Origin of the sequence: Desulfuromonas acetexigens, from assembly GCF_900111775.1 — a bacterium.
GTDB classification, from domain to species: Bacteria; Desulfobacterota; Desulfuromonadia; order Desulfuromonadales; family Trichloromonadaceae; genus Trichloromonas; species Trichloromonas acetexigens.
In genome coordinates this window covers 230,134-287,065 of sequence record NZ_FOJJ01000023.1, presented here as the reverse complement: position 1 = coordinate 287,065, position 56,932 = coordinate 230,134, and the positions used below count along the sequence as shown (strand labels likewise).

Annotated in this window: 58 protein-coding genes, 1 tRNA gene and 1 pseudogene (1 of these 60 cut by a window edge); 57 read left to right on the top strand and 3 right to left on the bottom strand. The window is 54.1% G+C overall.

Annotation, left to right across the window (positions count from 1 at the left end; translation table 11 throughout):
• From BQ4888_RS10310 to BQ4888_RS10110, 42 genes and pseudogenes are all read left to right on the top strand, one after another.
• Positions 1-369, top strand: the end of a protein-coding gene (locus BQ4888_RS10310) for a lipopolysaccharide kinase InaA family protein (RefSeq protein WP_170232818.1). The gene continues 435 nt to the left of window position 1, outside the view; only the last 369 of its 804 coding nucleotides appear in the window; its start codon lies beyond the left edge, outside the window; its stop codon occupies positions 367-369.
• On the top strand, positions 370-1,938 hold the full coding sequence (locus BQ4888_RS10305; RefSeq protein ID WP_092056996.1) for an ArnT family glycosyltransferase: 1,569 nt from the start codon (positions 370-372) through the stop codon (positions 1,936-1,938).
• Positions 1,919-2,509 carry a D-sedoheptulose-7-phosphate isomerase gene (locus BQ4888_RS10300; protein WP_092056994.1) on the top strand — a complete coding sequence of 197 codons (591 nt, stop codon included), beginning with the start codon at positions 1,919-1,921 and terminating at the stop codon, positions 2,507-2,509. Before BQ4888_RS10305 ends, BQ4888_RS10300 begins: the two co-directional genes overlap by 20 nt.
• Positions 2,502-3,392: a glycosyltransferase family 2 protein gene (locus tag BQ4888_RS10295; protein ID WP_092056992.1), complete on the top strand. Its 891-nt coding sequence runs from the start codon at positions 2,502-2,504 to the stop codon at positions 3,390-3,392. Before BQ4888_RS10300 ends, BQ4888_RS10295 begins: the two co-directional genes overlap by 8 nt.
• A gap of 237 nt (positions 3,393-3,629) precedes the next feature.
• Entirely contained in the window at positions 3,630-4,826 is a 1,197-nt protein-coding gene (locus BQ4888_RS10290) for a glycosyltransferase family 9 protein (protein ID WP_092056991.1), read from the top strand.
• Positions 4,823-5,497 carry a BUD32 family EKC/KEOPS complex subunit gene (locus BQ4888_RS10285; RefSeq protein ID WP_092056990.1) on the top strand — a complete coding sequence of 225 codons (675 nt, stop codon included), beginning with the start codon at positions 4,823-4,825 and terminating at the stop codon, positions 5,495-5,497. Before BQ4888_RS10290 ends, BQ4888_RS10285 begins: the two co-directional genes overlap by 4 nt.
• A 20-nt stretch (positions 5,498-5,517) precedes the next feature.
• Complete coding sequence (locus BQ4888_RS10280) at positions 5,518-6,483, top strand: GSU2086 family protein (RefSeq protein WP_092056988.1); 966 nt, start codon at positions 5,518-5,520, stop codon at positions 6,481-6,483.
• Positions 6,484-6,562: 79 nt separating this feature from the next.
• Positions 6,563-8,035, top strand: a complete 1,473-nt coding sequence (gene hldE, locus BQ4888_RS10275) for a bifunctional D-glycero-beta-D-manno-heptose-7-phosphate kinase/D-glycero-beta-D-manno-heptose 1-phosphate adenylyltransferase HldE (protein WP_092056987.1) — start codon at positions 6,563-6,565, stop codon at positions 8,033-8,035.
• A gap of 94 nt (positions 8,036-8,129) precedes the next feature.
• Positions 8,130-8,744 carry a D-glycero-beta-D-manno-heptose 1,7-bisphosphate 7-phosphatase gene (gmhB, locus tag BQ4888_RS10270; protein ID WP_092056985.1) on the top strand — a complete coding sequence of 205 codons (615 nt, stop codon included), beginning with the start codon at positions 8,130-8,132 and terminating at the stop codon, positions 8,742-8,744.
• Positions 8,745-8,892: 148 nt separating this feature from the next.
• Complete coding sequence (locus BQ4888_RS10265; RefSeq protein WP_176374249.1) at positions 8,893-9,198, top strand: nucleotidyltransferase domain-containing protein; 306 nt, start codon at positions 8,893-8,895, stop codon at positions 9,196-9,198.
• Positions 9,195-9,677, top strand: coding sequence for a hypothetical protein (locus tag BQ4888_RS10260; protein ID WP_092056984.1), 483 nt, complete (start codon positions 9,195-9,197; stop codon positions 9,675-9,677). Before BQ4888_RS10265 ends, BQ4888_RS10260 begins: the two co-directional genes overlap by 4 nt.
• A gap of 197 nt (positions 9,678-9,874) precedes the next feature.
• The gene (locus BQ4888_RS10255; RefSeq protein WP_092056982.1) at positions 9,875-11,191 is read left to right on the top strand and encodes a nucleotide sugar dehydrogenase; all 1,317 of its coding nucleotides are present in this window, start codon (positions 9,875-9,877) and stop codon (positions 11,189-11,191) included.
• 41 nt (positions 11,192-11,232) lie between these two features.
• A complete protein-coding gene (locus BQ4888_RS10250) occupies positions 11,233-11,424 on the top strand; it encodes a hypothetical protein (RefSeq protein ID WP_092056981.1) in 192 nt (63 codons plus the stop codon).
• A gap of 188 nt (positions 11,425-11,612) precedes the next feature.
• Complete coding sequence (locus BQ4888_RS10245) at positions 11,613-12,797, top strand: dTDP-glucose 4,6-dehydratase (protein WP_092056979.1); 1,185 nt, start codon at positions 11,613-11,615, stop codon at positions 12,795-12,797.
• Between the two features lie 3 nt (positions 12,798-12,800).
• The gene (locus BQ4888_RS10240) at positions 12,801-13,154 is read left to right on the top strand and encodes a four helix bundle protein (RefSeq protein WP_092056977.1); all 354 of its coding nucleotides are present in this window, start codon (positions 12,801-12,803) and stop codon (positions 13,152-13,154) included.
• A complete protein-coding gene (gene rfbD, locus BQ4888_RS10235; protein WP_092056974.1) occupies positions 13,151-14,089 on the top strand; it encodes a dTDP-4-dehydrorhamnose reductase in 939 nt (312 codons plus the stop codon). Before BQ4888_RS10240 ends, rfbD begins: the two co-directional genes overlap by 4 nt.
• Positions 14,090-14,423: 334 nt before the next feature.
• Positions 14,424-15,311 carry a glucose-1-phosphate thymidylyltransferase RfbA gene (rfbA, locus tag BQ4888_RS10230; RefSeq protein WP_170232826.1) on the top strand — a complete coding sequence of 296 codons (888 nt, stop codon included), beginning with the start codon at positions 14,424-14,426 and terminating at the stop codon, positions 15,309-15,311.
• Between the two features lie 21 nt (positions 15,312-15,332).
• Positions 15,333-15,707, top strand: coding sequence for a GxxExxY protein (locus BQ4888_RS10225; protein ID WP_092056972.1), 375 nt, complete (start codon positions 15,333-15,335; stop codon positions 15,705-15,707).
• 236 nt (positions 15,708-15,943) lie between these two features.
• Positions 15,944-16,492, top strand: a complete 549-nt coding sequence (rfbC, locus tag BQ4888_RS10220) for a dTDP-4-dehydrorhamnose 3,5-epimerase (RefSeq protein WP_092056970.1) — start codon at positions 15,944-15,946, stop codon at positions 16,490-16,492.
• A 6-nt stretch (positions 16,493-16,498) separates the two neighbouring features.
• Entirely contained in the window at positions 16,499-17,317 is an 819-nt protein-coding gene (locus BQ4888_RS10215) for an ABC transporter permease (RefSeq protein ID WP_092056968.1), read from the top strand.
• Positions 17,307-18,617 carry an ABC transporter ATP-binding protein gene (locus tag BQ4888_RS10210; protein WP_092056966.1) on the top strand — a complete coding sequence of 437 codons (1,311 nt, stop codon included), beginning with the start codon at positions 17,307-17,309 and terminating at the stop codon, positions 18,615-18,617. Before BQ4888_RS10215 ends, BQ4888_RS10210 begins: the two co-directional genes overlap by 11 nt.
• On the top strand, positions 18,618-19,910 hold the full coding sequence (locus BQ4888_RS10205) for an RraA family protein (RefSeq protein WP_092056964.1): 1,293 nt from the start codon (positions 18,618-18,620) through the stop codon (positions 19,908-19,910).
• Between the two features lie 3 nt (positions 19,911-19,913).
• Positions 19,914-23,924 carry a glycoside hydrolase family 99-like domain-containing protein gene (locus tag BQ4888_RS10200; protein ID WP_092056962.1) on the top strand — a complete coding sequence of 1,337 codons (4,011 nt, stop codon included), beginning with the start codon at positions 19,914-19,916 and terminating at the stop codon, positions 23,922-23,924.
• Positions 23,925-23,933: 9 nt separating this feature from the next.
• Complete coding sequence (locus BQ4888_RS10195) at positions 23,934-24,635, top strand: methyltransferase domain-containing protein (protein WP_092056961.1); 702 nt, start codon at positions 23,934-23,936, stop codon at positions 24,633-24,635.
• Positions 24,636-25,157: 522 nt separating this feature from the next.
• Positions 25,158-26,309 carry a hypothetical protein gene (locus BQ4888_RS17365; RefSeq protein ID WP_140396641.1) on the top strand — a complete coding sequence of 384 codons (1,152 nt, stop codon included), beginning with the start codon at positions 25,158-25,160 and terminating at the stop codon, positions 26,307-26,309.
• A 234-nt stretch (positions 26,310-26,543) separates the two neighbouring features.
• The gene (locus BQ4888_RS10190; protein WP_092056959.1) at positions 26,544-27,479 is read left to right on the top strand and encodes an NAD-dependent epimerase/dehydratase family protein; all 936 of its coding nucleotides are present in this window, start codon (positions 26,544-26,546) and stop codon (positions 27,477-27,479) included.
• Between the two features lie 2 nt (positions 27,480-27,481).
• On the top strand, positions 27,482-28,768 hold the full coding sequence (locus BQ4888_RS10185; RefSeq protein WP_092056957.1) for an NAD(P)/FAD-dependent oxidoreductase: 1,287 nt from the start codon (positions 27,482-27,484) through the stop codon (positions 28,766-28,768).
• Positions 28,765-29,166: a GtrA family protein gene (locus BQ4888_RS10180; RefSeq protein ID WP_092056955.1), complete on the top strand. Its 402-nt coding sequence runs from the start codon at positions 28,765-28,767 to the stop codon at positions 29,164-29,166. Before BQ4888_RS10185 ends, BQ4888_RS10180 begins: the two co-directional genes overlap by 4 nt.
• 62 nt (positions 29,167-29,228) lie before the next feature.
• The gene (locus tag BQ4888_RS10175; protein WP_140396644.1) at positions 29,229-30,062 is read left to right on the top strand and encodes a decaprenyl-phosphate phosphoribosyltransferase; all 834 of its coding nucleotides are present in this window, start codon (positions 29,229-29,231) and stop codon (positions 30,060-30,062) included.
• Between the two features lie 2 nt (positions 30,063-30,064).
• Positions 30,065-30,475, top strand: coding sequence for a divergent PAP2 family protein (locus BQ4888_RS10170; protein ID WP_092057155.1), 411 nt, complete (start codon positions 30,065-30,067; stop codon positions 30,473-30,475).
• A 21-nt stretch (positions 30,476-30,496) separates the two neighbouring features.
• Positions 30,497-31,789 carry an FAD-binding oxidoreductase gene (locus BQ4888_RS10165; protein ID WP_092056954.1) on the top strand — a complete coding sequence of 431 codons (1,293 nt, stop codon included), beginning with the start codon at positions 30,497-30,499 and terminating at the stop codon, positions 31,787-31,789.
• Positions 31,786-32,523, top strand: a complete 738-nt coding sequence (locus BQ4888_RS10160; RefSeq protein ID WP_092056952.1) for an SDR family oxidoreductase — start codon at positions 31,786-31,788, stop codon at positions 32,521-32,523. The genes BQ4888_RS10165 and BQ4888_RS10160 overlap by 4 nt, the downstream gene beginning before the upstream one ends.
• Before the next feature lie 250 nt (positions 32,524-32,773).
• Complete coding sequence (locus BQ4888_RS10155) at positions 32,774-33,718, top strand: glycosyltransferase family 2 protein (protein WP_205747995.1); 945 nt, start codon at positions 32,774-32,776, stop codon at positions 33,716-33,718.
• Positions 33,715-34,650, top strand: a complete 936-nt coding sequence (locus BQ4888_RS10150) for a glycosyltransferase family 2 protein (protein ID WP_205747994.1) — start codon at positions 33,715-33,717, stop codon at positions 34,648-34,650. The genes BQ4888_RS10155 and BQ4888_RS10150 overlap by 4 nt, the downstream gene beginning before the upstream one ends.
• Positions 34,604-35,230: pseudogene (locus BQ4888_RS17990) on the top strand (NAD-dependent epimerase/dehydratase family protein); the annotation flags it as partial. The gene BQ4888_RS10150 and the pseudogene BQ4888_RS17990, both read left to right, overlap by 47 nt.
• Before the next feature lie 294 nt (positions 35,231-35,524).
• Entirely contained in the window at positions 35,525-36,091 is a 567-nt protein-coding gene (locus BQ4888_RS17985) for a sugar transferase (RefSeq protein WP_092057154.1), read from the top strand.
• A 194-nt stretch (positions 36,092-36,285) separates the two neighbouring features.
• The gene (locus BQ4888_RS10135) at positions 36,286-36,504 is read left to right on the top strand and encodes an addiction module protein (protein WP_092056947.1); all 219 of its coding nucleotides are present in this window, start codon (positions 36,286-36,288) and stop codon (positions 36,502-36,504) included.
• Positions 36,505-36,752: 248 nt separating this feature from the next.
• Positions 36,753-37,163, top strand: a complete 411-nt coding sequence (locus BQ4888_RS17700; protein WP_205747992.1) for a hypothetical protein — start codon at positions 36,753-36,755, stop codon at positions 37,161-37,163.
• A gap of 11 nt (positions 37,164-37,174) precedes the next feature.
• Positions 37,175-37,717, top strand: a complete 543-nt coding sequence (locus tag BQ4888_RS10125) for a type II toxin-antitoxin system MqsA family antitoxin (protein ID WP_092056946.1) — start codon at positions 37,175-37,177, stop codon at positions 37,715-37,717.
• Positions 37,708-38,181 carry a hypothetical protein gene (locus tag BQ4888_RS10120; protein ID WP_205747991.1) on the top strand — a complete coding sequence of 158 codons (474 nt, stop codon included), beginning with the start codon at positions 37,708-37,710 and terminating at the stop codon, positions 38,179-38,181. The genes BQ4888_RS10125 and BQ4888_RS10120 overlap by 10 nt, the downstream gene beginning before the upstream one ends.
• Positions 38,182-38,326: 145 nt before the next feature.
• Positions 38,327-38,635, top strand: a complete 309-nt coding sequence (locus BQ4888_RS10115) for a nucleotidyltransferase family protein (RefSeq protein WP_092056944.1) — start codon at positions 38,327-38,329, stop codon at positions 38,633-38,635.
• Between the two features lie 58 nt (positions 38,636-38,693).
• Entirely contained in the window at positions 38,694-40,568 is a 1,875-nt protein-coding gene (locus BQ4888_RS10110; protein ID WP_240746324.1) for a polysaccharide biosynthesis protein, read from the top strand.
• 64 nt (positions 40,569-40,632) lie between these two features.
• Here BQ4888_RS10110 and BQ4888_RS10105 read toward each other — a convergent pair whose 3' ends face one another.
• The 3 genes from BQ4888_RS10105 to BQ4888_RS10095 form a co-directional block, all read right to left on the bottom strand.
• Positions 40,633-40,881, bottom strand: a complete 249-nt coding sequence (locus BQ4888_RS10105; RefSeq protein ID WP_092056940.1) for a hypothetical protein — start codon at positions 40,879-40,881, stop codon at positions 40,633-40,635.
• 109 nt (positions 40,882-40,990) lie between these two features.
• Positions 40,991-42,175 carry an MFS transporter gene (locus BQ4888_RS10100; RefSeq protein WP_276609548.1) on the bottom strand — a complete coding sequence of 395 codons (1,185 nt, stop codon included), beginning with the start codon at positions 42,173-42,175 and terminating at the stop codon, positions 40,991-40,993.
• Positions 42,176-42,195: 20 nt separating this feature from the next.
• Positions 42,196-42,426, bottom strand: coding sequence for a ferredoxin (locus tag BQ4888_RS10095; protein ID WP_092056938.1), 231 nt, complete (start codon positions 42,424-42,426; stop codon positions 42,196-42,198).
• Positions 42,427-42,717: 291 nt separating this feature from the next.
• Between BQ4888_RS10095 and BQ4888_RS10090 the strand changes: the two genes are divergently transcribed.
• From BQ4888_RS10090 to BQ4888_RS10020, 15 genes are all read left to right on the top strand, one after another.
• Complete coding sequence (locus BQ4888_RS10090) at positions 42,718-43,539, top strand: DUF3108 domain-containing protein (RefSeq protein ID WP_092056936.1); 822 nt, start codon at positions 42,718-42,720, stop codon at positions 43,537-43,539.
• Between the two features lie 183 nt (positions 43,540-43,722).
• Complete coding sequence (locus BQ4888_RS10085) at positions 43,723-45,372, top strand: putative manganese-dependent inorganic diphosphatase (RefSeq protein ID WP_092056935.1); 1,650 nt, start codon at positions 43,723-43,725, stop codon at positions 45,370-45,372.
• A 4-nt stretch (positions 45,373-45,376) separates the two neighbouring features.
• On the top strand, positions 45,377-47,038 hold the full coding sequence (locus tag BQ4888_RS10080) for a DNA recombination protein RmuC (protein ID WP_240746323.1): 1,662 nt from the start codon (positions 45,377-45,379) through the stop codon (positions 47,036-47,038).
• A complete protein-coding gene (locus BQ4888_RS10075; protein WP_092056933.1) occupies positions 47,035-48,240 on the top strand; it encodes an MFS transporter in 1,206 nt (401 codons plus the stop codon). Before BQ4888_RS10080 ends, BQ4888_RS10075 begins: the two co-directional genes overlap by 4 nt.
• A 52-nt stretch (positions 48,241-48,292) precedes the next feature.
• Positions 48,293-48,829, top strand: coding sequence for a hypothetical protein (locus tag BQ4888_RS10070; RefSeq protein WP_092056931.1), 537 nt, complete (start codon positions 48,293-48,295; stop codon positions 48,827-48,829).
• Positions 48,830-48,952: 123 nt separating this feature from the next.
• Positions 48,953-49,603 (top strand): hypothetical protein, encoded by a 651-nt coding sequence (locus BQ4888_RS10065; RefSeq protein WP_092056929.1) that lies wholly within the window; start codon positions 48,953-48,955, stop codon positions 49,601-49,603.
• A 188-nt stretch (positions 49,604-49,791) separates the two neighbouring features.
• Positions 49,792-51,171: a hypothetical protein gene (locus BQ4888_RS10060; protein WP_092056927.1), complete on the top strand. Its 1,380-nt coding sequence runs from the start codon at positions 49,792-49,794 to the stop codon at positions 51,169-51,171.
• Between the two features lie 42 nt (positions 51,172-51,213).
• Positions 51,214-51,972: a hypothetical protein gene (locus BQ4888_RS10055; RefSeq protein WP_092056925.1), complete on the top strand. Its 759-nt coding sequence runs from the start codon at positions 51,214-51,216 to the stop codon at positions 51,970-51,972.
• A gap of 75 nt (positions 51,973-52,047) precedes the next feature.
• Positions 52,048-52,722 (top strand): Crp/Fnr family transcriptional regulator, encoded by a 675-nt coding sequence (locus tag BQ4888_RS10050; protein ID WP_092056923.1) that lies wholly within the window; start codon positions 52,048-52,050, stop codon positions 52,720-52,722.
• 266 nt (positions 52,723-52,988) lie between these two features.
• Positions 52,989-53,366, top strand: coding sequence for a nitrous oxide-stimulated promoter family protein (locus BQ4888_RS10045; protein ID WP_092056921.1), 378 nt, complete (start codon positions 52,989-52,991; stop codon positions 53,364-53,366).
• A gap of 106 nt (positions 53,367-53,472) precedes the next feature.
• Positions 53,473-54,246 carry an ATP-binding protein gene (locus BQ4888_RS10040; protein WP_092056919.1) on the top strand — a complete coding sequence of 258 codons (774 nt, stop codon included), beginning with the start codon at positions 53,473-53,475 and terminating at the stop codon, positions 54,244-54,246.
• A 160-nt stretch (positions 54,247-54,406) separates the two neighbouring features.
• On the top strand, positions 54,407-55,186 hold the full coding sequence (locus BQ4888_RS10035) for an enoyl-CoA hydratase/isomerase family protein (RefSeq protein ID WP_092056916.1): 780 nt from the start codon (positions 54,407-54,409) through the stop codon (positions 55,184-55,186).
• Positions 55,187-55,194: 8 nt separating this feature from the next.
• A complete protein-coding gene (gene cobO, locus BQ4888_RS10030) occupies positions 55,195-55,728 on the top strand; it encodes a cob(I)yrinic acid a,c-diamide adenosyltransferase (protein WP_092056915.1) in 534 nt (177 codons plus the stop codon).
• Position 55,729: 1 nt separating this feature from the next.
• A complete protein-coding gene (locus tag BQ4888_RS10025; RefSeq protein WP_092056914.1) occupies positions 55,730-56,497 on the top strand; it encodes an enoyl-CoA hydratase/isomerase family protein in 768 nt (255 codons plus the stop codon).
• 57 nt (positions 56,498-56,554) lie between these two features.
• A tRNA-Val gene (locus BQ4888_RS10020) sits at positions 56,555-56,629 on the top strand.
• The last annotated feature ends 303 nt before the right edge of the window (positions 56,630-56,932 follow it).

Sequence of the window (56,932 nt, the reverse complement as noted above, 5' to 3'; positions counted from 1 at the left end):
TACCTGCTCTCCGAATATCTGCAAGGGTGGCAGCCGTTGACGATCTTCTGGGTAGCGCTATCGACCTCGGAGAAGCGCCTGCTGGTGACTCAGGCCGCGACGATGCTGGGAACTCTGCATCGCGCCGCCGGCATCCATGGCGACACTAACTGGGACAATTTGCTGGTACGCCGCGAAGAGGAGGGTTTTGCCTTCACCCTGGTCGATTTTGACTGCGCCCGAGTTTTGGCCAAACCCGATCCCCGGCGGGCCCGGCGGGATATCGGTCATTTTCTGCGGGATCTCGACCGGCTGGAACCGACCGGTGGCGACCTGAAACAATTGTTCATCGAACGCTGGCAGAGCGCCGGCGGTTTTGTCGGAGCCTGAATGTTTCTCGCGACCACTTCCCTCGAATCCAACGATTGGTTGAATTGTCTCGATGGGCGCCGCATGCTGTGGCTACTGCTTGGGCTCTCCTTGGTCATCAAGATCGGCATCTGGGTGCAGTCTCCGGTCATCACTCCGGATGGCCCTGTCTATATCGCCCAGGCTGAGGCATTTCTGCGGGGCGAGTGGCAACAGGGGCTGGCCATAAATGGTAGTTTGTTTATCTACCCGTTGCTCATCGCCGGTCTCGGGTTGCTCGGGCTGGATCTGGTTGTCGCCGGAAGGATGCTTTCGTTGCTCTTTTCCGTCTCGACGGTCATCCCCCTGTTTCTGATGACCGAACGGTTATTCATCCCTCGGGTCGCGTTCTGGACGACGCTGGCCTTCGTGGTGGCCCCCTCGCTCAACGAGTTTTCCGTTTATGTCATGCGTGATCCAGGTTTCCTCTGCATGTTCGCCTGGGCGCTCCTGTTCGCCTTGCGGGCGGTTACGGAAGAAGACATCCGCGTTTTTTTTCTCTCCCTGGTATTTACATTCCTTGCTTTTCTCTTTCGCATCGAAGCATTTTTTTTACCATTCCTTCTTGTTTTTTTCCTTTTCGGTCAAGCAGTCTCTCGACGGAGATGGCGTACACGCTTTATTAAGCAGGTCGGGGTTTTCTTGCTTTTATCTTTATTGACAATCGCAGTAGCCGGGTGGGCTTTCTCTGATCAGTTGCTGAGCTTCAACCGGTTGGGGTTGATTGTTTCTATGATGAAAATGCCGCTGAACAAAGGCGTTCTCGGGTACGATCCACGGGTTCAAGAGGAACTCCGAAAGATGGAAAAAGTCATCCCCATGGGGGCGGTCGATAACGATTTTGCCGAGATCGCTTGGGAAAACATCCGGCTGATTTACTTCATCGGGCTTATGGCCAATGTGAAAAAAGTACTCTATCCTGCTTTCTTCGCGGCCTGCCTGGTGGGATTGGTGTTGTTTCGCACATATCGAAGTCCCCATGCCCTAGTTCTCTGGTTGGCGATAGCCTATCTTCTGATTTTGTGTCTTTATCTTCTGCACCAAGGTTTTATTGAAACCCGTTATGTTTACGTCCCGGTTTTTCTCCTGCTCCCCTGGGTGGGATATGGAATCGAGCGTATTTTGGGTAGGTTGAATGGCATAAATCGCTTACCGCGATTTGCTCCACTGTTGTTGGTGTCCGTTCTCTTTACCGTGCCCGGCGTTGAGGCCGCGACCGAGGTCAAGCGACAACTGATTTCAGCCAAAGAGGCGGGACAATGGTTGGCCGCGCATCCGCAAATTAATATGGGAGCGATTGTTTCCAACGGCCGGGAAGTACCCTTTTATGCCGGCCGAGGAATGACTTTTATTGAATCCATGAACGTTGAGCCGAATCATCTTGCTCGGGTGGCGGGGCAGGTAGACGCACAACTCATCAGCGTCCTCCGAGACCGCGATGCGGAACCCGCTGATTTGCACATCGAGAATTTCGTTCAGGTGAAAAAATTCACCGATAAGCGATATGAAACCATTATTTTTAGGAAACAGGATGCGTCTTCAGGAAATTAAGGGACATTTTGCCAATTCGGTCAGAGCTCTGGAACAGGCCGCCGAGGAGCTTTCGGAAACGATCGATTATTGTTGCACGGTCATGGCCGAGGCGCTGCAAAACGGCAACAAGATTCTCATCATGGGAAACGGCGGCTCGGCGGCCGATGCGCAGCACTTCGCCGCCGAACTGGTGGGTCGTTTTCTGCTCGAACGCAAGGCTCTGCCGGCCATCGCCCTGAGCACCGACACCTCCATTCTGACGGCGGTGGGCAACGATTACGGCTTCGACGAAGTATTCAATCGGCAGGTAGCCGCTCTGGCAAAACCGGGGGATGTGGTTGTCGGCATCTCCACCAGCGGCAATTCACCCAACGTGCTCAAAGCGCTGCGCACCGCCCATGAGATCGGGGCGCGCACCGTCGGTCTGCTCGGCAAGGACGGCGGCGCGATTGGGGGAGAGGTGGAGGTCAATCTGACGGTACGGGTTTCGGGGACCCCTTTCGTTCAGGAAGCCCATGCCGCCATTATTCATATTCTCTGCGACCAGATCGAGAAACGACTTTTTCCTGCGGGAACGCTAAATGTCTAATCAAACAGTTTCAGTTGTCATACCGTCCTATAACCATCACCGATATGTCCTGCAGGCGATCGAGAGCGTTCTCGCCCAAACCTGGTCGCAGGTCGACCTGATCGTCATCGATGATGGCTCCAGCGACGGCAGCGCCGAACTGATTCAGACGTTTTGGGAGGAACGGGGCGGATTTACGTATCTGCGTCGTGAAAACCGAGGACTGATCCAGACTCTGAATCAGGGGTTGGAACTGGCCAAGGGTCAATATTTCTGCGAATTGGCATCCGACGATTATCTGCCGGTCGACAGCCTTGAAAAAAGAGCGACCTTTCTCAATAACCACCAAGACTGTGTCGCCGTTTTTGCCGACGGCTATATGGTCTGGGACGAAAGAGAAACCTCAGACCGCTTTCTCGATGAGAAACGACGCCGCTTATTCGACCAGAAAGACCCTATCCCCGATCTTCTGCGAGGGACTTTGCCGGTCTTTGCCACTGGCATGTTTCTGACCTCGACTCTCAAGGAAATCGGCGGGTTTGATTGTGAAACCTTCAGGTACTACGAAGACTTGGAAATGCCGGTCCGCCTTTGTCAGAAAGGGAAAGTCGGTTTTCTTGATGAACCGGTTTTTTTTCGACGAGATCACGAAACAAACACTTCACGGGTCACCCGGCATATTCGCGCCGAGAAGGTGCGCTGCTTTGATAAGTTTGCTAAAGATCCCAGTCTTTACTCATATCGAACGCTGATAAGCCACTGCCTTCGTCGTCACTATTTGTCACTTGGGCGTTATTTACATCAGGGGCATGGAACAGCCCAGGAAAAAGAAGTGTTCCGGGGTGCTTGGAATTTCGTTTGGCGCGATCCGCGTCTTGTTTGGTACTTGCTGAATATCAAGTGAAAATAAAACGGAGTCTGGGGTTACATTCATGACGACTAAAAATAAGTGGAGCTATCTTAAGCCTGGAGGGACTGAGGCTACTAAAAACCGAAAACTACCTATGATATTCAAGGCCAAGATACCGGACCTGTTGCGACGAGTAACGCTACTTTCAAACCATATATTTTGAAAGTTCATTTTTATTTCAGGCATTTGTGGCTTGTCATAATGCTGCGAAAGTTGAGAAAATAATCTTTTATGAAATATTTATTTTTAAAAATTGCTTTTTTTCTTTCAAGAATATTCGCAGGGAAAAAAGTTTCTGGTTTACTTGTAGATTTTCTTGCAGCATTTAATTCTAAATCAAAAAAACAAAAAAAAGGTGTCATGATAATCCGTCTTGATGTAATAGGCGATTTTATCATGTGGCTAGATCAAGCTAAAGAATATCGTGCACTATATAGTAATCAAAAAATTGTCCTTGTGGCGGATAAAAGTTGGTCTTCTTTTGCTCTACAGTTCCCCTATTGGGATGACATATGGCCATTTGACTGCAGAAAGTTCATTAATGATCCCTGTTACCGTTATGACTATGTAAAAAAAGTAATAGATAAAAATTTTGACGTTGTTCTACAGGTGACCCATGTGAGGTTTTTGCATGGAGATTATCTCGTCAAGGCGAGTAAAGCAAATCAACGAATTGGTTCAATTGGTGATTTGAATCATAAAAAAAAGTTTCAAAAAAAACATTCTGATAAATGGTATACCGATTTATTGCCGGCTACGGATAAACCATTAATGATGTTGCTACGTGAAGCAGAATTCATTCGAGCTCTTGGCGTGACTGACTATAAGGCTAAAGTTGCAGATATCTCTACTTATTTACATCCTTTTGATGGTTCAACTCTACTGCCTGATGCTTATTGTGTATTCTTCCCTGGGGCCGGTGGTGTCTATAAAAGATGGCCGGTCGATAGATTTAGAAAATTGGCGGAATTGGTCTATGAATTAACCAATCTACCTATTGTCATTTGTGGTGGGCCTGGTGAAGAGTCTTTAGCCCAAGAACTCACCAATGAGAATCCAGGTGTTTATATCGATTTCGCCGGGAAAACTACATTAAATGACTTGGCTTGGGTGATTAAGAATGCTTCTTTTTTAGTTGCAAATGATACCGGTGCTATCCATATGGCCGCCGCAGTCAATACGCCCAGTATATGTATTTTGGGTGGTGGCCAATATGGGCGGTGTCTGCCTTATCAGGTAGAAGACGATGGACTCAGTTGTTTGCCTGTTGTATGCAGCCATAAGATGGATTGTTTTGGTTGTAACTGGAAAATGCCTTGTCTTTCCAAGCAAGATCAAAAGGCTGGAAAGCCCGTGCCTTGTATTGAACTCATTTCTGTCGATGAATTGTTTTCTCAGGTTCGAAGTGTTTGGCAATCTTTGAAATGATAGTTATCTCCAGATCCGCATATCATTCCCTGATCGAACAATCCCAAGTCATCGAACGGGACGCCTATGGTGAGAAAGTCCTGGTTGCCCCCGATGGCCATTACATCAAGATCTTTCGTACCAAGAAGCGTCTCTCGACCGCGGCCATCCGCCCCTATGCCCTGCGTTTTCAGAGCAACGCCGAAAAACTAGCGTGTCTGGGCATTCCCACGGTGCAGGTTTGTTCCGTCTCCTATTGTCCCGAGAATCGCCGACATCTGGTGACATATCGCCCCTTGCCCGGAGAAACCTTGCGCTCGGCGCTGAGGACGGGGGAAGGGCAGGATGACTTTCTCGCAGCTTTCGCCCGATTTCTCGCCAAACTGCATCGGCGCGGCATCTATTTCCGCTCGATTCATTTCGGTAATGTCATCATCCAGCCCGATTCGAACGAACCGGGTCTGATCGACATCGCCGACATGCGTATCCGGCGCCGCCCTTTGGGGGCCAGTGCGCGCGCCCGAAATCTCCGGCATTTTCTCCGCTATCGGGAAGATGTTCATGCCCTGAAAGCTTTTGGCCTTGCACGTTTTCTGGAAATCTACCTGGAGGACGCCGATCTTCGCGGTTGGCAGTGCCTGCTTTTTCGCCGTTTGGCTGCAAGGACGCTGAGCAAGGGTTTACAACGCTGAGTTTTGACGAGGAGGCTGTTTTGGCTCAAAAAAAATATGAACGCATTGCCTTGGGCGGCATCCACACCTATTCCATTACCACCCGCGACAACAAGGTCAATATCCGCGACCATTTCGCCCGCGTCCCCGAAGCGGGTATGAGTTTCGCCGATTTCTACGCCGGTCTTCCCCGCCTGCTCGGCGCCGACAGTTTGCGCGGGGTGGTCGATGCCGTGGTCGCGGCGCGGGAGAAGGGGCGGCCGGTGGTGCTGGCCATGGGCGGGCATGTCATCAAATGCGGTTTGCAACCGGTGCTCAAGAAGCTCATCGAGGTCGGCGCGATTACCGCCGTCGCCATGAACGGCTCGGCGACGATCCACGATTTCGAAGTGTCCTTGGTCGGCGCCACTTCGGAAGATGTCGGCGCGGTCTTGCACTCGGGAGATTTCGGCTTTTCCGAGGAGACCGGCGGCGGCATGAATCAGGCCTTGGCCGATGGTCTGCCCAAGGGGTACGGCTTCGGCGAGGCGATCGGGCGGCGGATCATCGAGGCGAATCATCCCTTCAAGGAGTACAGCCTGCTGGCGGCCTGCGTCGAAAACGACATCCCCGTCACCGTTCATGTTGCCATCGGTACCGACATCATCCATCAGCATCCGAAAATGGACGGCGCCGTGACCGGCGAGATGAGCTACCGGGATTTTCGCCTGCTCACCTCGGTGGTGGCCGACCTCGGCGACGGCGGGGTCTGGCTCAATGTCGGCTCGGCGGTCCTGCTGCCCGAGGTCTTTCTCAAGGCCCTCTCCATCGCCCAGAACCTGGGCCATCACGTCGACAATTTCAGTACTGCCAACTTCGACATGACCCAGCATTACCGCCCCCTGCAAAATGTCGTCAAACGCCCCACCTCCGGCGGCGGCAAGGGCTATACCCTGACCGGCCATCACGAAATCAACATCCCCCTCTTCGCCATGGCGGTGCTCGATCGTCTTGCCGGAAAAGGGTAGATTAAAACTTCCAACCGAGCCTCCGGGTATGGTATAAAGCCTTTTTTGTTTTGCGCTTTTCTCCGGGGGCTTTCCTTTTATGATCCGCTCCGAAATCGAAAATTTCCTCTCCCGTTTGAACCATATCAACGCCCTGGTCATCGGCGACCTGATGCTCGATGAATACCTGTGGGGCAAGGCCGAGCGCATTTCTCCCGAGGCGCCGGTGCAGGTGGTGGACGTGACCCGCGAGGATCTGCGTCTCGGCGGCGCCGGCAACGTGGTCAACAATCTGGTAGCCTTGGGCTGTCGGGTCGGGGTTGTGAGTGTCTTGGGCGAGGATGGCGACGGCCGTCTGCTCCGTTCGCTCCTCGCCGATCAAGGGATCGCCGTCGACGGCATCTTCAGCGATCCCGGGCGGGTGACCAGCCGCAAGACCCGGGTGCTGGCCGGCAATCAGCAGATGTTGCGTATCGACCGGGAAAGCAAAGATCCCATCGGTGAGAATCTGGCCCGACGCCTGCTCGATCACGTCCGTGCCGTCGCCGACCGTTTTCAGGTGATTCTCGTCTCCGACTATCTCAAGGGGGTCTTGACCGACTTCCTGCTTCGCGAGCTGATCGCTCTCGGGCGGGAGCGGGGGATCCCCGTCGTCATCGACCCCAAGGGGGACGATTACGGCAAATACCGGGGGGCGACCCTGCTCACCCCCAATCGCAAGGAGGCGCAGAAGGCCTCCGGTGTCGCCATCGTCGACGAAGCCTCGTTGCTTAAAGCGGGGCGGACGTTGCGCGAAAGGCTCAATCTCGACGCCCTGGTCCTGACCCGCAGCGAGGAGGGGATGAGCCTCTTCTTGGGCGACGGCCGCGAGCTGCATATGCCGACCAAGGCCCGCGAGGTCTTCGACGTTTCCGGTGCCGGCGATACCGTGCTTTCGGTAATCGGCGTCGGCTTGGCGGCGGGACTGAGCCTCGAACAGGCGGCGACGGTCTCCAATCTGGCGGCCGGAGTCGTCGTCGGCAAAGTCGGCACCTCGACCGTCTCCCCCGAGGAAATCCTCCAGGCTGCCGGCGCCGCCCACGCCGACAGCGACCTCAAGATCAGGAACCGGGAAGCGCTGGCGATGCTGTTGGAACGGGAGCGGCAGCGGGGCAAGCGCATCGTCTTCACCAACGGCTGCTTCGACCTGCTCCACGTCGGCCATGTCAAATATCTGCAAGCGGCTCGCCGCCTCGGCGATCTGCTCGTCCTTGGTCTCAATTCCGATGCTTCCATTCGCCGCCTCAAAGGGCCAAACCGTCCGCTCATCTCCCAGGACGAACGCGCCCACATCCTCGCCGCCCTCGACTGCATCGACCATGTGGTCCTCTTCGATGAAGACACCCCCCTCGAACTGATCCGCCTGCTGCGTCCGGATATTCTGGTCAAAGGCGGCGACTACACGCCGGAAGGGGTGGTCGGCAAGGAGATCGTCGAGAGCTACGGCGGCCGGGTCGAATTGATCCAGTTCGTTGACGGCAAGTCGACGACGGGAATTGTTGAGAAGATTCTGCGGCAGTATGGGGGAGAGTGAGGAGTGAGGCAGCCCCCTTCTCGAAAAAATAGATGGAGTTTTTGGCCTTATTGGCGGTCTGATGAATTCCCTGCAGCAAAGGCTTGAAAAATAAATGCCCCTCACCCTTCACCCCTCACCCCTCACGGAAAAAAAGGCCGTTTTCCTCGACCGTGACGGGACGATCAACGAGGAGAAAAATTATCTTCACCGAATCGAGGATTTCGCTTTCATTCCCGGCGTGCCCGAGGCGATTCGCCGGCTCAAAGAGGCCGGCTACAAGATAGTCGTGGTGACGAACCAGTCTGGAGTGGCGCGGGGATATTTTTCTCGTGAAGACGTGGATCGCTTGCACCAGCACATTCAGCGGGAACTGACGAAAATCGGTACCGCTATCGACGCCTTCTACCTCTGTCCTCATCATCCCGAAAAAGGGAAGGGCGAGTTCAAGGTCGACTGCGACTGCCGTAAGGGGCGGCCGGGGATGTTGTTGCAGGCGGCAGCTGAGCACGGCATCGACCTGGCGGCCTCGTGGATGATCGGCGACAAGCGCGCCGATCTCGAAGCGGGTAGGGCGGCCGGCTGCCGGTCACTGCTGGTGCGCACCGGCTATGGTGAGGAAGAACTGGCCACGGGGGCGGGAGCCTTGGCTGAAGCGGTGGTTGACGATCTGCCTGCGGCGGCGGATTATATTCTTGGAAAAGCGGTAAGCTCTGTTGAACAGGGATAAAAGGGATAAACAGGATAAGGCTTTTTGATTTTATCCCCCCCATCCCCTTCATCCCTGTAGATTTAACAGGCCTCTTAAAAACTTCCGTGCTTTCCGTGCCTTCCGTGGACAAAAAAAGATTTTGATTCTTTCTTCTCGGAGTTTTTTTGTGCGCCTGACTCCCCGAGAAATCGAAGTGCTTAAAGAGGTGGCGGCGGAAGTCTTTGGGCCGCAGGTCCGGCTCTTTCTTTTCGGCTCTCGCCTGGATGATGCCCGGCGGGGTGGGGATGTCGACCTCTATGTGACTGGATTCGTTCGGCCCCTTGCCGAACAGCTCGATGCCAAGCTGCAGTTTCTGGTCAAGGCAAAAGAGCGCCTGGGCGAGCAGCGCATCGATGTCGTGTTCGCGGCGGGGTCGGGGGAGTCCTTGACGCCGATTCAGCAGATGGCCGAAAAGACAGGGGTTCCGCTGTGAACAAGCAGGAAGTGATCACCTACAAGCTGCAGCCGGCGCTGGTGGAATGTGAACAGCATCAGCGGCGTCTCCATTCGGCCTGGGTCGAGGCGAAAGACTTCTCCTATTGGACCAGTGATGCGCAGGAGTTGAACGACGACCAGGTGCGCACCCTCGATCAGCTGCTTTTCCGTTTCGGCAAGCTGCAGGATGCCATCGGGAGCCGTCTGCTGCCCGCGACCTTGCAACTGGTGGAGGAATGGCAGGAGCACGAGCCTTTTCTCGACAAGTTGAACCGGGCGGAAAAGTTGGGGATGCTCCCTTCGGCGCAGCAGTGGCAAATGCTGCGCGAATTACGCAACCAGACGGCCCATGAATATCCGGATCAGCCCGAACGGGTCAAGGCGAACCTGCGACGCTTGCTGGAACAGGTGCCGATCCTTGAGGCCGCTTATCGGCAACTCGAAGACTGGGCACGGGAGCGAATCCGGACAAAGTGACGATGCGATTCCTTGCGTCATCGCATCCTACGGGTTGCGGAAATAAAGACGAAAAAATCCCAGTGCACGGAAGACACGGAAGACACGGAAAGTGATCCTGAAATTCCGTGCTTTCCGTGTCTTCCGTGGACAAAAAAGGTTTTGACTTTAACGGGTAAAAACGAGCCGCTGTAAATTGGGCAGGAGGATTTCCATCGATGGTTACGGCACAGGATATTCAATCGGGTAAAGCCAAGATCGCCCTAGTGGGCTTGGGCTATGTCGGGTTGCCGCTGGCGGCGGCCTTTGGCCGTAAGGCACCGGTTATCGGCTTCGATATCAGCACCAAGAAGATCGAGCAACTCAAAAAAGGGGTGGATGAAACGGGCGAGCTTACCGCCGCCGATCTCGCTTCCACCACCATCGACTACACCACCGATGCCGTCCGACTCAAGGAAGCGGCCTTTTTTATTGTCACCGTTCCCACCCCTATCGACGACCACAACAAGCCCGATCTGACCCCGGTCGTTTCCGCCTCCCGGACCATCGGCCGTCATCTGGCCAAGGGCGCGATTGTCGTCTATGAGTCGACGGTCTATCCCGGCGTGACCGAAGATCTGTGCGTTCCTCTGCTTGAAGAGGAATCGGGCCTGAAATGCGGCGTCGATTTCAAGGTCGGCTATTCGCCGGAGCGGATCAATCCCGGCGACAAGGTGCATACGGTGGACAAGATCGTCAAGGTGGTCTCCGGCCAGGACGCCGAAACCCTGGAAACCGTGGCGCGGGTATATGAGATGGTGGTGACCGCCGGGGTACATCGGGCGGCGTCGATCAAGGTCGCCGAGGCGGCCAAGGTCATCGAGAACACCCAGCGCGACCTGAACATCGCCCTGATGAACGAACTGGCCATCATCTTCAACAAGATGGGGATTCCGACCCTGGACGTGCTGGCGGCGGCCGGCACCAAGTGGAACTTTCTCAAGTTTACGCCGGGTCTGGTCGGTGGCCACTGTATCGGTGTCGACCCCTACTACCTGACCTACAAGGCCGAGGAGATCGGCTACAATCCCCAGGTGATTCTCGCCGGCCGGCGCATCAACGACGGCATGGGCAAGTACGTCGCCGAAACGACCGTTAAAAAGCTCATCCATGCGGACAAGGCGGTGAAGGGGAGCCGGGTGCTGGTGCTGGGCATGACCTTCAAGGAAAACGTCCCCGATATCCGCAACAGCAAAGTCATCGACATTGTGCGGGAATTGCAGGAGTACGGCGTCGAGGTGCTGGTGCACGATCCCATCGCCTCCCCTGAAGAAACCCGTCACGAATATGGCCTGGAGTTGGTCACTATGGAGCAGGTTGGCACCGTCGACGCCGTGGTCTGGGCGGTGTCGCACGAAGCATTCAATACGATCACCCCCGCTAGGTTGGTCCAAATGACTGGTAACGGTAACGGTTCGGGGGTGGTCATCGATGTCAAGACCATGCTGCGACGAGAAGAGGTGGATAGCCTCGGGTTGATCTACTGGAGCTTGTGATATCGGGAAATATTTCCCGGCGCGGGGGGGATGGAGGTGTTATGCAAAAAGAACATCTGGAAATTCTTCTGGAAGATATTCGCGGGAAATGTGATCGATTACTTTCCATGCTTGCCGCAATGAGTAGAAAAGCCGATGCCAAAATTGTGATATCGGTCAACAAGCTCGACCAGGGACACCTGAACGGCTCAAAGAATTTGGCAGGCGATTCCGCCAAGGGAGTAGCCGCTTAGGAAAAAATAATTTCAGGTCATGTGGGATTAAGGGTTTTCCCCAATAGACATGGACTTTTAAAAAAGGTAAAAACCGTCTGGTTTTTCCGATGTAAATTTTTCGCTGTTGGTGCTGTTCTACTGATGGTTTCAGACGATCCAACACTCGGGGGAATTAGCGAATCGCTTTTCACGTTTTCGAGGTGAATATGAAGTTACTTGTAACAGGAGGTGCCGGCTTTATTGGTTCGGCGGTTATTCGTCATATTATCCAGAATACCGGCGACTCCGTCGTCAATGTCGATAAGCTGACCTATGCGGGGAATCTGGAATCCCTGACCACCGTCTGCGACAGCGAACGCTACGCCTTTGAGCAGGTCGATATCTGCGATGGTAGCGAACTCGACCGGGTTTTCGCCCAACATCAGCCTGACGCGGTCATGCACTTGGCGGCGGAAAGCCATGTCGACCGTTCCATCGACGGTCCGGCCGCTTTCATCGAAACCAATATTGTCGGTACTTATACCTTGCTCGAAGCGGCACGGTCCTATTGGCAGAGCCAGGAGGAATCCCGCAAGGCTGCCTTCCGTTTCCATCATATCTCTACCGATGAGGTTTACGGGGATCTGCCGCACCCTGGGGATCTGGGGAGTGGGGATATGGGGAGTGGGAAGTTGGAAGTGGGAAGTGGGAAATCAGGAGTGGGGAGTGGGAAGTTGGAAGTGGGAAGTGGGAAAGCCGACTCCCAACTCCCTACTCCCAACTCCCTACCTTTGTTCACCGAGCAGACCCCTTATGCGCCGAGTTCCCCTTATTCCGCCAGCAAGGCCAGTTCCGATCATCTGGTTCGCGCTTGGCGCAGAACCTATGGACTGCCGACTCTGATTACAAACTGTTCCAACAACTACGGGCCTTACCATTTTCCTGAAAAGTTGATCCCTCATATCATTCTGAATGCTCTGCAGGGTAAGCCCCTGCCTGTGTATGGTAAGGGTGATCAGATCCGTGATTGGCTTTATGTCGAAGACCATGCCCGCGCTCTTTATAAAGTTGTGACCGAAGGTAAAATAGGTGAGACTTATAATATTGGTGGGCACAATGAAAAGCAGAATCTCCAGGTAGTTCATATCCTTTGCGAAATTCTGCAGGAGCTGAAACCTCAGGCAGGTCAATATAAGGATTTGATTGCCTTTGTAAAAGACCGTCCCGGGCATGATCGGCGCTATGCCATTGATGCCGGAAAGATCGAAAATGAGCTAGGCTGGAAGCCGCAAGAAACATTTGAAAGTGGTATGCGTAAGACGGTGCAATGGTACTTAGATAATGAGGCATGGTGGCAACGTGTACTTAACGGCACCTATCAGTTGGAACGACTGGGTGTTTCTGGGGAGTAGGGAGTGGGAAAGCCGCATGAAAAACTGGAGGCTTGGCGGATCAGTATGGAATTGGCCAAGGCGGTGTATGATTTGACATCATGCTTTCCTGCGGAAGAGCGTTACGGGTTGTCTCAGCAGATGCGTCGTGCAGCGGTATCGATTCCGAGTAACATTGCTGAAGGATCAGGGCGTAACCATACGAAAGAATATCTGCAATTTATCGGCATCTCACGCGGGTCTTTGGCCGAACTGGAAACGCAGTTAAAGCTCGCTGTTATGTTGGGATTCGTTTCAGCAGAACACCCAGCCATTGCTTTGGCCGATTCCGTCGGTCGACTTTTGACCGGTTTGCACAAAAAGTGGAGCAACGTATGACATCCAACTCCCAACTCCCCACTCCCAACTCCCAACCGGGCTCCCCCACCATCGCCCTCATCGGCGCCAACGGGATGCTGGCTTCTGCGGTGAAGCGGTTGCTGCCTGTCGGCTACCAGCTTCATGCTTACGATCTGCCGGAATTCGATTTGACGGATCGGGAGCAGGTTTTAGCTCTGCGGGACTTAAAGCCCGCGATTATCCTCAACTGCGCCGCCTATACCAATGTTGATGGTTGTGAAAGCCATAGCGAACTGGCTATGCGGGTCAATGGCGAAGGCCCAGGGTTTCTGGCGCAGTTGGCTGCAGAAATTGATGCCGTGCTGGTCCATGTTTCTACGGATTTTGTTTTTTCCGGGGATAAAAAGGAGCCCTACCGGGAGGAAGACCCCACCGGTCCCCTGTCGGTCTATGGAATAAGCAAGCTCCTGGGGGAGCAGAGGATCATCCAGTCCGGCTTGGAGAAGTACTTCATCGTCCGCACCAGCTGGTTGTACGGCCTGGGCGGCAACAATTTTGTCGAGACGATGGTTCGCTTAGCCAAGGAACGCACCGAGCTCAAGGTTGTCGATGATCAACGGGGAACGCCGACTTGGACCGATGATCTGGCCGAGGCAATCTTCAAGCTGTTGGCTGTGATTGATGCTCCTCACCCCTCACCCCTCACTCCTCACCAGCCTTACGGCATTTACCATTTCAGCGGCGAGGGGGAATGTAGCTGGTATCAGTTCGCGGTTGAGATTATCGATCAAGCTCGCAAGTTCGAAGGTTTGAAGGTTGAAAATATCCTGCCGATTCCGACGGAAGGCTATCCGTTGCCGGCCCAACGACCTAAATATTCAGTAATGTCGAAAGAGAAATATAAGGCGGCTACCGGAATACAGGTTCCGGATTGGCGAGAAAGCTTGCGGAAGTACTTTGAAAAGAGAACATAGGCGTTTATCAGGGATAAAAGGGATGAACAGGATAAAATCAAGGTCTTGTTTTGGGTTTTGATCCATCCCCTGAATCCCCTTCATCCCTGTGAAAAGTTTTCAAGGAAAAAAGGCAAGATGGATCAACAGGGATAAAAGGGATGAACAGGATAAAATCAGGGTCTTGTTTTGGTTTTTGAACTCATCCCCTTCATCCCTGTAAAAAAGTTTTCAAGGAAAAGGCAAGAGCGTATCAACAGGGATAAAAGAGATGAACAGGATAAAGCCAAGATCTTGTTTCTGGTTTTGAAACCATCCCTTGCATCCCTTTCATCCCTGTAATTTTTAGGAGGTTCTGGTGGCTGGAATCAAAAAAGGTATCGTACTCGCCGGTGGGGCCGGCACTCGTCTCTATCCGTTGACGCTGGTGGCCAGCAAACAGCTGCAGCCAGTCTATGACAAGCCGATGATCTACTATCCCCTCTCGACCCTCATGCGGGCCGGCGTGCAGGATATCCTGATTATCTCGACACCGCAGGATACGCCGCGCTTTGAAGCCTTGCTGGGGGACGGCAGCCGCTTCGGTATCCGGCTGAGCTATGCCGTGCAGCCCGAGCCGAAAGGTATCGCTCAGGCCTTTTTAGTGGGCGAAGAATTTATCGGCAAAGATGCCGTCAGCCTGATCCTCGGGGACAATATTTTTTACGGAAGAATGGGTCTGACTAAGATTTTTTCCGAATTCAATGGCGGGGCCAAGGTGTTCGGCTATCCCGTTCATGACCCCGAGCGCTACGGTGTGGTTGAATTCGATAAAGATGGGAAGGCCATAGGTATCGAAGAAAAACCGGCCAAGCCGAAATCCAACTATGCGGTACCTGGCCTTTATCTCTATGACAATAAGGTCGTGGAGATCACCAAGCAGATGAAGCCCTCGGCCCGGGGTGAGCTGGAAATCACCGACGTCAATGTCGAGTATCTCAATCGGGGTGAATTGCGCGTTGAACGCCTCGAACGCGGTATTGCCTGGCTCGATACCGGTACTCACATGAGCCTTCTTGAAGCCAGCCATTTTATCGGCACCCTGGAGGCGCGCCAGGGTTTGAAGATCGCTTGCCTTGAAGAAGTCGCGTTCAAGAAAGGTTTTTTGACGCGCGCAGCAATGGAAAAAGTTATCGCCCAAACCCCCAAATCGAGTTATCGGGAGTATTTGGAAAGAATCCTTGAAGACAATTTACAGGGATGAAGGGGATGTAAGGGATAATGCATGCTGCTTGAAGATTTGACCCAACGCATTCTCAAGGCCTCTTTTCAAGTCAGTAATGAATTGGGATCGGGTTTTCTTGAATCGGTTTACGAGAATGCCGTGCTGATTGCCTTGCGCGATGAGGGACTACGGGCCAACCCGCAAGTCCCATTGCAAGTACCTTTCAGGGGGCAAATAGTGGGAAATTTCGTCGCTGACGTGGTTGTGGAGGATAGGGTACTTGTAGAACTCAAGGCTGTAAAGGCCTTGTCGTCAGAACATGTCGCTCAGGTTCTTAATTATCTGAAAGCAACGAAAATCGAGGTCGGGCTACTGATCAATTTTGGTAACCCGAAATTGGAATATCGGCGGTTTAATAACCATTTCGATTATTGAAAACAAAAGCGTTTGACAGGGATTAAAGGGATGAACAGGATAAGACCAAGGTCTTGTTTATGTTTTTGAACCCTATCCCCTGCATCCCCTTCATCCCTGTAAAAAATGCTTTTTAACGGAAAAGGCAAGAGCGTATCAACAGGGATAAAAGGGATGAACAGGATAAAGCCAAGATCTTGTTTTTGGTTTTGAATTTACCTTTTTCATCCCGTTTACTCCTGTAAGAAAGGTTTTAGATGAACGTAATTAGAACTGAAATTCCCGATGTCTTGATTCTTGAGCCAAAAGTGTTCGGTGACGAGCGGGGTTTTTTCTATGAAAGCTTCAACCAGAAGGTTTGGGAAGAAGCGACAGGGCTGAAGACGAATTTCGTGCAGGATAACCACTCCCGCTCGGTGAAGGGCGTCCTTCGTGGTCTGCATTACCAGTTGCCGCCGGCAGCCCAGGCCAAGCTCGTGCGCTGCGTCGTCGGCGAGGTTTTCGATGTCGCGGTCGATATTCGCAGAAGTTCAGCCACGTTTGGTAAGTGGGTCGGTGTGCATCTCAGTGCGGAAAACAAGCGGCAATTCTGGATTCCCGATGGATTTGCCCACGGCTTTCTGGTGCTTAGTGAACATGCCGAGTTTCTCTACAAAACTACCAATTACTATGCGCCTGAATATGACCGGGGCATCGTCTGGAACGATCCTGAACTTAACATCACCTGGCCTTTTCCGGAAACTCCGCAACTCTCCGACAAGGATCGCACGGCCAAGCGTTTTATCGACGCCGAGGTTTTTGAGTAAACCTTTATGAATCATTCCATCAATCCCCTCAGTTTAATGCGCAGTCTCTTGCGACATCGCCATCTGGTCTGGCAGATGACCAAACGCGAGGTCGTGGGTCGCTATCGTGGCTCCGTCCTAGGCTTGTTCTGGTCTTTTTTCAATCCGATCTTCATGCTGGCGATCTATACCTTTGTTTTTAGTGTGGTTTTTAAGGCCAAATGGGGGGCCACCCACTCCGACAGCAAGACCGAATTCGCCATCATTCTTTTTGCCGGCCTGATAGTTTTTAATCTTTTCGCCGAAGTCCTCAACCGAGCTCCCAGCTTAATTCTGAGTAATGTCAGCTATGTCAAGAAGGTTGTTTTCCCACTAGAGGTTCTTCCGATTATTGCGATCGGCTCGGCGCTTTTTCATTCCCTGGTCAGCGTGATCGTGCTCCTTTTGTTTAACGGCATGGTTAACCATGTTCTTCCTGCCTCTGTCTTGTTCTTACCCTTGGTCCTTCTTCCGTTATTGGTACTGACGTTGGGTTTTGCCTGGATGTTAGCCTCTCTCGGCGTGTTTTTGCGGGATGTGGGGCAAACTGTCGGCATTCTCACGACGGCGCTGATGTTTTTGAGCCCCATTTTTTTCCCAGCCTCGGCTTTGCCTGAGGGAATTCGTGAATACCTTTTTCTCAATCCGATGACCTTTATCATCGAGCAAACGCGAAAGGTTCTGGTCTTCGGTGAATTCCCGGACTGGCAAGGTCTGGGATTGTGCCTGCTAATTTACGGGGCTTTCGCCTGGATCGGCTTTGCCTGGTTCCAGAAGACGCGGAAAGGTTTTGCCGATGTCCTCTGATATTGCTATTAAAGTAGAAAATCTGAGTAAGTGCTATCAGATCTACGATACGCCACGGGACCGGTTAAAACAGTTTGTCCTGCCGCGGTTCAAGCGGGCCGTTGCCCCGATTAAGCAACTCGTCATCCGTCACCCGTCGCCCGTCACTGCTTACTACAAAGAATTCTGGGCACTCAGGGATGTGTCGTTTGAAGTCAGGCGGGGTGAAACTTTTGGTATCCTCGGACGGAATGGTAGTGGGAAATCTACTCTGCTTCAGATGATTTGTGGAACATTAAATCCGTCCTACGGAAACATTCAGGCTAATGGTCGAATCGCTGCTCTGTTAGAGCTGGGCTCAGGTTTTAACCCTGAATTCACTGGGCGAGAGAATGTTTTTCTCAATTCGGCTTTGATGGGTCTGACCGCTGACGAAATGCATGAGAAGATGGATAGTGTTATAGAGTTTTCAGGCCTGGGCGATTATATTGATCAACCGATAAAAACTTACTCGAGCGGAATGCATGCTCGCCTTGCCTTTTCCTCGGCGATTCATGTTGAGCCAGCCATACTGGTCATTGATGAGGCCCTGTCGGTTGGCGATGCTGGGTTTCAGCTAAAGTGCATGCTGCGTATGAGAGAGATGCAAGAGAAGGGGGTCACCATATTGTTCGTTTCGCACGATACCGGTTCAATTGTGCGGCTATGTGATCAGGCTATTGTTTTGGAACAAGGTCGCATTGTATCTCAAGATCGAAATCCTCTTAAGTGCGTGAAGATGTATGAGCAGTTGACTAGAAAAGTTGCTATGCCAGAACTGTCAGTCAGAAACCGATCAGTAGCACATGCGGAATCCTATGGTGACGAGTTGCAGGGCATTCAAGAAACTCGCCTTGGATCTCAGGAAGCACGCTATTTGCGCGTCGAGTTTTTGGGGGACGACAATCAAGCGAGAAATGTTTTCAACGCAGGGGAGGAAATACAAATTAAGGCAGTCATTGAAAGTAATCGTCAATTTGACAAGGTCGTTACGGGCTTCACATTAAAGAATCGTGCCGGTGTCGATGTTTGGGGCGATAACAGTTTTTTTGCTGACATTAATTTGGGCCTTAATGCCGGGATTTCAGAGTTGACTTATCGATTTAGGTTACATGTACCGGCCGGAGAATATTTTCTCTACATCGGCCTTGCCGACATTAGTGGAGAGCGGACTGAATTGGATCAGCGCTGGCCAGTTCGGCGATTGACTGTTGTCAGCGAGAGGCAGTGCCTTGGCTTCGCATTCTCGCCAGCAAGCATAGAGCTTATAGGAGGTTCTTAAGTGGCAAAGATAGTCGCATTCGTCCCCGCAAAAGGTAGTAGCGAGAGAATCCAGAATAAAAACCTCTCTGTGCTAGATGGTGAATATCTCTTCAAAAGAAAGCTCCAACAACTTCTTAAATGCAAACTGATTGATGAGGTTTATCTCGATACGGATAGCGACGAGATTGCTGGTCTTGCCAGTGATTTGCTAGTAAAAAGACTAAATCGACCAGAAATGCTTGCAAGTAATGCGACGGATGGTCATGAGCTTTTTGCATGGGAGTGCGAACAGGTCAAGGCCGATATTTATATACAGGCTCTCTGTACTGCGCCGTTTGTCAGTACAGAGACGCTAGATCGTGCCTTGAATAGTCTGCTTTCATTAGATAATCACGATTCTTTGGTCGCCATAACAAAGGCGAAACAATACCTCTGGGATGGGGGGGAGCCCCAGTACGGCCGGGGTCGGATTCCTAATAGCGTAGACCTTCCCATCACTACAATAGAGGCAATGTCGTTATATATGGTGCGCCATGAGGTGCTAGCCACGGGTAAACGTTTTGGCCGGCGTCCGTTGTTTTTTGAGTTGACACCTACCGAGAACATCGATGTCAATTGGCCTGAAGATCTTCATTTGGCCGAGACGATTGCTGCAGGGAGCCGCGCTCAAGACAACCTTCGACTTGCCGCCTTGATGCCCTATTTGAGTTCGGCCCTTCTGTCTGATATTACTCGCGAGATTGGTATTCCCGATAGCACCTTGCCAAAAGAGATTTCCGGCTCAAAGCGTTTTTTCGGCCGAGCCAAGACGCTGCTGCTTGATCAGTGCCAGCCCGACGAACCATGGCAGGGAATCTACGACGCGCTTGATTCTTACCAGTTTGTACGCCCCGGAGACGTCATCGTGGTTGAGAACCGCGTAAAGGATCGCGCGTATTTCGGGAACCTCAATGCCCAACTTGCAATACGTGCTGGCGCTGTTGGTGCTGTTATAGACGGTTTGACGCGCGACACAGACGATGTTGCCAAACTCGGGTTTTCAGTTTTTGCACGTGGTCACTATTGCGCCGATATCAAGTTTGAGGGAACGGTTCGAGCAATGAATAAACCAATTCAGGTCGGCAGGACCCCAATCTCAAACGGCGACTACATCTTTGCTGACAGTGACGGCGTAGTTGTGGTGCCTCAGGGACGTTGGTCTGAAATTCATCAACTGGCGCTCAAGGCGATTGAAAAAGAATTCAAAGTGGGTATGTCGGTAGCGATGGGAATTCCCCCAAAACGAATTTTTGATGCTCTAGGGGAGTTCTGATAAATGCGTGTTCTTTTTTATGTCGAGCCGCTGGTCGAGCGTGAGAATCCAACATGGAAGAAGTCATGGATCGATTACTTCGTCAAGGAAATATCCAGGGCACTCATTCATGAAGGAATCCATGAAAATGACATGGCTTGTATCGCTCCTTCAGCACTTGGTGGAATTGCTCGTTCGATATTGCCAAATAGTCGTGTTGTATCGATTGACCAAACAGAGTTGATTCCACGCTTTGGATCATCCGCGCTTGCGGTTGCCAGCAGGTGGTATTTGAACCAGGCAGACTCGGCTACCCTTACAAACATGGCGGATTTGGTTTGTGAGCGCCTCGGCAATTTCATCCCAACAGTGTGCTTGACGTTTTCTCCTGCGCCGTTTCTCAAGCGAGCATGGCCTCAGGTTAAAGTATTGCACATGGAGTATGGTTTCATTTCGCGTCCCCCTTTCCCTGAAACGATGTATTTCGATCCTCGCGGCATGTTCGCCGAAAGTGTTCTGGCCAAATATAAGGATGATTTGGAGGCTTGGTGCCCGCCAGCCGAATCAACGGCGCTATTGACAGATTTGCGAAAAAAGTTTCAGGCATCCAAAGATATTGCAGATAATCCGGTAGCTAAAATTGTTAGATCAGCTGTTGCATCGTTTGAGTCTGCCGTGTTGTTGGCGCTGCAATTTTCTAATTTTTACGCCTACGACGCAAACGCAAGATTTGCTGATCAATATGATCTGCTGGTCCATGTGCTGGATTCCTTGCCGAAAAACATTGCGGTGGTTGTTTGCGAACATCCAGAGCACCCGGTCCTAAAACACGAAACAGTCGAATATTTGAGTAGTCGATATCCAAATTTTATTTGGCATCCATTGTTCCGGCAGGTTTACGGCGTATCGCACTACCTTATGCCATTCGTGCAGGGTGTGGTTACCGTCAGCTCCAGTGTAGGCTTACAAGCACTTTTGTGGGAAAAACACCTCGCCGTTGTTGGCGAGGGACATTTGGCTGCCATTGCCGATACGCAAGACTTGAAAGCTTTTCCCCAGTTTTTGAATATGGCTTGGGGTGAAGGACGCGACCGATTGTTGTGCTGGCTGCTATCGAATCAGCACTTGCCATTCAGGTATCTACTCAGTAGCGGTAGATTATCGAAGTATCTTCAGTCCCTCGATGATGGAATTCCAGAAGCTATAGAAGCGGCCAGATCAAATGCTGGGCTTAAACTAGATGAAATTCGCGCTGTTTACGATTTGGCATGGGTAGAGCGATCCGTTACTCCCTATGGCACTGCTTTCTCGACAGACCCGAACAATTTTGTTGCAGCTCTTTTTGTCGCAACGGAGAGCCGCGGATACGACGAAGCTCATTGTCTTCGTGAGTTTGTGTCTTTCACCAATGGTCCAGAAGTCGGCATCAGCTTTCGGTTGGATGGGGCAAATACCTCTCCTGTAGCGCTGCGTTTCGATCCGGCGAATAGACCCTGTGCGGTCTGGCTAAGTTCACTGGCCCTTGCTGATGGTAATGGAAAGATATTGTGGGCTTGGGGAGGTGAAAAGTCAGAAATTCGAAACTGTCGTGGGCTGGAACTTATTCCTCAAGGGGATAGGATCTTGGCAATTTGTTATGACAATGACCCACAGTTTGAGTTGGCTATTGATTTCAGTTCGTTTTCCGCAGCGCTAAAGCCACTGGCCTTTTCGGTGAACTTGGTGCAATCCACACCCGATGAAGTTGCAGAGACAGCAAGAGGCGTTTTGGTCGGATTGGTTGAATCAATTTCAGCGAAGGACTCTCAGGTTGTTGAATTATACAGTGTTGTTGCTGAGCGCGATGACCAGATCGCGGGCTTCAACCAGGCGTTAGCTGAGCGCGATGAACTTCATCAACAAACGTTGAACCACATATGGACCTCGACGAGTTGGCGTTTGACGTGGCCAATTCGCTCTCTCGCGATTTTCTGGAAACGGTTAGTCTACATGTTTACAGCTATTCCATCGGCTATCAGGCATGGTAATGGAATTAAGAATACATCAAATAAAGCTTTTCGTATTTATAAGAACGAAGGGATGGATGGGGTTCGGCGGGCATTAGCATCACTGCGAAAGCCAGTCACTGCACGTACGGTCAATTTCGAAAAAGTATCTAGCACAGGGGCAGAAAGTGAAGCCGTAATTCCGCGGATAGAGTTTGAACAAACTCGTAATCGGTTCGTGGAATATCAGAAAAATCCCCCTATTTCACCATTGGTAAAGCTGATTGCTTTTTATCTTCCGCAATTCCATCCCTTCCCAGAAAACGATGAGTGGTGGGGCAAAGGCTTTACCGAGTGGACAAACGTAGGCAAGGCCAAGCCCAATTACTTCGGACACTACCAGCCGCATTGCCCTATTCATAGCGGTTATTATGACCTTCGCGTTCCAGAAGTAATGGAGGAGCAGGCTAGATTGGCCAAGGAGTATGGCATTTACGGTTTCAGCTATTATTTTTACTGGTTCGGTGGAAAAATTCTAATGAATGCGCCGTTGGAAATGATGTTGGCCAACAAAAAGGTAGATATGCCATTTTGTTTTACGTGGGCCAACGAAAACTGGAGTCGGCGATGGGATGGCCAGGAAAATGACATACTTATAGCCCAAAACCATAGCGACGAGGACTCCTTGGCGTTTATTCGTCATTTAATAAAATATTTTAAAGATGAGCGCTACATATGTATTGATGGGAAACCGGTTCTGATTATATATCGTGCAAACATTATCCCGAATATGGCAGGCACTGCTAAAATTTGGCGTGAGGAGTTGTTGAAGCATGGATTTCCAGGTCTATACCTTGTGTCTGCGCAAAGCTTTGGAATACGCTCACCTGAGCCATTTAATTTTGATGCGTCAGTCGAATTTCCACCTCACACTGTCATTAGTTCGGATATTACAAATCATCTCGATTTTTCCAATCCTGATTACTGTGGGCACGTTTATAGTTACGAACAGGTCGTTGCAAATGAATTGTTAAAAGAAGAACCTGATTACAAACTTTTCAGAACCGCCATGCTGTCTTGGGATAACACTGCGCGAAAGCAAAATAACGGCCATATATTTCATGAATTTAGTTTGTTGCGTTACAAGCAGTGGTTGTCCTCTATTGTGAACAAAGTATTCTCCAATAAAAAATATGGTTCCGGTGAAAAAATTGTATTTGTAAATGCTTGGAACGAGTGGGCAGAGGGAACCCATCTTGAGCCTGACCAAAAATTCGGCTACGGATATCTTCAAACTACTTACGATGTTCTTAGGGACTACGAGCCTTTTCTTTTCAAGGGGCAGGGTATAGCATATGTACCAGAAAAACGGAGTGAATGTGCGGTAATTCTCCATCTCCATTATGAAGAGTTGTGGCCTAATATATGTAGCTATTTGAAAAGATCTTTTGAGGAGAATGGCTTCGACCTATTTGTAAGTGTTACATCTTCAACGGCTGCCAAAAAAGTATTTGCCGATTTTCCAGGCTCTCATATTGAGTTGGTTGAAAATCGTGGCCGTGACATTTTGCCTTTCGTGCGTATGCTTAATGCCATACATAGTCTAGAATACACTGCAGTATGCAAGATTCATTCAAAGCGCAGCATTTACAGAAATGATGGAGATAACATACGTAATGAAATTTTAGATTCATTGATAGGATCAAAAGATCAGGTTCAGGATATTTTGTGCCGATTTAGAAATGACTCTCGGCTCGGAATGATTGCTCCAAAAAAGTATTTAATTTTTCATAACGAGCACAATATGACTTTTGATAAGGAAGTAGTTCGAAAGATTGCAAATCAAATAAAGATCGATTTTGAGTATGACTTATTCCCCGCAGGCTCAATGTTCTGGTTTTCAATAAAAAGTCTTGTGCCTTTGCTTAAATTGGATGATACATTTTTCGAAGCCGAATCGGGTTTGGCGGATGGCACGTGCGCACATGCTGTTGAGCGCCTTTTCTGCCAAATTGTGAAAAGCGGAAATTATACGGTAGAGGGCTGCTAAAGGTTAAGCATGAATTGCGAGCCAGAAAGCAATAAAGGATATTGCCATTGTTGCCGTCAAGACACGATTTTCACCGCTTATGGTGATTGGCTTCGTGATACATATATATGCGAAAAATGCGGTTCATTGCCCCGCCAAAGAGCGCTGCAACATGTTTTAGATTTTTTTATTTCAGATTGGACATCTCTCAGTATTCATGAATCATCGCCGAGCAATGATTTTATCTCGCGATGGTGTAATAACTATTCTTCTTCTCAGTTATTGGATGGGGTACCTCTTGGTTTTGATAAGGATGGGGTGAGATGTGAAAACTTAGAAAATTTAACTTTTGCTGATGAAACATTCGATTTGGTAATTACGCAGGATGTTATGGAGCATGTTTTTTCGCCACAAAAAGCATTCAATTCTATATTGCGTGTAATTAAGCAAGGTGGTGCTCATGCGTTTACAGCACCCAAGCATAAGGGTCTGTTGACTAGTTATCCCCGCGCCCACGTAGTAGACGATGATATTTTTCATTTGCATGAGCCCATTTTTCACGGTAATCCAGTGGGAGACGGTCGCGCGCTTGTAACTTGGGATTATGGTGATGATTTCGAACGCTTAATTATGAAATGGACGGGCAGTCCTGTGCGAACGTATTGTATACGTGATAGATTGCTTGGTCTCGACGGAGAGTATCTTGATGTGTTTGTCATGAAGAAGTCGTAACTTATGTTATTCCGGTGACTAAGCAGTTAATTCTTGGCTTATCGGCAATATGGAGAAATTTAATAGAATGCAGACATGTTCCGGCCGTTTTTGTCACTTGCACATGTATAAACGAGGTTTCTTGGTCTACTTTTTCCAATCAGGCTGTGATGAACCTTAAAGCTATCCAGGATCAGGCACATCTTGAGGTCTCCATTCTTAATTCCAAAGATTCAGTAGCAGTCACCGATAGATCTGGTTTGGTAAAAATTTTTTACGTTTTTCGTTGAATGACTTTAATGCACATGTGCTTCTCTAGTAGGAGTTCATTGTGCACATAGAACTGGTGATTCTAATGGTTAAATACTTGACGGATGGCCGTACTGGTGTGTTGATTGCCGCTTTGCTTTTTTTTCCTTGTTATATCCTCTAACTAAGCCATTTCCCTACTCTGATGACTGGTCATATATCGGATTCCTTGTTAATCCTTGGTCATTCGATACTTCTTGGCTTTTTTCATTACACAATGATCACCGGATACCATTGCAAAAATTCTTCCATCTCGTGTTATTAAATTTGACTGGTGGTGATTTTCGGATTTTGATTGCCGCAAATGTTATGGTTATCGCGGCTACGTCGATTTGTTGGGTCATGTTGTCTAGGCTTATTCTAAATGAGCAATCATGGTCTGAATGGCTTGTTCCAGGCGTATTGCTTGGTTTTGGTTTCAACACGGTAGCATGGGGCTTTAGTTTCCAATTTTTGTCTGGTTTGTTCTTCCTTGCCTTGGCAAACCTACTATGGGTTAAGTCGGTTTTGACTGGTCGGGATAAATTGGGTGATGGGGCATATCTCGCTCTTGCGTTTTGCGCATTGTGTGGGGGGAATGGATTAATTACTTCTACTATCCTAGGTTTTGGTTTCCTTTGTGCGATTATTTTTTCGAGAGGGCTTCGCAGCTCATCATTGGCAGCGCGATTTTGTCTTCTTGTTTGGGGAATAACTGTTTTGGCCATTTGGCTGGGATGGACGAGCTCGGCGGCTACGGAAGTTCAGGCCAATGATCAAGAACAATACGTTTATTTTGCTTTTGGGATGCTTAAGTCTTGGTTAGGTATATTTGCAATTAACAGTTCTTTCATCAAGTCTCTATTTGCGACTTTCATTTTAATTATTGCTCTTGGCGGAAGCTTTTTACTAATGCTGCGAAACAAGCCAGGCAATTCAGGCAGTTATCCATCCCTTGTGGTTCTTCCTGTTTTTTTGTCAGCACTTCAAACTGTAGCAATGATTGTTGCAATTTCGTATTCACGTGCCGGTATGCAGCCATGGTCGCCAGGTTTGGAGCTTCATTATGGTTACCTTGTTACAGCGTTGCCGTTATCCGCATGGATTGTCATTTTGATTCTCTCTAAAGGAGTTCTCCGGAATTTTTTGCTTGGGGCATTTGTACTTGTTGTTGGTTTTGCGTTCCTAACAAATGCAGGTTGGAGAATCAAGGCAGCGCAGGACGAGTACCGTCGGGGAACTGCAGTTGCGGCAGATATCGTCTCCCCAGTAAGTGCTGACGTTGTTGCCCAACGACACATAAAGGAATTCTACTGGGTCGAAGGCGAGCAAGCCGAAATTGCAGTGAGTAATGGTCTGGTGTTGCTTAGGGAAACAAGATTTTGGTCTCCACGCGTAGTTGACTGAATTGAAAGTGAATTCAAGTAAACATAAAGGGACATTCACGTTATGAGGTCGATCGAGGACAGTTTGGGGGATAATTAATGGGAAGAGATCCTGCCCTCTGTGTTTAAGCCTAAACTTACATTCCTAGATATGTAAGCTGAGGATTGGGTACTCTCAAGCTGATTTCGGACCACATGACGATACCACCTAAACATGCTCAACTTTTTACTAGGCAGTAGTGGATTGAATTAAATTATGAATCAGAAGATCTTGTTGCCTGGCGGAGCCGGTCTTGTAGGCCAAAACCTCGTTGCCCGTTTCAAGGCCCAGGGCTACACCGACATTGTCGTTTTAGATAAACATCAAGCCAATCTCGCTGTATTACAGAGAGTGCAGCCTGATATCACTGCGGAATATGCCGACTTGGCCGAACCGGGCGACTGGCAGCGACACTTTGAGGGTGCGGATGCTGTGGTGATGTTGCAGGCACAGATTGGTGGTTTAGTTTATGATGTATTCGTACGCAACAATATCGACTCTACCCGCCTGGTATTGGATGCCATAGAAAAATATAAGGTTCCTTATCTGGTTCACATTAGTTCTTCGGTGTTGGAATCAGTGGCTGAAGATTTTTACACAAAGTCCAAACGCGCTCAGGAAGATATGGTGCTTGCCAGCACCGTACCTAATGTTGTTCTGCGCCCAACTCTGATGTTTGGCTGGTTTGACCGCAAGCACTTGGGTTGGTTGTCCCGATTTATGCAAAAGGTCCCAATTTTCCCCATCCCCGGTCATGGCCGGTACATGCGCCAGCCTCTTTATGTCGGTGACTTCTGCGATATTATTATCAGCTGTATCGAGAGTCGGAAGCAGGGTGGCGTTTATAATATTTCCGGTCATGAAAAAATTGATTATATCGACATGATTCGTGAAATTAAGCGGGCCGTCCAGGCTCGTTCCGCTATCGTGAAGATTCCTTATGGAATATTTTATGGGTTGCTTTGGGTGTGGTCGTTATTTGACCGTAACCCGCCCTTTACTACTCAACAGTTGGCCGCTTTGGTCGCTAAAGATGAGTTTGAAGTGATCGACTGGCCTGGCATCTTTGGGGTCCCATATACCCCTTTTGCTAAGGCCATTGATGAAACCTTTAATGACCCGACTTACAGCAAAGTCGTTTTGGAGTTTTAATTATGGGGCAACGAATTGCGGTAATTGGCGCTGGTCCTATGGGGTTGGCAGTTGCCTATCAATTGGCCAAGGATGGACATGAGCCTGTTTTATTTGAAGCCGATGACCGTAACGGTGGGATGACCGCCTGTTTCGATTTCGGTGGTATGGATATTGAGCGTTATTACCACTTCCATTGCATATCCGATCATGCTTTCCTTGAAATGCTGGAGGAATTGGGCTTGTCCCATCAAATGCGCTGGGTCGAAACCAAGATGGGCTATTGGTTTCAGAATCGGTTGCAGGCTTGGGGCAATCCCGTCGCTTTGCTTAGGTTTAAAGGCCTGAGTTTTGCTGCCAAATTTCGTTATGGTCTACATGCTTTTTTGTCAACCAAGCGGACTAATTGGCAGCCTCTGGATCGTGTTGAAGCTACGGGCTGGATTCGGCGTTGGGTCGGCGAAGAGGCTTATGAAATTCTGTGGCGCCGGCTGTTTGATTATAAGTTTTATGAATACGCCACCGGACTTTCCGCCGCCTGGATATGGAGCCGGATTCGGCGGATCGGCCGCTCCCGTTATGATTTATTTCGGGAAAAGCTAGGATACTTGACAGGGGGTTCAGGCGCTCTGCTGCAAGCCATGCAGGGCGCAATAACGGGGCATGGCGGGACAGTGCGTCTCAACTCACCTGTGAATAAAGTCATTATCAAATCAGGAAAAGTGATCGGCGTAGAAGTCGGTGGCACGATTGAGAAGTTCGACAAGGTTATCAGTACCGTACCCTTACCATATGTGGCTCAACTTATGCCTGATCTGTCGCCGAATATTCTCGCGAAGTTCCAGTCGACCCATAATGTCGCTGTTGTGTGTGTAATTGCCAAGTTGCGAGTTGCTGTAACAGAAAACTTTTGGCTGAACACCAATGACCCTGAAATGGATATCCCTGGCTTGGTTGAATATACAAATCTGCGACCCCTTGATCAGCATATCGTCTATGTCCCCTTTTATGTCCCGGGTGAGCACCCAAAGTATGCGGAATCCGACCAAGTATTTATTGATAAAGTCAGTCGTTACCTCAAAAAGATCAACCCCAAAATTTCAGACTCTGACTTTCTTGACATCAGGGTAAACCGTTACCGATATGCCCAGCCGATATGTGGCCCAGGCTATCTCCAAACTCTCCCGCCAGTGTCCTTGCCCGTACAGGGGCTATGGGTAGCTGATACCTCCTATTACTATCCGGAAGATCGCGGTATTTCAGAAAGTATTCATTTTGGTCGGAACCTGGCCAGGGAAGCAACCGCATGATCCAGCAGTTTATGTCAAGGCAGTTCTTTGCCTTTTTGATAACTGGTGGGGTTGCCGCTATTGTTAATTTCGGCTCGAGAATCCTCTATAATTTTTGGATAGACTTTCCTTTAGCCATCATTTTTGCCTATATTAGCGGAATGGTTACAGCGTTCGTGCTGGCCAAGATATTTGTATTCAGGGCAAGTCAGCAGGCCCTGCATCGCTCAGCTGTTTTTTTTATCATTGTCAATCTTTTCGCTGTTCTTCAGACGTGGCTTATCAGTATGGGGATGGCTTATTATGCGCTACCTTCTTTAGGTGTTACCGCTTATGTTCGGGAAATAGCCCATGCCTGTGGTGTTGTGGTGCCTGTTTTTACCAGTTATATAGGGCATAAACGCTGGTCTTTCCGATAAAGTGATTTTGAAAGGTTACTCAATTGTCTTCGAATCTGTTCAAAAATAAAGCAATAGCTATCATGTTGTTGATGCGACCGAAGCAGTGGATTAAAAATGGTTTCGTGTTGGCTCCGTTGATTTTTACCGGGCAGTTTTTGTCTATGCCTATGGTTGGAAGATCTCTTTTAGCCGCTTTTCTTTTCTGTATGGCTTCTTCCGCAACGTATATTGTGAACGATATTCATGACCTTGATCGGGATCGGCGCCATCCAATAAAATCAAAAAAACGCCCCTTGGCTGCTGGTGTCATTTCTGTACCAACAGCACTGTCGATTTTGGGTTTTCTCTATGTGGTCATCATTTGTGGTTTTTTTATTGCTACGGAAGTTGCAATCGTTATCCTTGGCTACTTGTTGCTAAATCTCGCCTATACGTTCGTGCTCAAACACCAGCCTGTTGTTGATATTTTTACAATCGCCATCGGTTTTGTTCTGCGTGTAGTTGCCGGGGCCGTAGCCTTGGATGTACCTGTATCCGGTTGGATGCTGGTCACAACCTTATGTCTGGCACTTTATCTGGCTGCGGTGAAACGCCGGCAGGAACTCAGCCAAAGTGGTATTGAGGGGCGAAAGGTATTGGAAAAATATTCTGTCGCCTTGGTAGATCGTTATGCTGAAATGTCAGCAACGGGCGCTTTGGTTTTTTATAGTATTTTTGTTTTGTCTGATCGGCCTGAGCTTGTTCTCACAGTTCCATTAGTGCTGTTTGGCCTTTTCCGTTATTGGTATGTCGTTGAAACTCTGGATGGGGGCGAGTCGCCGACGGATGCTTTGCTTGCTGACTGGCAGTTGCTTCTGACAGTCATTTTGTGGATTGGTGCTTGCGCCTATGCACTATGGCCGATGCGGGGTTAGAGATGGATTATTCTTATGTCATAACCCCATTTTTTGCGTGGTTCATCGCAGGCATTTTTAAATTTACGATCAATAGTGTTAAGGCTAGGCAATTTGCTTTCGGATTGATTGGTTATGGCGGCTTGCCAAGTAATCATAGTGCGATTGTCAGTAGTATGGCGGCACTCATCGCTTTCAGGGAAGGCCTTACTCATCCGGCCTTTGGCGTTTCGCTCACCTTGGCTTTTATTGTGATGCTTGATGCTAATAGCTTGCGTCGAGAAGTTGGGAAACATGCCGTTATTATCAATGGCCTGTTTTCCAGTGAGAGTGCCTGCCCAAAATTACGGGAACGGATGGGGCATACACGACTTGAGATTCTTTGCGGCATTCTGGTCGGCGTTGCTGTTGCTACATTTATTCATCTGTTTTAATTACCCCTTTGAGGAAATGCCATGAAACTTACTGCCTGGGGGAAGTTCCCTATTATTGACTCAACCGTTATTTTGCCCAATGCCCACTTGGCGCAAGAACTTGATCGGGTTCCCGAGATCATACCCTTTGGTAACGGGCGCAGTTACGGCGACAGTGCTCTTTCTTCGCATATAGTGCCCATGACCTCATGCAACCGTTATCTTGATTTTAATCTAGAATCCGGTTTGCTGACCTGTGAAAGCGGGGTTTTGCTGGCTGATATCATCGATGTCTTTGTCCCCAGGGGGTGGTTTCTCAAAGTGACGCCCGGAACAAAACTTATTACTGTGGGGGGCGCAATCGCTAGTGATGTGCATGGTAAAAACCACCACATCGAAGGTTGTTTCAGCGAGTGCGTCAAATCATTTAGTCTGATGCTGGCTGACGGTCGAATCGTTTGTTGCAGTCGCGAAGAAAACCTAGATTTGTTTCGAGCGACCTGTGGTGGGATGGGGCTTACGGGAATTATTCTTGAAGTCAGTTTTTATTTGAAACGCATTACCTCACAACAGATCGGTCAAACTACGATCAAAACGGCAAATCTTGCGGAAACCTTTGCGGCCTTTGAAGAGTATGGACACCAACCGTACTCTGTTGCCTGGATTGATTGTTTGGCGAAAAAAACCGACATCGGTAGATGTCTTTTGATGGTGGGCGATTTCTTAAACGATGGAGATCTGAATTATACACCTAAAAAGAAAATGTCCATTCCTTTTGAATTTCCTGGGTTTGCTTTAAATAGTCTGAGCGTTCGAGCGTTTAATTGGTTTTATTACGGGAAGGTGCGCGAGCGAATCAGCCATAGCCAAGTCGATATAGACAGCTTTTTTTATCCCTTGGACGCTTTGAATAACTGGAATAGAATTTATGGTAAAGGTGGCTTTACCCAGTATCAGTTTATCCTGCCCAAAGAGAGAAGTTTCGAGGGCCTCAACAAAATCTTGAGCCAGATAGCCGATTCGGGAAAAGGCTCTTTTTTGGCCGTGCTCAAACTGTATGGTCCTGCCAATGAAAATTATCTTTCATTCCCTATGGAAGGGTATAGTCTCGCTTTAGATTTTAAAATAGAACCAGGGCTTTTTGAATTGCTCGATAAACTTGATGAGATTGTCGTCCATTATGGTGGCCGCATTTATCTGACCAAGGATGTTCGTGTTTCAAGAAATATTTTTACTCAAGGTTATCCGATGCTCGATAAGTTCCGCGAAGTAAGGTCTAGCTATGGGTTGTCTGAAAAGTTTAATTCCCTTCAATCACAGAGGTTGGGTATATGAGCGATAGGTGGTTATTGGTCTTAGGTGCAAACAGCGATATCGCTGTAGCCACAGCGGCTAAATTCGCTAAGGAAGGCTGGAATGTCCATTTAGCTTCTCGTGATATGAATAGTCTTGCGAGGGAAGCTTCAAATTTGCGACTTCGTTACGGTATAGAGGCTAGAGAAGTTTTATTTGATGCCACAGACTATAGGTCTCATGCAACTTTTTGGGATGAAATGAACCCTAAGCCAGAAGGCGTTATAGTCGCTTTTGGTTTTCTTGGTGATCAAATTCAGGCCCAGAAAGATTTTTCTGTTGCCAGAAAAATTATCGAATCGAACTATCTGGGGGCGGTCAGTATTCTTGAAGTGATTGCGCAGGATTTCGAAGTGAAAGGCAGTGGTTTCATTGTCGGAATCAGCTCCGTTGCCGGCGATCGGGGTCGGGCCAGCAACTATATCTATGGAAGTGCCAAGGCCGGGTTCAGTGCTTATCTGGCTGGTTTGCGTCACCGCCTTGCCAAGGTTGGTGCCCACGTGATGACAGTCAAGCCTGGATTTGTCGCTACAAAAATGACCGCCGGTTTGGATCTTCCGAAAAAGCTTTTAGCTACTCCACAGGAGGTTGCAGGGGCTATTTACCAAGGGGTAGATGCCAAAAGTAATACAATTTATGCCAAAAAAATATGGCGTATGATTATGTTGATCATACGCCATGTCCCTGAAGTGATTTTTAAAAAAAGCAACCTTTAAAAGCTGGGGCGCACACATTATCCAAGTGCCCACTGTGAGGTCGGTCGTCAATAGCGGATATCAAAATCAGAAAACCGTGAACCCAACATCCCAGAAAGATAAAGGAGTATTGTCGGAATCTTTCAAATTCTAGCACCGGGGTTGACCCTGCCCCCTCAGTCCCCCTTGGTCGCGGCGGTCAAGGGGGATTTTTATCGAAGAAATAGCGGTTTAGCAGAGGAGATGTTTTTTTCGGATGCCTTGCTGTTGTGTGATTATTGTCAATTACAACTCCTGGGAGGTGCTTCGGCGCTGTCTGGATCACCTGGGAAAGCAGACCTGGCGAAATTTCCAGGTGGTTGTGATCGATAACGCGAGTACGCACCCCCCCCCCGAAGATTTCGCGACCCGTTATCCCTGGATTTCGCTCGTTCAGAGTTCTATCAATCTGGGTTTCGCGGGGGGAAATAATCGGGCGCTGAGGGCGTTGACTTCCTGCGAATGGATAGCGCTACTCAACCCCGATGCTTTTCCCGAGCCGGATTGGCTGGAGCAACTGGTTGAAACGGCGCAAGCCCATCCGGATTACACGATGTTCGGCAGCAGGCAGGTAATCGCCGGGGTTCCTCATCTTCTGGATGGAGAGGGGGATGTGTATCATATCAGTGGGTTGGTGTGGCGTTCGGGGCATGGCCGCCCGGTTTCCGAGGGGGCGCGAGAGCCTCGGGAAATTTTTTCCCCTTGCGCGGCGGCGGCCTTGTATCGCGCCGACGCCTTTCTTCGTGTGGGTGGTTTCGACGAGGATTTTTTCTGCTATGTCGAGGATGTGGATCTCGGTTTTCGTTTGCGATTGTTAGGTTACAAGGCCCTGCTCGTCCCTTCCTCCGTGGTTCATCACGTCGGTTCGGCGACGACGGGGGGCGGCCAAAGCGACTTCGCCCTGTACCATGGGCATCGCAATCTGATCTGGACTTATGTGAAAAATATGCCGGGGGTGCTGTTCTGGTCTTGTTTGCCCCTGCATCTGCTTCTTAATCTTGTCACCTTGGCGATTTTTGCCTGGCGGGGCAAAGGGCCGACGGTTTTCCGGGCGAAACGTGATGCCTTGCGCGGTTTTCCGAAAATGTGGGAGAAACGTCGACTGATTCAGCGGGATCGGGTTGTTTCCACTCGTCACATCTGGCGGGCCTTGTATAAGGGATGGGGAAGACAATGACGGTCAATGGCGCGTATGAACAGAAGAACTCTTTTCCGAACCCTGTTTCGGCGGTGGTTGTCAATTATAATGCCGGGGACTTTTTGTGCGAATGTCTGCAATCAACTCTTGAGCAGGTCGCTGAAATTATCGTCGTTGATAATGCGTCTGAAGACGGCAGCATCGATCGCATACAGAGGCTGTTTGCATCCGAATCTCGGATCAAAATTATACGTAATCCCACCAATCTCGGCTTCTCCGCCGCCTGCAATATCGGGCTCCGTCATGCCCAAGAAGACCACATTTTTTTTCTCAATCCCGATTGTCATCTGTCGTCCGGCTGCGTATCCCGACTTTTAGAGGTTCTGCAATCCGATCCGTCCGTGGGAATGGTCGGCGGCTTTCTGGTCAATCCCGATGGCAGCGAGCAGGCTGGTGGCCGACGGGCTATCCCGACGCCCTGGCGCTCGTTTGTTACGGCTTTTGGTTTGACCCGATTCGCCCAGCGTTGGCCCCACTGGTTCGAGGACTTCAATCTGCACCGACAACCCCTTCCCGCCGGCCCGATTGAGGTAGAGGCCATCAGCGGTGCCTGTATGCTGGTGCGCCGTGCGGCGATTGCCGACGTGGGCGAATGGGATGAGGGCTATTTCCTCCATTGCGAGGACCTGGACTGGTGTTTGCGCTTTCGCCGCAAAGGCTGGAAGATTCTGTTTGTCCCCGATGCCCGGGTCGATCATGTCCATGGCGCCTGTAGCCGCAGTCGCCCCTTCTTTGTCGAATGGCACAAACATCGGGGGATGGTCCGTTTTTATCGCAAGTTCTTCCGTGACGACTATCCCTGGGGGCTGATGGGACTGGTCATTGCCGGGGTGTGGTTGCGTTTTGTTCTGGTTGCTGCACGGCATGTTGTTCGTTTGGGATTTCGTCGTGTTTGGGGGGAGCGTGAATAAATCGGTGCCGGTCGGAGTGTTGGGGGCGAGTAGCCTGGTCGGGGCCTCTGTTCTTGACTTGTTGCTAAAGGGCGGCCGCCAACCGATCGCTTTCTCCCGCCAGGCCGAACTTGGTTCTTCTCTCGACGGCGTCGACTGGCGCCGCCTGGAGCCTGGTTTGCCTGCGACTTCGATTACCGAGTGGATCTGCGTTGCTCCGGTCTGGGTTTTGCCGGATCATTTCTCTTTTCTTGAAGCCCACGGTGCCCGTCGGATCGTCGCGCTCTCCTCAACCAGCCTTTTCACCAAGCAACAGTCCGCGGATCCCCGGGAAACAGCCGTTGCCGGTCGTCTGGCGGAAGGGGAGCGACAGTTGCGCGAATGGGCCGAAAGCCGGGGCATTGAGTGGATCATTCTGCGCCCGACGCTGATCTATGGCTGTGGCCGCGACAAGAATATCGCCGAGATAGCCCGCTTTGCCCGGCGCTTCGGTTTTTTCCCCCTCTTCGGTGCGGCCCGGGGCCTGCGCCAGCCGATTCATGGGGAGAATGTTGCGGAAGCCTGCCTCTTCGCCCTGAATGCGTCCTTCGTGTCGAACCGAGCCTACAACATCTCCGGCGGCGAGACCCTGTCCTATCGGGACATGGTTACCCGAGTTTTTCACGCCCTCGGTCGTCGTCCCCGACTTTTCTCTATTCCGCTCTTTGCCTTCGGTCTGGGAGTCTCTTTTCTTCGCCTCTTTCCGCGCTTCCGTCATTGGTCTCCGGCCATGGCGAGACGGATGAATGAGGATCTGGTTTTCGACCATGACCCGGCGATCAGGGATTTTGGTTTTTCGCCGCGGTCGTTTATCCTCAAGCCGGCAGATGTGGCGTTTATCGGAAAAGAGAGACCGATGTTGCTTGTTCTTACCCGCTTCTTTGATATTCTCTTCGCGCTATTCGGACTGATCGTCGGATTTCCCCTGTTGCTGCTGGTTGCCCTGCTCGGCTTTTTCGATACCGGCTCCCCCATTTTCCGTCAGGAGCGCGTCGGTAGAAACAAAGAGCCTTTTGTGCTGGTGAAATTCCGGACCATGAAAGTGGGGACGGCGTCGGTGGCCAGCCATCTGGCAAGCAGCAGTGCCATTACCCCTTTCGGTAATTTTCTGCGGCGCACCAAACTCGACGAGTTGCCGCAGTTATGGAATGTGCTCAAGGGGGAGATGAGCCTGGTCGGCCCGCGTCCCTGCCTGTTCAATCAGCAGGAGCTCATCAACGAACGTGAGAAGCGTGGAGTTTATGCGGTAAGACCGGGGATTACCGGTTTGGCGCAGGTGAATGAAATCGACATGTCGACCCCAGAGCTTTTGGCCGAAACCGATGACCGGATGATCAAAGATTTGACCCTCGGCAAGTACTTTTCGTACATCATCCAAACCGTCACCGGCAAAGGTTCCGGCGACCGGGTACGGGGGGGGTAGATTGTGGGGAGTGGGGAGTCGGGAGTCGGGAGTCGGGAGTCGGGAGTCGGGAGTGGGAAAATCAAAAATCCAATCCGCCGTTATCCGCTTTTATCCTGTCCGATTCCTTACCGTCTTGAGCCGCGCGAGTTGTTTGCAACGGTATTGGGTGGTATGTTGATTTTGATCCATATCACCCATTTAAGGAGAATGCGATGAATGTTGCACTCCCGTTAGACCGGATGACGGCAGCAGAAAAACTTCAGTTGATAGAAGAAATCTGGGATGATCTCGCCAGGGAGCCGGAAAGCGTACCTTCACCGGATTGGCACGGGGAGGTTCTGCGAGAGCGTGAGCGGCGTGTCGCGGAAGGAAAAACGCGATTTCTGGACATTCCGGAAGCCAAGCAGTGCGTGCGTGATCTGCTCAAGTGAAAGTGCAGACGCAGTCTACCGTTCTTATCCGCTTTTATCCGTGTTCGAAAAAAGATCTTAACCCCTGTTGTTGAACGCAGATAACGGCGGATGGGCGCTGATGAAAACAGGATTAAAAACCTGGTTTGAAAAGTTTGCCGCCATGACAAAGATGAGGAACGCGGGATGAGGGTTGCAGAAAATTCCCTCTCTCCGGGTTTTGACGTTCCTATCCCTTGCCTTGTTGATTTACCACTATGGTAAATGTTATGATTGTTTCACGTTTTACCGGCGACTTGCCGGAAGTTGGTGGTGATCGGAAAATACCTGGTGGTCCGTTGTATCCGATAACGGAGGTTCTTGAATTACTGGGAGCCGGAGGTTCCGTTGTTCGAGTCTGGACGCGAAGGTGTGTTGAGGATGTGCAACAATTGGCCCTGGATGCGGATGAATTGGCCGAGTTGATCGTGGAAGCCGTTAAGGTCGGGCGTTTTTCCGGTGCACAGTGGTGTCAACAACAACCAGCCGGACCTTGGGCCGCCTGTGATGCATATACCCTGACCCGTCGTGAGTGGGTGCCGGCTGCGCGTAAAGAACTTGCCGTTGATTACTACCTGAAATTTGCCATCGGCAAAACCGGTACCCTGCTGCTTCTGGTTTCTTGCCACCTTTCAACATAGAGGAGATCGCCATGAATGATTCATTACAGGTCTGTCCCCTGTGCGCTGAAGGCCATCTTCACGAGCAGATCGGCAAGAACAAGGTGGAATATAAAGGGCAAACCGCTGAACTGGATCTGCACTACCATCTGTGCAATGTTTGTGGCGGCGAACAGAGCGACGCCGCTCAGTTGCGAGCGAATAAACGTGCCATGATGGCTTTCAGAAAGCGGGTTGACGGATTACTGAGTGGCGCCGAAGTGCGTGCCCTGCGTGAGCGGATGGGGATCAGCCAGGCTGAAGCCGCTAAACTTTTCGGTGGGGGACCGGTGGCCTTCTCCAAGTATGAATCTGATGACGTGGCTCAGTCTGAGGCGATGGACAAGTTGTTGCGACTGGCTGCGGAGCTTCCCGAAACCCTGGCTTTTCTGAAACACCGTGCCGGCATGGAAGACTTGCGTCCGCCGCGCTGGACATCGTTTCCGTTGCCTGCCCTCCAGCAAAAACGTCATAACTACAAGGTTGTGTCTTCATCACTCCCTGAATCCGAACGGGATTGGAAAAAATGTGGATGATCAGCCCTGAGTTGCAAAAAGCCATTGATACGCTTGAGATCGAAGACATTTATCTCCGTGAGGTTACGGCGCTCTGCATGGAGGACTTTGAGCCGAAGTCTGCTGATTTCGATACGCTGACCTTTCAGGCAAGGCACTTTCTCAAGGCGTCCAGCCTCGTGGAACTGGATGCCGGCGGTTACTTGCTGCGCGTGTTTGTCGATCTTGGCGCGCGCTGGGTCCACGACAGCGACAATGACGCGAAAGCCTCCCCTCGGGCCACTATTGAAGCGGTGTTTATCGCGGAATACCGGATGCAGGAGCGCATGGATCAGGCGGGTATTGATGCATTTTGCTTGCAGAATGTCAGTGGCCATGTCTGGCCCTATTGGCGGGAACTGCTGAACAGTCAATGTCTTCGCATGCGTCTACCGAGGGTGACCTTGCCCACCGTGCAATTGACACAAAATCGCCAAAGACTGTAATTGGTTCTTATCCGCTTTTATCCTGTCAAAAAAACTCAGGTTGTCTTTAACGCGGGATTGGTCGTGAAACTCGATATTTCTTCTTTCGAAAAAGTCTTGCGGCAATTGCAGCGAAGCCTCGATTATCTTCACTCCGAACGTCGCCATGCCTGAATTGCAGGTGGAACCAAAGGATCTGCGGATCATTCAACGAATTCTGAGGACGCTTGTTCCAGGGATGGAAGTCTGGGCTTTTGGTTCCCGGGTGCATGGTGAAAACCTGAAGCCTTTTTCGGATCTGGACCTGGTGGTGATCTCCCCGGTTCCGCTGCCTTGTCTGCAGATGCTCGATCTGAAAGAAGCTTTCACGGAATCGGATTTGCCCTTCAAGGTAGATCTGCTCGATTGGTCGACTCTCGGCGAGTCGTTCAGAAAAAAGATTGCGCAATCGTATCTGGTAGTTCAATTGTCTTGAAATTTTTAAGGGGAGTTTGGGGTTTATGCAACGGGTGTTGGAAAGAAGTCGGATTATTTTGATTATCCTTCTGCAGGTGGCCATTGTGGCTGGCTCCCTGTGGGCGGCTTTTGCCCTGCGTTTCGATTTCCGGATTCCTGAGACGTACCTTTCCCGTTTTTACAGCCTGCTTCCGGCGGTGCTCCTGATCAAGCTGGGGGTCTTTGGATGGCTCGGGTTGTTGCGGGGCTGGTGGCGTTATGTCTCCATGGCCGATCTGGTGGTGATCGTCAAAGCCAACGTGATCGCGTCGCTGCTTGTGCTGCTCTATGCATTTCTGGCGTTTCGCGGGGGGGGAATTCCCCGAACCGTGCTCGTTCTCGACTGGGTTTTCTGCTTTATGACCATGGGCGGGGTGCGTTTTATCACCCGTGCTTTTCGCGAGCATTATCTGCCCATGCCTTCCCGTAACCGTTTGCCCCGTAAGCGGATTCTGGTTGTCGGCGCCGGGGATGCCGGGCAGATGATTGCCCGGGAGATCCGGATGAACCCGGCGCTGAACCTGGAGATGGTCGGTTTTGTCGATGATGATCCCCACAAGCGGAAGCAGCGTTTCCAGGGCTTTCCAGTGATGGGAAAAGTCCGTCGGGCCGGGCGCATCTGTCAGGAAAAAGGGGTGGATGAAATCATCATTGCCATCCCTTCCGCTTCGGGCGTGGAATTGCGCCGGATTGTCGAGCTTTGCCGCAATACGGGGGTGGTGTGCAAAACCTTGCCGGGGATGGGGCAGATGATTCACGGGCAGGTCAGTATTCAGCAGGTCAAGGATGTGGAACTTGAAGACCTGCTTGGCCGGGAACCGGCATGTCTCGATTGGGCGCGAATCGCCAACTACCTTCAAGGAAAACGGGTGTTGGTAACCGGGGCCGGCGGTTCAATCGGAAGCGAGATCTGTCGTCAGATTGCTCGGTTTCAGCCGAAAAAGCTGGTGTTGTTTGAAAACGGCGAAACGCCGTTATTCCTCATTGAGAGCGAGTTGCGTTCGTCTTTTCCGACCGTTCCGATTGTGCCGATTGTCGGCGACATCCGTTTCAAGGCCCGGGTGGAGGCGATTTTTGACGAGTTTCTTCCTGAGGTCGTTTTTCACGCGGCGGCATACAAGCATGTGCCGATGATGGAATGCAACCCCGCCGAGGCGGCCAACAACAATGTACGCGGCACCCGGATTATCGCCGATGCCGCCCATCGGTTTGGTGCCGAGCGCTTTGTCATGATCTCTACCGACAAGGCGGTCAACCCCACTAACGTCATGGGAGCCAGCAAGCGGGCGGCGGAGCTCTATGTTCAGGCCTTGGCGAAACGCAGCCGGACCAATTTCGTGACGGTACGTTTCGGCAACGTTTTGGGCAGCAACGGCAGCGTCATCCCCATTTTCAAGGAGCAGATCGCCAAGGGTGGGCCGGTGACGGTGACCCATCCCGAGGTGACTCGGTATTTCATGACCATCCCTGAAGCGAGCCAGTTGGTGCTGCAGGCCGCTTCCATGGGTAAGGGCGGAGAAATTTTCCTGCTCGATATGGGCGAGCCGGTGAAGATCGTCAAGCTGGCCGAGGAACTGATCCAGCTTTCCGGTTATCAGCCCTACGAGGATATCGAGATCATCTTTACCGGCTTGCGCCCGGGGGAAAAACTCTATGAGGAACTGCTCTTGGCCGGGGAGGGGGTGCAGCCGACCTGCCATGAGAAGATCATGGTAGCCAAGGCTGCGGAGTGCGATGAGGCGGTGCTGGTTCGCCAGATCGAGGAACTTTATCAGCTGGCCAGATCCCTGGATCTTGACGGCGTGGTCGAAAAACTGCAGGAGATGGTTCCCGAATTTCAGCCGACAACGCCGGGGCGGAGAAAGTCGAAACCTCAGTTGGTCTTGGTGAAGAATGGCAGTGACGGGGCTTAAGGCTGTTCAGCGGCGGGGTTGGGGAAGGAAAAAGCAAGGGGCGATCAGTCGGATCGCCCCTTTTTTACAAATGAATCTGGAAGAGGGTGCGATCCGACTGCCGTTCGATGGCGATGATCTGCCCTTCGTGGGGGCGCAAGGGTTTGTCGAAGGATTTGCTTCTGTCGCCACAGGCGATGGTCTGGCTGCCGACGCGCATGGCGGCGACGTGGATGGCGTTGGTTTCTTCCCGCAGGTCGTAGGCTTCGATGATTTCCACCCAGGCGCCGAGTCCCAGATGCCGGTGGGCGCTGTTGGGAACCTCATAGTGCATGGCCAACCCTCCTTGTTAGCGGATACCGTATACGTTTTTTATAACCGTTTGGCGAAGTGGGGACAATGCCTAAAATAAATATGCGCTAATCTTTGAGTGGCGTCGACATTCAGCTCGACTCCGTTCGCCCTGTGGGGAGGGTGGTCAAAAAGAGGAAGAGCAGGGGGGGGAGGCTGAGGGCGAAGGCCGCTCCCAGCAGCAGAAAGGTGGGATGCAGGCCGAGGGTATCGGCGCTGTAGCCGACCAGGGGGCCGCCGAGGACGAAGAGCAGGCGGAAGATCAAGGATTTCAGGGAGAGGATGCTGGCCCGGTTCCGGCGGCGACTCGCCTGTTGCAGATGGTGGCGCAACCGGGGCCCCTGCAGGCCGCGCATGGCGGTGAGCAGGAAGTAGAAGACGAACCCCCACCAGGCCTCGAACCAGCCAAGCCCGGCATAGCCCGCCACCGTCAGCAGCAGAAAGAGCACGCCCAACCCCCGTTCCCCCAGATGAAAAAAGGTTCGCTGGCTGAGCAGTGAAGTCAGGGCCACGGTAAGATTGGCCAGCGCCCAGATCGGCCCGAACCAGGCGAGGGGGACGCCGTTTTGCTGCATGGTCGGCTGGATCAGCCAGACCGGAAAGAAGGAGGCGAGGCCGAGGACGGTGGAGAGGAAAATGGTGTAGCGCAGATGGCGGTTGTCGAGGAGCGCCTCGCGGCCGATCTGCAACGCCTCGGTCAGGTGGGAGTGGGGCAGGGGCGCATGGTCGACGGGCGTTTCCCTGAGGGAGCGGCTGATGAGCAGGGCCAGCAGCCAGACGCCGATCTGGGCGAAGAAGGGGAGCAGGGGGGCGGCGGCATACATGAGGCCGGCGCCGAGGGCGCCGCAGGCTTCGCCGAGCTGGGCGGCGCCGGTCATGCGCCCGTCGTGGCGGGCGTAGTCTTCTTCCTGCCCCGAATGCTTCAGGGTTTCGAAGAGCAGGGCGCTGTCCGAGCCGCTGATGAAGGCGAAGGAGACACCGAGCAGCAGTTCGGCGATGAGCACCCCCGCGAAATTCTCGGCCTGGGTGTAGACCCCCCAGCCGATAACGCCGAGCACCGAGGCGAGATTGAGGGAAAAACGGTAGCCGAGGCGGTCGCTGATATATCCCGAAGGATATTCCATGAGCAGCGTCGCCACCGAGAAGAGTCCCTGCAAAAGGAGGATCTCGGTGAGGGAGAGGCCGATGTGATCCTTCCAGAAGAGGGTGATGACCGCCATCGGGAAGAGGGTCATCTTGAGGAAGGAAAAGGCGTAAAGCTTGCCGATGTTGCTCAAGGCGCGCGGCGGCGGGGGGCTCAGTCCCGCCAGTAGATGCAGGCAGCCGGGCAGCTGTCCATGGCCAGCTCGATCTTGCTTTCGGGGGCGCCGGTCGGATTGTAGACGATCGATTTGTGCGCGCCGTGGTCATGATCGTGGCCGTGACTGTGGCCGTCCTCACCTTCCATGCGGAAGACCTCCGGGCAGAGGTGGACGCAGACTTCGCAACTGATGCAGCATTCCTGATCGACGGCGGGGATTCGGGACATGGATGGGACCTCCTGGTGAATTTGGGGCGCATGCTAGCAGCTTTGCCCGCTCTTGTCAGCCGGAAACCGGGCTCAATTCATGACTCGACTTCATCCATTTCGCCGGGTAAACTGTGCACTCCGTCAATGACCCACAAAAGGTCTGATCATTAGCCACGAGGCACAGAGGTCTCAGAAAAATCCAATCGCACTTTCAGATTTCATCCTTTAACTCTCTGTTTTTCCTCTGTGTTCTCGGTGTCCTCTGTGGTGCATGCTTTTGGGATAAGCAAAGATCAAGGAGGGTTTTATATGAAATATCGCGTCTGGTTTTGCCTGTGGCTGCTGCTGGCCGCGAGCGGAAGCGCCGTCGCGGCTCCCGCTGCGGCGCCGCAGGTGACCATCGATTCCTGGGTGGGGAAGGAACTGGTCTACGACATCGCTTTTCTCTGGTTTGACCGCATCGCCGAAGGGCAACTCGCGGTCTCTCCGGGGCCCCGTCCCGGCACCTACCGGGCGCTGCTCGAAGCTCGCACCCTGGGGGTGGCGGCCTGGGTGACGTCCGATCGGGTGCAGCGTTACGAGTCGTTGATGGAAGCCGGTCCGGACGGCCGCTTGCGTTCCCTTTCCTACGAGTCCCGCATCATCAAGGGCCCGGAGGGCAAGCGCAAGGATCGCGGCAAGCGCTACCTCTTCGATCACGAAAAGGGGCAGGTGAGCTATGCCCGCACCCGTGACGGCGTGCCTGGCGCCGCTACCGTCCTGCCTATCCAGGGCACGCCCCCCGCCGATATCCTTACCGCCTTTTTCAATTTCCAGGCGGGGGTTTACGGGCCCTTGACTCCCGGGGAAACCTATCGCATTCTCGCCTTGGCCAAAAAGGGGGTTGGCTGGATCGATGCGGAAGTGCTGCCCGGGGAGAAATGGCCGGCGAAGGAGTTTTTCTCCAAAAACGGCACCCTGGTCAAGGTTCGGGTCGATCCCGAGGTCTTCGAAACCAAGGACGGCATTCTCTACATCTGGTTCGATCAGGCCCTGCGCCCCGAGCGCGGCATCGTCGAAAACGTCATCGGCCTCGGCTCGATCTACGGCAGCGAACGACCGCTTCCGGCGCCGACGACAAATAACCCCTGACTTTCCTTGAACCTAAAATAAGGTCGATTACCACAGAGCCACAGAGAGCACAGAGAGATTCTCTTTGCCCCTTTCATGCTTAACTCATCGTTTTTACTCGGTGTTCTCTGTGCTCTCTGTGGTGAGATCGCTTTTTCAGGTTTGGGTTTTATCCGCTCTCCAAATACATCGCGAGGACCCATCATGAAACGCGGCATTACCTATGTCATTGGCCATAAAAATCCCGATACCGACTCGGTCTGCAGCGCCATTGCCTATGCCCGGCTGCGCGCCCTGCAGGGACTGGCCAACGTCGAACCGGCGCGGGCCGGCGATCTCAACCGGCAGACCGAATTCGTTCTCGACACTCTTGAGGTCCCCCGGCCGAAGCTGCTGCTCGATGTCTATCCCCGGGTGCGCGACGTCATCCGCGACGAGGTCGTCACCATCGCCGGAAATGCGCCCCTGTCCGAGGCTCTCGGCCTCTTTCACGCCCACAACATTCGTTTGCTGCCGGTGATCGACGACGACCGGCGGCCGCTGGGGCTGCTGGTGCTGAAGAAGGTTTCGGAAAAATTCCTGGTGCCGAGCCGGGAAGCGGAAATCCGCCGGGTGACGACCTCTCCCGACTCCATCCGCCAGTGTCTCAAGGCGACGGCGGTGCATCTGGTGGATGAAGGGAAGGTGGAGGATCTCGACCTCTACGTCGGCGCCATGGCGACGGCGACCTTCCGGGACAAGGTCGCGCCCCTCGACGCCCGCCGCATCGTTCTCATCACCGGCGACCGCGAATCGATCCAGCGGGTCGGGGTCGACGCCGGGGTGCGGGTGCTGGTCGTCACCGGCAGCCTGCCCATCGCCGACGATATCATCGAGACGGGGCGCAAAAACGGCGTGACCATCCTCTCCACCCCCTTCGATACCGCCACCAGCACCTGGCTGACCCGCCTTTCCACGCCGGTGAGCTGTCTCATTGGCAAGGATTTCCCCTGCGTCGGCCTCGCCGACCGCCTCGACGATCTGCGCCTGAAGCTGCTGCACAGCAGCGATCCCGGTGCGGTGGTACTCGACAACGAGGGGCGGGTAGCGGCGGTGGCGACCAAGAGCACCCTGCTCACGCCGTCGCCGATCAAGCTGGTGCTGGTCGATCACAACGAACTCTCGCAGGCGGTCCCCGGCGCCGATAAGGTGGAGATCAGCGAGGTCGTCGACCATCATCGTCTGGGGAATTTCCATACCGATCAGCCGATCCGCTTTATCAACCAGCCCCTAGGCAGCACCTGCACCGTAGTCGCCGGCCTCTACCGGCAGGCGGGAATCACCCCCGACGCCGCCACCGCCGGACTGATGCTCTCCGGGCTGCTCTCCGACACGGTGATTCTGCGCTCGCCGACCACCACCGTCCTCGACCGCGATTTCGCCGCCTGGCTCGCCGAACTCTCCGGCCTCGATCCCCAGGAGTACGGCCGCCGGCTCTTCGCTTCCGGCAGCGCCCTGCGTTCCTACCCGTCGCTGCGTCATCTGCTTCTCGCCGATTTCAAGGAATACCAGGCGGGGGCACGCGGCTTCGGGGTCGGTCAGGTCGAGGTCGTCAGCTTCCACGAATTCCACGCCATGAAAGAGGATCTCGCGGCGGAGCTGGCCAAACTCAAGGAGGAACGCAACCTCGACACGGCCGGGCTGCTGGTCACCGACATCGTCCAGGAAACCAGTCTGCTCCTGGCCCTGGGCGGTAAGGAGTTCCCCTACGTGGTCGGCTATCCCCAGCTGGAAGAGAACCTCTACGAGCTCAAAGGCGTCCTCTCCCGCAAGAAGCAGCTCGTCCCCCATCTGTTGCGGGTACTGGAGGCCTAGGCCCATGTGGGCTGAGCTCCCCGAACTTCTTTCCCTCTGGCAGCTGGCGGCGGCCGCCGTGCTCCTCGGTCTGCTGTGCCTGCTCCTGCTGCTGATCGTTCTGGTCCTTTTCCTCCGGCAGCGGCGGCAGTGGCTGGCGTTGCGGGGGGAGCTGGAAAGCCGACTATCCCAGCTCGCCGTCGCCGACGAGCGCCTGGAGCGCGTTCTCCGCGAGGAAGGGGTGCGCGGGCGGGATGAAGCCAATGCTGCGGGCAAGGCGCTGCGCGAGGAAGTGGGCGGGTTGCTGCGGGGCTTTCAGGATTCGGTGCTGCGCACCATGGCCGAGATGCAGACCTTGCAGAAAGCCCAGCTGCAGCTTTTCGCCGAACGGTTGGACGACGGCGTCCGGCGCATCGACCAGCGGGTCGAGGGGATGGCCGCTGCGCTGAAGGAGGGGATGAGTGAAACCCGCGCCGGTCTCGATCTGCGGCACAAGGATCTGCGGCAGTCCGTCGAGACCCAACTGACGGAACTGAAAGGGCAGGCGGCGCAGAGTGATCGCGCCCTGCGTGAAGAGGTGCAGGGCAGCCTGAAAAGCCTCGGGGATGGCCTGATCGCCAGCCTTGGCCGTCTCGGCGAGAGCCAGCGGGAGCGGCTGACGCAGCTGGCCGAGGAGCTGGCCCGGCTCACCCGGCGCCAGGAGCAGGCCCAGGAAGCCCTGCGCCTGACCGTGGAGGGGCGTCTCGACAGCCTGCGCGCCGACAATGCCGAGAAGCTGGAGACGATCCGCAAGACGGTAGACGAGCAGTTGCAGGGGACGCTGGAGAAGCGCCTCGGCGAATCCTTCCGCCTGGTCAGTGAACGGCTGGAATTGGTGCACAAGGGGCTCGGCGAGATGCAGAGCCTGGCGAGCGGGGTGGGGGATCTCAAACGGGTGCTCAGCAACGTCAAGACCCGGGGCACCTGGGGGGAGGTGCAGCTGGGGAGCATCCTCGAACAGCTGCTGACCCCCGAGCAGTATCTGACCAATACCCCCACCCGGCCGGGGAGCGCCGAACGGGTCGAGTACGCCATCCGCCTGCCGGGCAAGGGGGATGGGGAGCCCGAGGTGCTGCTCCCCATCGACGCCAAGTTTCCCCTGGAGGATTACGCGCGTCTGACGGCGGCGGCCGAGCTTGGCGACGGGGCGGCGGTGGAGGAGGCGGCGCGGCAGCTGGAGAGCCGCATCCGTGCCTGTGCCCGCGACATCCGCGACAAATATCTGCATCCTCCCCACACCACCGATTTCGCCATCCTCTTTCTTCCCACCGAAGGGCTCTACGCCGAAATCCTCCGCCGTCCCGGCCTCGCCGAGCAGTTGCAGCGGGACTGCCGCGTCACCCTGGCCGGGCCGACGACCCTGGCTGCTACCCTCAACGCCCTGCAGATGGGCTTCCGCACCCTCGCCATCCAGAAACGTTCCGGCGAGGTCTGGCGGGTGCTGGAGGCGGTCAAGACCGAGTTCGGCCGCTACGGCGAGGTGCTCGACAAGGTGCAGAAGAAGCTGCACGAAGCGACCCGCAGCATCGACGGCGTGGCGGTGCGGCGGCGGGCCATCGACCGTACCCTACGCGCTGTCGGGCGGCTGCCCGAGGAGGAAGCCGGGCCGCTTCTCGGGCTGGATGATCCGGGGGAGAGTGAGGAGTGAGGGGTGAGGAGTGGCGTGAGCGGCTGGCGACCCGGCTGGTCCTGTTCAGCGTCCTCAGCGTCGGCATCGGCCAATCGATGACCTTTGCCCTGCTGGCGCCGCTGGGCCGGGAGGTGGGGCTGAGCGAGGTGCGCATCGGCGTGATCATCACCTGCTCGTCCCTCGCCTTCACCCTGGCCAGCCCGATCTGGGGGCGCACCTGCGACCGCTGGGGGCGCCGACCGGTGCTGCTCATCGGCCAGTTTGGTTACACCGTCGGTTGCGCCCTCTTTGCCACGGTCTTTCTCTTCGGCCAGCGGGGGCTGCTGGTGGGGTTGCCCCTCTTTTTGCTGGCAATTTTTTCCCGGGTGCTCATGGCCCTGCTCATGTCGGCGGCGCCCAGCGCCGCTTCAGCCTATATGGCCGATACCACCAGCGCTGGGGCGCGGGTGGCGGGGATGGGCCGGCTCGGCTCGGCCCGCACCCTGGGGGCGATTCTCGGACCGGCGCTGAGCGGGTTGCTCGCCGCTCTCGGGCTCTTGGCGCCGATCTATATCGCCGCCGGGATCTCCCTGCTGGCGACGCTGTTGCTGACGGTGGTGCTGCGCGAGCCGCCCCGGGGAGTGACGACGAAGGTTGGCGAGATCCGCTTGCGGCTCTTCGACCGCCGCTACTTCCCCTACATTCTCATCGGTTTCGTGACCTTTCTCGCCTTTTCGATGATGAGCCAGACCGTCGGCTTCTATCTGCAGGACCGCTTCGTCCTCGACGGCCGGGCCACCGCCCAGGCTCTTGGACTGGGGATGATGGTTTCCTCGATCCTCTCCCTCTTTTCCCAATCGGTGCTGGTGCGCCGCGCTGGCATGACCCCCCGGCGGCTGATGAACCTGGGCCTGCCGGTGCTGCTGACGGGGCTGGTCGCCTTGCCCTTCGCCGGCAGCATCCCCTGGCTGGTTGTCTGTCTCGGCCTGCATGGCCTGGCCCTGGGACTGATCTCCCCCGGCTTTACCGCCGGGGCTTCGCTGTCGGTCGGGGCGCGGGAGCAGGGGGCGGTGGGCGGACTGGTTTCCGCCTGCCCGGCGGCGGGCTTCGTCCTCGGGCCGGTGCTGGGCACCGGCCTCTACCAGTGGCATCCCCATCTGCCTTATTTCTGCGCGGCGCTACTGATCCTGCCCCTTCTGGTCTATGGCCGTCGGGCAACGCAGGCGGCGCCGGTTCCGTGACCTGTGATTTTTCCGCGCCCGACGGCTCTTTTAATGATCAAGGAGGAACAAAATGACCAAGCCCCACATCACCCCATCGGAACCCACTTCGTCCCTGCCCGCCGATGCCAACGGCGATGGCCGCGCCCGTGCCAGCCGACACGTCTATGGCGCCAAGGCCGCCCTCTGTTTCGAGCCGGACGAGACCCGCTTCGGCATTCACACCGTCTGCATCGAGGCGGCGGACGCCACCGGCCCCAAACAGTACGACTGGGCGAACAAGATCCGCGTGCAGCTCACCCGCGACGAACTGCCGGTCACTACGGCGGTGCTTTTCGGCTGGCTGCCGCGCTGCGAATACAAGAACCATGGCGAGGATAACAGCAAGGGCTTTTCCCTGGAGGATCAGGGGGATAAGCTTTTCATGCGGGTCTTCGCCCGGGGCCGGCAGGTTAAGGCGGTGCCGATTCCGCCCGAGGACGCTTTTTATCTGGCCCAGCTCTTTCTCGGGCAGATGAAGAAGAATGCGCCCGGGCTCTCCGGGGGGGAAATTCTCACAACCCTGCGCCAGGTGCTGGTCGCGCGCAACCGGGAGCAACCGAAAGGCTGATCGATTCTTTATCCGTTAATTTTTACCTATTGATTACAAGCCCCTGGCTGCTTTACTCTGGAACCTGACGGGGTGTTCAGGTAACCGTCATCCGTTTGTTTTTCTTCTCCCCGGGAGGTTTTCATGATGCGCCTGGTTTTTTTGCTCTGGCTGCTTTCGGCCGGTCCTTTGTGGGCCTCCGGGTTCACCTTCAGCGGCTATGAACAGCAGCAGGCAGCGCAGGACGCGGCTCAGGTTTCCGAGGAGCGCCGCGTTGTCGGCGACCTGCTCAGCGTCGACTGCTCTTCCAAACTCAAGGGGCAACGCATCGCCGTCCTCATCGGCGAGGAGCGTACCGGGCAGGGGAGTGCGCGCCGCACCAACGACGGCCCGCTTTTTGACGAGATCAACAGCCGCCTGCGCGGTCTCGGCTTGAAAACCTGCACCCAGCAGGAGATCAATGCCCAGGTCGCCGACGCCGAGCGCACCGCCTTTCTCAACAACGACATGGATGCCGCCATCGCCGCCGCCGGAAGGTTGCAGGCCCGCTTTCTGCTGCGCGGCCTGATCGCTGTCAGCGAGCGGCGCAATCCGATTCTCGATATCGATGAGCTCTTCCTGACCCTGACCCTGACCCTGCTCGACCGCAAGGGGCGGGTGATTTCCACGGTCTCGGCGACGGCCGATTCCTATGTCGCCAACGATGCCCTGCAAACCGCGCTACAACTGACCCGGGAGAAGGCCGACCGGATGCTGGCCGAGCTCTATAACGATCATTGCCGGCAGGGACGGTAGGCGGCTGATGAAAAACGCCCATCTGCGGCGTTGCCCTCATTCTCGTCGTTACGACGTACCTGTAAGGTACGCCTCACTCCTCGAATTTCGGGCGCCTTGCATCTGGGCATTCTTGATCAGCCTCGTAAGCGCTCGTGTTCCGTTCTGATGAAAGCTCATGCCCACCCCAAAGGGATTCTGGAGGTGTTATGAAGAAACTGATCTTTGTGCTGTCGATTCTCTCCTGCTGTCTCTTCTTCGGCGTCGCCTTGGCGGCGAACAAACCGGCCAAGGGGGAGAAGGCGGCGGCGAAGACCATTATCGTTTCGGCGGAAGGCTTGGCCGATCCCGATGCCGCCATCTACCGGAACGACAAGGGGCTGCTGCTCGACGACCTGCGCGCCGACGCCCGCCGGCAGGTGATCGAAAAGGCGGTCGGCACCCTGGTGGAGAGCTCGACCCTGGTGGAAAACTTCGCCCTGATCGAAGACAAGGTGCTGACCAAATCCCAGGGGCTGATCAAGCAGGTCATCAAGGAGAGCGATCCCTGGCTGGGGGAGGACGGCTTCATGCACATCCTGCTCAAGGCCGAAGTCTATCTCTCAGACATCCAGGAAAGCCTCAAGGAGATGTCCCGCACCCAGCGCGTTTCCCTCATCAAGGAGCAGGGCAATCCCCGCATTTCGGTGGCGGTGCGGGTCAAGGACGCCGAGCGTGGCTCGGAGGTTCCCCCCGAGCGTTCGGAGATCGCCGAGAACATTCTGAAAAAGGGGATCTCCGCCTTCGGCTACCGGGTCTGGTCCGAGCCCGAGTCGGGGAGCGTCAAGGATGCCCAGGCCGATTTCGCCATCAGCGGCGAGGCCAAGTTCAAAAAGAACACCGTGCGCCTGGCGGCCTCGGGGCTGAACGTTTCCAAATATGTCCTGACTTCGTGGACGGTCAAATGCCTCAATGTGCTCACCGGCGAGGAGATCTATTTCAATAATCAGGTTCCCCAGAAGAAGAGCTGGAACGACGAGGATGTCGCCCTGGCCGATATCGGCGCCCTGATCGCCGCCGAGTTCAACAAGGATTTCTTCGAGCAGCAGCTGCTCAGCCCTTCGCGTATCTTCCAGCTCCATGTGCACGGCCTGCCCGATTACGACACCGGCAATCTCCTCAAAAAAGAGCTGCTCGGTTTGCGCCATGTGCTCAACCTGGAATTCCGCGATTTCCAGGCGGGCAAGGCCTCGCTCTTCGAGGTCGACTACAGCGGCTCCCGGGAGAATTTCGCCCAGAGCGTCAACACCTCCCTGATCGGACCCCTCAACGAGAAATTCCAGACCACGGCTTTCGCCATCGAGTCGGCCAAGGGGGATACGGTGAGCGTGCGCTTCAAGGCGGCCGGTTCGACGGAGCAGGTGGCCGACGCCTTCAACAAGTTTCCTCCGGCTTCCCTTTATGAAGCCGCGCCCGGGCGTTTCGATGACCTGATCAAGGATGACTCGACCCGCGAGAAGATCCGCAAGCTGGCGCCGGAGCTCGGCGCCCAACTTGAAGTCCAGCCCACCGCCGCCACCGGCGCCGCCAAGGCGGCGGCCAGTTTCTGACGTTTACGGAATTTTCCCCATTATGCTCACCAAGGAGGCTCCATGACCCGACTTTTCGCCCTCGCCGTCCTGCTGCTCTGTTTGCCCCTCACCGGCTGTGTCGAACTGATGAACGCCGGCGGCGCCGCCAATGCCCGCGCCGACCTGATGACCTATCAACCGGTCAACTACGTCAACGCCGGGCGCGTCGGGCCCAAGGTCATCGTTCTGCCGGGCGTCATCAAAAGCCAGAACGCCACCTTCCGCCAGCAGATCAATGAAAACAACATCGCCGATTTCGCCGAGCTGGAACTGGGCAACGCCAACTTCCAGGTGCTGGAACGGGCCGATCTGGGGCCGATGCTCAACGAAATCACCCTGGCCGTCAACATGGGCGACCCCAATGCCCTCAAGACCTTCCGCCGCGGCAAGTTTCAATCGACCAACTGGTTCATCACCTTCGACATTCTCAAGGCCGAACAGGTCAGCAAGGCCGGCAGCGGTTTCGACGGTGCCACCGTCGGCAACATCGTCGGCGCCCTGGTCGGCGGCACCAGCGGCTATGTGAGCGAGGTGGCGAGTTCCTCGGTGCAGATGGGGGATACCGCCGGCGTCTGGCTGGTGGGGATGCGTTACAAGATCGTCGATGCTGCCACGACCCAGCAGGTCGCCACCGGCTATTTCGAGGAAAAGATGGAAGTCGGCAAGAAGGGGATGAGCATCCTCGGCGTTTCCGGCGACCAGGGGCAGGGGATCACCCTCGACAACATCACCCAGCGCCTGGTGCAGAAGTGCGTGCAGCAGATCGATCAACGTAAATAGGTCTTAGCTGTCGTCCGACCGCGCGAGAGGCGCGGTCGGACGATCCCCTCACCCCTCACCCCTCACAGGTTTCTCATGGATATACGCGACGCCATCAAACGCTGCCCCCTCTTCGCCGGGGTCACCAACGACGATCTCGACCATCTTCTGCGTATCAGCAAGGCCAGAGAGTCCACCAAAGGGGAGCTGCTCTTCTCCGACGGCGAAGTCGCCGCCGGTTTTTTTATCGTCGGCACCGGCAAGGTCAAGGTTTTCAAGCTCTCCCCCGACGGGAAAGAGCGCATCCTGCATATCGTCCATCCCGGCGGCACCTTCGCCGAGGCGGCGATCTTCGGCAGCGGCACCTATCCCGCCTATGCCCAGCCGCTGGAGGCGTCCCAGCTGATTTTCTTCCCCAAACGGGAGTTTCTCGACCTGTTGCGTTCCGATTCGCAACTGGCCATCAACATGATCGCCGGCCTCTCCCGCTTTCTGCGCCAGTTCGCCAATCAGATCGAAGAGCTGACCTTCAAGGATGTTCCCGCCCGCCTCGCCCGCTATCTGCTCGATCTGGCCGGGGACGAGGCGAAGCAGGTCGAACTGCCCATCTCCAAATCCCAGCTCGCTTCCAAGCTCGGAACGGTGAGTGAAACCCTCTCCCGCACCTTCCGCAAACTGACGGACGACGACCTTATCGTCGTGCGCGGCAAAGTCATTGAACTTCTCGACCGCGACCGCCTCGAAGACCTCACTTTCAGCTTCAAGGAATAACCGGCAACTAGCGGCTTTAAAGGAGGAAAGAGGCTTCCGTTCGGAGGCCTTTTTTATTTTCGCAAATTTGATTCCCATCAAAGCCGCCGGGAGGATTCCAGGCTAGGGTGGGGGCGAATTTGGCGAATAAACCGAAAAAAGGCTGTCGCACCACAGAGCCACAGAGACCGCCGAGAAATTTTATGGCTTTGGCTACCTCTCTGTTTTTACTCTGTGTTCTCTGTGTGCTCTGTGGTGAAAAAAAAAGATTGAAGCGAGGTGTAAAGATGGCAAAAGGCAAGGAGCAAACCGGCGGATTGACCGCGAAGGAGATCAAGGATCTGCGGGTGCTGGCGCAGTTCACCAGCGTCTACTGCCGCGTTCACCATCGGGAAAAGAAAGCGCCCCTGGAAGATCCGCGCCCAGAATTGGCGCCGCTGCGCCTGGAGAACTATCCCCTCTGCGCCGAATGCCGCGATTTTCTCGCCTATGCCATCGAGCGCCGGGTGCGCTGCCCCCTCGAACCCAAGCCGGTCTGCAAACACTGCCCGGTGCATTGCTACAAGCCCGGACATCGCGAGAAGGTACGAGAGATCATGCGTTTTTCCGGCAAGTACCTGATTCTGCGCGGGCGGCTCGATCTGCTCTGGCATTATTTTTTCTGAGTCGTCGAGGCTTTGATGCCGGTCAAGGAAGCGCTTCCGCGAGTTGTGTAGAGTGGAGCCATCATTCAGCGAGTAACGACCTCAACCCTATGCAGGAGAAAACTATATGATCCGCGAAATCGTGAAAATCGACGAAGACAAGTGCAACGGCTGCGGCGACTGCGTTCCCGGCTGCGCCGAAGGGGCGATCCAGATCATCAACGGCAAGGCCAAGTTGGTGGCCGACAATCTGTGCGACGGGCTCGGCGCCTGCCTCGGCCATTGCCCCATGGACGCCATTACCATCGAAAAACGCCAGGCCGATGAATTCGACGAGGCGGCGGTGGAAGAACATCTCGAAAAGTCCGTCGCGCCCTCCGCTCATGGTCACGGCCACAGCCACGGTCACGGCGGTTGCCCGTCCGCCCAGGTGCGGAGCTTCGCGGCTCCAGCCGGTCACGGCGGTGGCTGTCCCTCGGCCCAGGAGCGGAGCTTCGCCGCGGAAAAAACGGCCGAAGACGAGGTGGGCGTTCGCCCCTCGCAACTGCGCCAATGGCCGGTGCAGATGCACTTGGTGCCGCCGACCGCCCCCTTTCTCAAGGATGCCGACCTGCTCTTGGCCGCCGACTGCGTCCCCTTTGCCTACGCCGATTTCCACAAGGATTTTCTCAAGGATAAGGCGCTGCTCATCGGCTGTCCGAAACTCGATGACGGCCAGGCCTATCTGCAGAAGCTGACCACCATGCTTCAGCAGAACAACATCCGCTCCCTTACCGTTTTGCACATGGAGGTCCCCTGCTGTTCCGGGCTGATCGCCATCGCCCGCCAGGCCCTGGCCGCCAGCGGCAAGGAGATCCCCCTGGAGACGATCCGCATCGGCATTCAGGGGGAGCGCAAGTAGCGTCTCCGCAAGACGTGATCGCAACGGCGGCCGGAAGAGATCCCGGTCGCCTTTTTTTTAGTGATTTTCCTTTCTTTTGCGCCGGTCCCGCAGCTTGACAGGGGGAAGGGGGGGTTGCTATAGTTTGCCCCGCTTCGCCCCTTCAAGCGGGAGAGATTCCATGCCCTATCAGCACATTCGCGTCACCCGCCAGGAACGCCTGGCGGTCGTTGAAATCAACCGTCCCCAAGTCTTCAATTCCCTCGCCGGACAGACCCTGCGGGAACTTTCCCGCGTCTTTCAAGAGCTGCGCCACGACGAGCAGGTGCATGGCGTGCTGCTCACCGCCGCCGGCGAACATTTCGCCGCCGGCGCCGATCTGGCGGAGATCCGCGAGCTTTCCCCCCTTGAAGCGACTCGCTTCGCCGAACTCGGTCAATCCGTCTGCCTGTCCATGGAGCGCCTCGGCAAGCCCCTGCTGGCGGCGGTTTCCGGCTACGCCCTCGGCGCCGGACTGGAGCTGGCTTTGGCCTGCGATTTCATCCTCTGCGGCGCCAACGCCAAACTCGGTTTCAAGGAGATCGAGTACGGCATCATCCCCGGCTTCGGCGGCACCCAGCGTCTGCCCCGGCGCGTCGGAAAATCCAAAGCCAAAGAACTGATTTTCACCGGCGCTCTCATCGACGCCGAGGAAGCCCTGCACATCCGCCTGGTCAACCGGGTCTATCCCGTCGAACAGTTGCGTGGCGAGGCGCTGGAGCTGCTCGCCACCATCTGCAGTCATGGGCTTCTCTCCCTGAAACTGGCCAAGGAAGTCATCGACGCCGGCAGCGACATCGACCTTGCCGCCGCCTGCCTGATGGAACGGGACGCCTTTGCCGTTTGCTTCTCCACCGAGGACCAGAAAGAGGGGATGGGCGCCTTCGTCGAAAAACGCAAAGCCCGCTTCAAGGGGAGATAGGAGGAGCCATGGCCAACCGATTGGAAAAAGGCTTGGTGCAGATCTACACCGGCAACGGCAAGGGCAAGACCACGGCCTCGCTGGGGCTGGCCTTTCGCGCCGCCGGCCACGATTTTCAGGTCTACGTCATGCAGTTCATGAAGGGGCAGACGATCTGCGGCGAACTGGAAGCGGCTCGCCGGGTTGGCGCCAATCTCACCATCGAGCAGGTCGGGCGCGAGGCCTTTGTCAGCAGCGAACCGACCGCCGAGGATCGCCGCCTCGCTGCCGAGGCCTTCGCCCGCGCCCGGCAACTGACGAGCAGCGGCGATTACGATCTGGTGGTGCTTGATGAACTCAACTGCGCCGTCGATTACGGCCTGGTCCCGGTGGCCGAGGTCAAGGAACTGATCCGGGCCAAGGCCCCCCACACCGAGCTGGTGCTGACCGGCCGCAACGCCCATCCCGAACTCATCGAGCTGGCCGATCTGGTCACGGAAATGCGCGAAATCAAACATTACTACCATGCCGGGCAGCAGGCCCGGCGGGGTATCGAGTCCTGACATGGGGCGTAACTGGAAAACCCTGCGCCTGGTGGTCGAAGAGGGCGTCGGCTATCTCACCCTCGACAACGGCGGGCGCTTCAACACCCTGCACCGCGCCTGCATCGTCGAGCTCAAGGCGGCGCTTGCCCTCTGCGAGGCCGACCCCGAGGTGGTCTGCATCGTCCTCTCCGGCGGGGAAGGGGAGAGCTTCGCGGTCGGCGCCAATATCGCCGAGATGAAGGATTTCGGCCCCCTCGACGGCTTGAACTTTTCCGAGTTGGGGCAATCCCTCTTCGAGCAGATGGAGGAGTCGACCAAGCCGATTATCGGCGCCCTCAACGGCATCACCATGGGTGGTGGCTGCGATCTGGCTCTTTCCTGCGACATGCGCCTGGCCAGTGACCGCCTCAAGATCGCCCACCCCGGCGCCAAGCTCGGCATCATCACCGGTTTCTGCGGCACCCAGAAGCTGCCACGCCTGATCGGCCGCGCCCAGGCCCTCGAAGTCTTCATGACCTCCGAAGCTTACGGTGCCGAAGAGGCCATGCGCATGGGGCTGGTCGACCGGGTTTTCCCTCACGAAACCTTCTGGCCCGAGGTGAAAAAGGTCGCCCGGCGCATCGCCGGCATGCACCCCGCCGCCCTGTCCTACGGCAAGAAACTGATCAACGCCAGCGCCGACGTCGATCTGAAAAACGGCCAGATCATGGAACTCGGCGCCTTCTCCACCCTCTTTTCCAGCGGCGACGCCCGCAAACGCGCCACCGACTTCTTCGCCCGCGAGTGAAGGGCGATTTGCCATTGACAGCCTAAGTCTGAGTTGATATAAATTGCCACCTCAAACGGGCGCATAGCTCAGCGGGAGAGCACTGCCTTCACACGGCAGGGGTCGTAGGTTCGAACCCTACTGCGCCCACCATAAAAATCAAGGGGTTAGCGATGCGTCGCTAACCCCTGTTTGCGTTTGTGCCCATTTCGTGCCCAAATTGCGCCCAGCTTTTTTCATTCCCCCGGCTTTTTGACCCCCTGCCATTCTTTGGGCTCTCGATTCGTGCCCAATATCAGTTTTCCTCCAGATATTCCATTACTTGCTGGACTTCGCAGGCGAAAAACCGACAGATGGCGTCGATATTGTCGGTTGTCGTGTTGTATCCCTTCAGATTCTCCATGGCGTCGTTGACTGATATTGCCCTCTTTAAAACATTGCCCCGAATGGGTATTG

Excerpts from the sequence above, each read along its gene's own strand:
- BQ4888_RS10305 (WP_092056996.1), top strand. The coding sequence starts at position 370 with ATGTTTCTCGCGACCACTTCCCTCGAATCCAACGATTGGTTGAATTGT.
- BQ4888_RS10300 (WP_092056994.1), top strand. The coding sequence starts at position 1,919 with ATGCGTCTTCAGGAAATTAAGGGACATTTTGCCAATTCGGTCAGAGCT.
- BQ4888_RS10295 (WP_092056992.1), top strand. The coding sequence starts at position 2,502 with ATGTCTAATCAAACAGTTTCAGTTGTCATACCGTCCTATAACCATCAC.
- BQ4888_RS10290 (WP_092056991.1), top strand. The coding sequence starts at position 3,630 with ATGAAATATTTATTTTTAAAAATTGCTTTTTTTCTTTCAAGAATATTC.
- BQ4888_RS10285 (WP_092056990.1), top strand. The coding sequence starts at position 4,823 with ATGATAGTTATCTCCAGATCCGCATATCATTCCCTGATCGAACAATCC.
- hldE (WP_092056987.1), top strand. The coding sequence starts at position 6,563 with ATGATCCGCTCCGAAATCGAAAATTTCCTCTCCCGTTTGAACCATATC.
- gmhB (WP_092056985.1), top strand. The coding sequence starts at position 8,130 with ATGCCCCTCACCCTTCACCCCTCACCCCTCACGGAAAAAAAGGCCGTT.
- BQ4888_RS10255 (WP_092056982.1), top strand. The coding sequence starts at position 9,875 with ATGGTTACGGCACAGGATATTCAATCGGGTAAAGCCAAGATCGCCCTA.
- BQ4888_RS10250 (WP_092056981.1), top strand. The coding sequence starts at position 11,233 with ATGCAAAAAGAACATCTGGAAATTCTTCTGGAAGATATTCGCGGGAAA.
- BQ4888_RS10245 (WP_092056979.1), top strand. The coding sequence starts at position 11,613 with ATGAAGTTACTTGTAACAGGAGGTGCCGGCTTTATTGGTTCGGCGGTT.
- rfbD (WP_092056974.1), top strand. The coding sequence starts at position 13,151 with ATGACATCCAACTCCCAACTCCCCACTCCCAACTCCCAACCGGGCTCC.
- BQ4888_RS10225 (WP_092056972.1), top strand. The coding sequence starts at position 15,333 with ATGCTGCTTGAAGATTTGACCCAACGCATTCTCAAGGCCTCTTTTCAA.
- rfbC (WP_092056970.1), top strand. The coding sequence starts at position 15,944 with ATGAACGTAATTAGAACTGAAATTCCCGATGTCTTGATTCTTGAGCCA.
- BQ4888_RS10215 (WP_092056968.1), top strand. The coding sequence starts at position 16,499 with ATGAATCATTCCATCAATCCCCTCAGTTTAATGCGCAGTCTCTTGCGA.
- BQ4888_RS10210 (WP_092056966.1), top strand. The coding sequence starts at position 17,307 with ATGTCCTCTGATATTGCTATTAAAGTAGAAAATCTGAGTAAGTGCTAT.
- BQ4888_RS10200 (WP_092056962.1), top strand. The coding sequence starts at position 19,914 with ATGCGTGTTCTTTTTTATGTCGAGCCGCTGGTCGAGCGTGAGAATCCA.
- BQ4888_RS10195 (WP_092056961.1), top strand. The coding sequence starts at position 23,934 with ATGAATTGCGAGCCAGAAAGCAATAAAGGATATTGCCATTGTTGCCGT.
- BQ4888_RS10190 (WP_092056959.1), top strand. The coding sequence starts at position 26,544 with ATGAATCAGAAGATCTTGTTGCCTGGCGGAGCCGGTCTTGTAGGCCAA.
- BQ4888_RS10185 (WP_092056957.1), top strand. The coding sequence starts at position 27,482 with ATGGGGCAACGAATTGCGGTAATTGGCGCTGGTCCTATGGGGTTGGCA.
- BQ4888_RS10180 (WP_092056955.1), top strand. The coding sequence starts at position 28,765 with ATGATCCAGCAGTTTATGTCAAGGCAGTTCTTTGCCTTTTTGATAACT.
- BQ4888_RS10175 (WP_140396644.1), top strand. The coding sequence starts at position 29,229 with ATGTTGTTGATGCGACCGAAGCAGTGGATTAAAAATGGTTTCGTGTTG.
- BQ4888_RS10170 (WP_092057155.1), top strand. The coding sequence starts at position 30,065 with ATGGATTATTCTTATGTCATAACCCCATTTTTTGCGTGGTTCATCGCA.
- BQ4888_RS10165 (WP_092056954.1), top strand. The coding sequence starts at position 30,497 with ATGAAACTTACTGCCTGGGGGAAGTTCCCTATTATTGACTCAACCGTT.
- BQ4888_RS10160 (WP_092056952.1), top strand. The coding sequence starts at position 31,786 with ATGAGCGATAGGTGGTTATTGGTCTTAGGTGCAAACAGCGATATCGCT.
- BQ4888_RS10150 (WP_205747994.1), top strand. The coding sequence starts at position 33,715 with ATGACGGTCAATGGCGCGTATGAACAGAAGAACTCTTTTCCGAACCCT.
- BQ4888_RS17985 (WP_092057154.1), top strand. The coding sequence starts at position 35,525 with ATGTTGCTTGTTCTTACCCGCTTCTTTGATATTCTCTTCGCGCTATTC.
- BQ4888_RS10135 (WP_092056947.1), top strand. The coding sequence starts at position 36,286 with ATGAATGTTGCACTCCCGTTAGACCGGATGACGGCAGCAGAAAAACTT.
- BQ4888_RS17700 (WP_205747992.1), top strand. The coding sequence starts at position 36,753 with ATGATTGTTTCACGTTTTACCGGCGACTTGCCGGAAGTTGGTGGTGAT.
- BQ4888_RS10125 (WP_092056946.1), top strand. The coding sequence starts at position 37,175 with ATGAATGATTCATTACAGGTCTGTCCCCTGTGCGCTGAAGGCCATCTT.
- BQ4888_RS10120 (WP_205747991.1), top strand. The coding sequence starts at position 37,708 with ATGTGGATGATCAGCCCTGAGTTGCAAAAAGCCATTGATACGCTTGAG.
- BQ4888_RS10115 (WP_092056944.1), top strand. The coding sequence starts at position 38,327 with ATGCCTGAATTGCAGGTGGAACCAAAGGATCTGCGGATCATTCAACGA.
- BQ4888_RS10105 (WP_092056940.1), bottom strand. The coding sequence starts at position 40,881 with ATGCACTATGAGGTTCCCAACAGCGCCCACCGGCATCTGGGACTCGGC.
- BQ4888_RS10095 (WP_092056938.1), bottom strand. The coding sequence starts at position 42,426 with ATGTCCCGAATCCCCGCCGTCGATCAGGAATGCTGCATCAGTTGCGAA.
- BQ4888_RS10090 (WP_092056936.1), top strand. The coding sequence starts at position 42,718 with ATGAAATATCGCGTCTGGTTTTGCCTGTGGCTGCTGCTGGCCGCGAGC.
- BQ4888_RS10085 (WP_092056935.1), top strand. The coding sequence starts at position 43,723 with ATGAAACGCGGCATTACCTATGTCATTGGCCATAAAAATCCCGATACC.
- BQ4888_RS10080 (WP_240746323.1), top strand. The coding sequence starts at position 45,377 with ATGTGGGCTGAGCTCCCCGAACTTCTTTCCCTCTGGCAGCTGGCGGCG.
- BQ4888_RS10070 (WP_092056931.1), top strand. The coding sequence starts at position 48,293 with ATGACCAAGCCCCACATCACCCCATCGGAACCCACTTCGTCCCTGCCC.
- BQ4888_RS10065 (WP_092056929.1), top strand. The coding sequence starts at position 48,953 with ATGATGCGCCTGGTTTTTTTGCTCTGGCTGCTTTCGGCCGGTCCTTTG.
- BQ4888_RS10060 (WP_092056927.1), top strand. The coding sequence starts at position 49,792 with ATGAAGAAACTGATCTTTGTGCTGTCGATTCTCTCCTGCTGTCTCTTC.
- BQ4888_RS10055 (WP_092056925.1), top strand. The coding sequence starts at position 51,214 with ATGACCCGACTTTTCGCCCTCGCCGTCCTGCTGCTCTGTTTGCCCCTC.
- BQ4888_RS10050 (WP_092056923.1), top strand. The coding sequence starts at position 52,048 with ATGGATATACGCGACGCCATCAAACGCTGCCCCCTCTTCGCCGGGGTC.
- BQ4888_RS10045 (WP_092056921.1), top strand. The coding sequence starts at position 52,989 with ATGGCAAAAGGCAAGGAGCAAACCGGCGGATTGACCGCGAAGGAGATC.
- BQ4888_RS10040 (WP_092056919.1), top strand. The coding sequence starts at position 53,473 with ATGATCCGCGAAATCGTGAAAATCGACGAAGACAAGTGCAACGGCTGC.
- BQ4888_RS10035 (WP_092056916.1), top strand. The coding sequence starts at position 54,407 with ATGCCCTATCAGCACATTCGCGTCACCCGCCAGGAACGCCTGGCGGTC.
- cobO (WP_092056915.1), top strand. The coding sequence starts at position 55,195 with ATGGCCAACCGATTGGAAAAAGGCTTGGTGCAGATCTACACCGGCAAC.
- BQ4888_RS10025 (WP_092056914.1), top strand. The coding sequence starts at position 55,730 with ATGGGGCGTAACTGGAAAACCCTGCGCCTGGTGGTCGAAGAGGGCGTC.